Here is a 57,671-nt window from a genome sequence, read left to right as displayed (position 1 = left end):
CTAAAAACATATGGAATAGGAAAGGATATTTCATTCTTCGACTGGCGAGATTATGTGATTCAAATGGCAAACCAAGGATTGATTGAAATAATGTATAGCGAAAATTCTGCTTTAAAAATAACTCCAATCGGTTGGGAGGTTTTAAAAGGAGAAAAAACAATACGATTAACAACTCCTTTAACCGCTGACGATAAAAAGAAGGAACCAAAAACAGTAAAAACAGCAATTGGAAGCGAGACAAATAAAGATTTATTTACAGCGCTTAAAAAATTAAGATACTCCATTTCAAAGGAAGAGAAGATGCCAGCTTACATCATTTTTAATGACAAAACATTAAAATTAATGGCAAGTGAACTTCCTGTAACCGAAAATGAATTTCTAGCGATTTCCGGAGTTGGAATGAACAAAATGGAAAAATATGGCGAAGAATTCATGACTGTTATTCGCAAATTTAAAGGAGCAAGTAAACCTAAAAAAACAACTACAATACAAGAAACTTTTAACTTGTATAAAGAAGGATTTAATCCGACAGAAATTGCAGAAAAAAGAAGTTTATCAATTACCACTATTTTCTCACATTTATCTCAATTATACTCGGAAGGAAAAGAAGTAGTATTAGAAAAATATGTTACCAAAGAAGTTCTAGATAAAGTAAGAATTGCTTTTAATAAATTGGATCGAAAAATCGAACTGAAACCAATTTACGAGAAACTAAACGAAGAAGTTTCTTATGGAGAAATAAGACTGAGTATTACTCTTATTTTAAAAAATGAATAGCATCACTTCATACATGCCTTAATCAAAATTTTATTTAGAACTATACACATAAAAATTGAAACCTCACAGGTTATAAAAATCTGTGAGGTTTCCTTTTTAAGACAATCCAGAAATAACACCATTATTATCAATGCTCATATTTTCGGACGCAGGAATTGATGGCAACCCAGGCATTCGCATCATTTTTCCTAAGATAGGAATTACAAACTCTGCACCTGCAGCTATTTCAATTTCACGAACGGTTATTGTAAAACCAGTAGGTCTTCCTATTAAATTCGCATCATCTGAAAAAGATTTTTGTGTTTTTGCCATACAAACAGCAAAATTATTAAATCCTAATTTATCTATTCTTCTAAGGTTTAATTCAGCCTTCGTATCATAAACAACCTTATCTGCTCCATAAATTTCTTTTGCAATAGTTTCAATCTTCTCTTTAATAGGAGATTTCCAATTGTACAAAGGTTTGTATTGGGTTGCTTTGTTTTCTACAACATCTACGACAGCTTCGGCTAATTTTTTAGTTCCTTCACCTCCATTTGCCCAACCTTCAGACAAAACTGCTTTTACTCCTAAGCTGGCACAGGCATCAATTACAAACTTCACTTCTTCTTCAGAATCTGAAACAAAAGAATTAATTGCAACCACCGGTTCTATGTTAAATTTTCTAATATTTTCAATATGCTTTTCAAGATTTTTAAATCCGTCTTTCACTTTTTCTAGATCTGCTGTATTATACTCTTCTGATTTAGCACCTCCATGATGACGTAAAGCTCTAATAGTAGCAACCAAAACCACACATTTAGGGTTTAGATTCGCAAACTGAGACTTGATATTCAAAAACTTTTCAGCTCCTAAATCCGCACCAAAACCTGCTTCAGTAACAACATAGTTAGATAATGACAGTCCCATTTTAGTCGCAATAATAGTATTTGTTCCTTGCGCAATGTTTGCAAACGGTCCGCCATGAATAATCGCAGGATTTTCTTCTAATGTCTGCACTAAATTAGGTTTAATGGCATCTTTCAACAAAATAGCCATCGCATTTTCGGCTTTTAAATCTCTTGCAAAAATCGGTTTTCTATCAAAAGTGAAACCGATAAAAATGTTTCCTAAACGTTCTTTTAAATTTTCTAAATTTGAAGCCATACAAAGTATTGCCATCACTTCAGAAGCGGGAGTAATATTAAACCCGTCTTGCCTTGGCACACCGTTAGAAGTACCTCCTAAACCAATGGTAATATCACGCAGAGATCTATCGTTCATATCTATCACACGCTTCCATAGAATAGTTCTAGGATCTATGTTTAAGTTATTGGTTTTACTTTGAATGTTGTTATCTATTAATGCTGATAATAAATTATTTGCCTTTTCGACCGCATTAAAATCTCCCGTAAAATGTAAATTAATATCTTCCATTGGTACAACTTGCGAATATCCTCCACCAGCAGCGCCACCTTTCATTCCAAAAATAGGCCCCAAAGAAGGCTCTCTTAGAACAACGGTTGCTTGTTTTCCTATTTTATTTAAACCTTCCGTTAAACCAATAGAAACGGTAGTTTTCCCTTCACCTGCAGGTGTTGGTGTTAAGGCGGTAACCAAAACTAAATTGTTGCTTTTTATTTTTTCATCATCTATTAAAGATAATGGTAATTTTGCTTTGTACTTCCCGTACATTTCTAAGTCGTCCTCTTCTATATTTAATTTTTTAGCAATATTTTTTATATGTTGCAGTGTTTTTGCTTGCGCAATTGCAATATCAGATTGATGTTCCATAGCTACTATTTACGTATTATTGTTTTTTGATTTTTAAGAGAATAAATATAGTCAAAAATAAGAATATTTAAAACTCTTATACCATTACACTATAAAACTACGTATTACAGAATTAAATAAGATTCTTTAATTAAGAACTAAGAAGCAATATTTTTATATATTTGACTCATGCAAGCAAAATGGTACATTAGTACTTTCTTTTTATTATTTCTCTACTTTAGTGCATCTCAGGAGCAAATTTCAATACCAAATCAAGAAATTGTTCTAGAGTTTATTGACTCTAAAATCAACAAAAAAAATATTAAAAACACCGTTGCTAAAGTAAAAGAAGAACTAATAAAACTTGGCGTTGTAAATATTACAATCAAAACAAACAAAAAAGGCACTTTAAAAATTTCTTATTATAGTGCTGTTGGCATAAATAATATTAAAGAAGTTCTCAAAAGTCAGCATAAATTAATTCTAAATCAAAATTCTAAAGACAAAGAAGATAATAACAACTCTTCTAATTACAATATTGATATTCATGAACTAACAGTTAAAACTGATATCTCTAATTTAGATGATCAATTTGTATTTGAAATAAAATATAATTCGGATAGGTTTACAACTGTAAATTACTTGGCTCTCGCAAAAAACTTAGAGCAACACAAAACAGATCAACTTTATAAAATTGCATATAAAGTTAATAAAAACAATTCTTTTACAAAGAACAGAACTTCTTACAAAGAGCCAGAAGTTAGAGCTGGCCCCCAAAACTACATTAGCTAAAAATGTACTCATTTCCATTTTTTGCAACCCCTTTAAATTTAGGAGTATCACACTATAAATAACAAAAAACAATCACCAAAAATAATTGTCAGATTTTACGAGAAACAATATATTTGCTCGTTTTTAAAAAAAAGAAAGTCGACATAAAATAACGAACATGCAAAACAAAGGACTGATTAAAGTATTTGCTATTCTTTTCGGAATAGTGAGTTTATATCAACTATCATTCACATTCTTAGCAAACAAAGTAGAAACGGATGCTAAAGAATATGCTGAATTAAAGGTAACTGATAATAATGCAAGAAAGAAAGCTGCTTCTGAAAAGAAATATTTAGACAGTGTTGCAAACAAAGACATTATTAATTTAGGTATTGCTAAATATACCTACAATGATGTTAGAGACAAAGAAATGAATCTTGGTCTTGATTTAAAAGGTGGTATTAATGCTATCTTACAAGTTTCTGTTAAAGAGGTTTTAAAGAATTTGTCTAACGATTCTAAAAATGAAGCTTTTAATAAAGCTTTAGAAGCTGCAGATGAAAAGCAAAAAAGTAGTAATTCAAATTATTTAGACTTATTCTTCGAAGAATTTCAAAAAATTGCTGGAGACACTAAATTAAGTGATCCTTCAATTTTTGGAACAAAAGGATTAAGTGAGAAAATTTCTTTTAATGAAAACAATATTTCTGTTAGAGAAACTTTACAAAAAGAAATTAATAGTTCTATTGGTACTGCTTTTGAAGTTTTAAGAAGTAGAATTGATAAATTTGGTGTAGCCTCTCCTAACATTCAAAGAATTGGAAATTCTGGTAGAATTCAAATTGAATTACCAGGCGCTAAAGATATTGAACGTGTAACTTCTTTAATTACTAGTAAAGCTGAATTACAGTTTTGGGAAGTATATTCTAATGCAGAAGTTTTACAATATTTATCTATAGCAAATTCTAAATCTATAGAATTATTAAAAGATACTTCTGTAACTGAAAAAGTTAAAGACACTGTTAAAAAAGATGATATTGATGATTTATTAGGAGAATCTATCGATTCTACACAAGTAAACCAAAAAATGCTTTTCTCTTACTTAAGTCCAATGCAGGCGCAATTAAGCTCTACAATTGGGTATGCTAAAGTTATAGATACAGCAACTGTAAATGACTTATTAAAAAGAAAAGAAATTAGAGATTTACTACCTAATGAATTACGTTATGTAAAATTCTTATGGGATTATAAATCTTTTTCTACGCAACAACCAGGAACTGAAAACAGTGACTTTGAAGCGGATGAATTAGTTGCTTTATATGCAATAAAATCAAATAGAAATGATGTTGCCCCTTTAGAAGGCGATGTTATTTTAGATGCTTCTCAAGTTTTTAGTCAATTAAATAAACCTGAAGTTAGCATGACTATGAATAGTGGTGCTTCTAAAGATTGGGCAAAACTAACAACAGATTTAGCTGCACAAAAAGATAAATTTATTGCAGTAGTTTTAGATAACAATGTATACACTGCACCAACAGTAAACAATGCAATTACAGGAGGTAGTACTTCTATTTCTGGTGGTAGCATGACTATTGAAGAGGCAGAAGATATTGCTACTGTATTAAAAGCAGGTAAATTACCAGCTGCTGCAAGAATTATTCAAATAGAAGTTGTTGGTCCCTCTTTAGGACAAGAAGCAATAGACGCTAGTTTCCTTTCATTTGGTTTAGCAATTTTATTGGTTTTACTTTGGATGATCTTATACTATGGTAAAGCTGGTTTATATGCCAATATTGCACTTATTGTAAATATCTTATTCATCTTCGGAATTTTAGCGTCTTTCAACGCTGTGTTAACATTACCTGGTATTGCTGGTATTATTTTAACAATTGGTATGTCTGTTGATGCAAACGTAATTATCTTCGAAAGAATTAAAGAAAGTTTATTTAAGAAGAAAGGGTTAAAACAATCTGTAGAAGAAGGGTTCTCTGTAAAAGGAGCGTTATCTGCAATTATTGATGCAAACATTACCACTCTTTTAACAGGTATTATCTTATTTGTTTTTGGAACAGGACCAATTAAAGGTTTTGCTTTAACTTTAATGATTGGTATCGCAACCTCTTTATTTACTGCTGTATTTATTACTCGTTTATTAATTGATGGAGCTGTAAATAAAAACTCTAAGTTAACTTTTAACACTTCTATCTCTAAAGGATGGTTTCAGAATATTAGTGTAGAGTTCTTAAAGAAACGTAAAATTGCATATATCATTTCTGGAACAATTATTATTGGTGGTCTTATTTCAATCTTTTCAATCGGATTAAAACAGGGTGTAGACTTTAAAGGAGGTCGTTCTTTTGTTGTTCGTTTCGATCAAGACATGAATTCTACTAAAGTTGCAGAAACATTAAAAGATGCTTTTGGTTCTGCACCTGAAGTAAAAACATACGGAACGCCAAATCAATTAAAAATAACAACTGCTTATAGAATTGATGATGAAGGACAAGAAGTAGATGAAGAAGTTCAAAACACTTTATTTACTGGATTAAAATCTTACCTAGGAGACACAACTTATGATAACTTTAAACCAGGTTTTGAAAAAGAAGGTTCTGGTGTAATGAGTTACATTAAGGTAGAACCAACTATTGCAGATGATATTAAAACAGATGCTTTATATGCTGTTTTTGGATCTTTACTAGTTGTTTTCTTATACATTTTATTACGTTTTAGAAAAGTATCTTTCTCTATTGGAGCGGTAATTGCAGTTTTTCATGATGTATTAATCGTATTAGCTGTATTCTCTATCACATATAGTTTCATGCCTTTCGATATGGAAATCGGTCAATCTTTTATAGCCGCCATTTTAACGGTTGTTGGTTATTCCTTAAATGATACTGTGGTTATCTTTGATAGAATTAGAGAATTTACAGGAACACACCCAGAATGGAAATATAGCAGAGTTGTAGATAAAGCTTTAAGTTCTACTTTAGGAAGAACAATAAATACTTCTTTAACAACATTATTAGTAATGTTAGCAATCTTCTTATTTGGTGGAGATTCTATTAAAGGATTTATGTTTGCACTAATTGTAGGTGTTATAGTTGGTACATATTCATCATTATTTGTTGCAACACCAATAATGTATGATACTTCTAAAAAAGAAGAAAAGAACAACTAGTTCTAATTTAACATATTAAAAACCGTTTTCTTGTGCTGTACTTGTTTCAGCAATTCATAAGAAAACGGTTTTTTCATTTCAATAATAGCAGTTATATTTGCACTCTTATGAGTATTATAAAACTTCAAGATTTATATTTTAAGCCTTTTATTAGTAGGGAAAAAATTTCGGCAATTGTAAAATATTTAGCAAAAAGCGTAAAAGCAGATTTACCTAAAGATGAAGTACCTGTTTTTGTTGGTATTTTAAATGGTTGTTTTTTATTTGCAGCAGATTTTATGAGAGAGTTCGAAGGTGACTGTGAAATTTCTTTTGTTAAATTAGCTTCCTATGAAGGTACTTCTACAACAGACAATGTAAAACACCTAGTTGGTCTTAATGAAGATTTAACAGGCAGAACGGTTATCATATTAGAAGACATTATAGACACAGGTACCACACTTCAAGAAATTTATAATATCTTTAGAGACAAAAACGTAAAACAACTAAAAATAGCTACTTTATTTTTTAAACCAGAGGTTTTTAGAAAAGAGTTACCAATAGATTATATCGGTCTAAGTATTGATGATAAATTTATTGTTGGTTATGGTTTAGACTATAATGGCTTAGGAAGAAATTATCCAGAAATATATCAACTATCAACAAAACCAAAAATGAAAAACATCGTATTATTTGGCCCTCCAGGAGCCGGAAAAGGAACACAAGCAGAATTTTTAAAAAATATGTACAATCTACTACATATTTCTACTGGAGATGTCTTTCGTTTCAATATTAAAAACGAAACAAAATTAGGCTTGTTGGCTAAAAAATATATGGATGAAGGCGATTTGGTGCCAGATGAAGTTACCATAGAGATGCTAAAAGCAGAGGTAGAAAAAAATGCAGATGCAAATGGCTTTATTTTTGATGGTTTTCCTAGAACACAATCTCAAGCAGAAGCTTTAGATATCTTTTTAGCTGAAAAAGGAGAACAAGTAAATGGAATGATTGCACTTGAGGTGCCAGAAGATATTTTGGTAACTCGTTTATTAGAAAGAGGAAAAACAAGTGGAAGAACGGATGATACTGATGAAAGTAAAATCAGAAATCGTTTTAATGAATACAATACAAAAACAGCTATTTTAAAGGATTATTTTGATGATCAAAATAAATACTACGGAATTAATGGTGTAGGTTCTGTAGAAGAAATTACACAACGAATTTCTAAAGTGTTTGATACCCTTTAAAGGCGTAACTTTGCAAATGTTTAATAGGTATCTTTTTAATTACACTATTAAGCAATTACATAATTAAACAGAAAACATGACTGAAGGAAATTTTGTCGATTACATAAAAATTTACGCATCCTCTGGAAAAGGAGGACAAGGATCTGTGCATTTACACAGAGAAAAATACATAACTAAAGGTGGACCTGATGGTGGTGATGGTGGACGTGGTGGACACATTATTTTACGTGGTGATAAAAACATGTGGACATTGTTTCACTTAAAATTTAAACGTCATTTTAGAGCTGAAGGTGGTGGTGCAGGAAGTAAAAGTAGAAGTACAGGCCGTGATGCTGAAGATATTTTTATAGATGTACCCTTAGGTACTATTATTAGAGATGCCGATACTGACGAAATCTTACACGAAATTACAGAAAATGGTAAAGAGGTAGTTCTATTACCTGGTGGAAAAGGTGGACTTGGAAACTGGAATTTTAAATCTTCTACAAACCAAACACCAAGATATGCACAACCAGGTATAGATGGTTTAGATGGTTGGTTTAGAATCGAATTAAAATTACTAGCAGATGTTGGTTTGGTTGGCTTTCCTAACGCAGGAAAATCTACCTTACTGTCTGTTTTAACCTCTGCTAAACCAAAAATTGCAGATTATGCTTTTACAACCTTAAAACCTAACTTAGGAATTGTTGAACATAGAAATCATCAAACATTTGTAATTGCAGATATTCCTGGAATTATAGAAGGTGCTGCAGAAGGAAAAGGTTTAGGGCATCGTTTTTTGCGTCATATAGAACGTAACTCTGCGTTGTTGTTCTTAATTCCTGCAGATAGCGATGACATTAATAAAGAATATGAAATTCTTTTAAATGAATTGAAACAACACAATCCTGAGTTATTAGATAAAGACCGTTTATTGGCAATATCTAAAACAGATATGTTAGATGATGAGTTGCAAGCAGAAATTAAAGCAGACCTACCAAAAGGTGTTGAAGCTTTATTTATATCTTCTGTTGCCCAAAAAGGGTTGCAAGAATTGAAAGATAAACTTTGGGAAATGCTTAACTAATATTTGCGTTTACAGATAATTCTGAACATGTTTCAGAATCTTATTAATTTACATTTTATAAAGGTTATATTCTAGTTTCAATATTTTGCAGCAGTATGTAACCTTTATTATTTTAAGCTTCTTGCTTATTTCCTTAGAAACAAAAACTACTCTTTTAATTGAATGAGTATTGGTAACCGATACTTTGTTGTTACAGGAATACCTCTTTTAATTGCTGGGTGAATACTTGGTATTCTATCTACAGAAACCTTTAGAAGACTGTCTAGTTTTGGTAATTGTTTTTTTATACTTTCTGATGCTTGTATTGCTTCTAAAACAATATTTCCTTTCGCATCTATTAGCAGATCTACATAGATAATTTCAGAAATTGAATCTTTAATAATGAATTCATGTTTTTGTAGCTCCACTCCTATTTTTCTGTGAATTGTATTCCTAAAACAATTAGACTTTTCTTCTTTATTTATTAAGGAATCACAAATTTTAAAGGAAGGTGATGTATCTACAGAAGAAAAATTAACAATGGTATCTGTAAATTGATTTTTATTCGTTTTTGAAAATGAAAATTTATCACAAGAAGTGATAAAAATAATCGTTAATAAAAAAATAAACGCTCTAAAATACATTTGATTATATCAATAAAGTAAAAATACAACATAAAATAGATTTACAAACAATTATATGTTTTAGAAAAATACTTATAAATAAGAAAAACCCTTTATTGCTAAAGGGTTTTTCTTTAAAAAATTAAAATATTTTTATAATTGAACCGCACTATATCTAATAGTTGTATTACTAGCAGGTACAAAACTAAAAATTCTATTAGAAGAACCATTTAATGTGGTAGGTTGATCTACATATAAACCGTTAGAATCTACTATTACGTCCAATAGTGGCTTTATAGCATCAGTAAAAAATTGTGGTGTTGTTGTTGATACTATAGTTAAGTAAATCTTACCATTTTTAACTTCTTTGCTAATATTGTAGAAAGCATTACCAATACTAGTTCCTATAAAAATTCTACCTGAATCTTTATCTAAGTCGTATAAATCAATTCTAGTAACATCGAAGAAAATAGAAGCATTTAAATTTGTTATTAAATTACTAAAACCAACATTTGTTAAGTCTGGAGTCCAATCAGAAGCCAAAGAATTTAAAAACGGATTATGTAAAATTAAAAAGTTTGGTAGAATATCTTTACCCGTTAAAGGAATTGCAGGAGTACCCACATAACTAATTGTTACCTTTGCACCTTGCTCTTCTGCAACAAACTCATTGTTTATTTCATCATAAATAAAGTTTTCGACTTCAATATTCCCTACCGTTATTGCTGGACTCACCTTAAAACCAGTCGCAGTAGGTGCAATACCAAAATTCACGTCTAGTACTTCGCCATTTTCATCTAACTTTATTGATGTAGAGAAACGTCTTGCATTATTATAATTAAATGAATACGACGCTACATTTCCTTTATTTTCAATAGTTAAACTCCTAAAAACTGATTTTGAAGGATCATTCTTAATGTTCTTTAACATAGCTCTGTTCTGAGTAGAAAGATTGTTCCATTCATCTTTAGATGCTCTAACAAATTTTATGTAGTTTGAGGGGTTACGATTACTTCTAAAAATAATATCTTCACCCTCTATACTAGAGAACAAAAACTCAAAATCTCCTTTATAACCTTGCCCCACAAATGCTGCGTCTGGAAAATTAGCTCCATCAGATAATTCGTGAATAACATTTTTGGTTGTAAATGTTAATTTAAGTGTAGCCCCCAATGAAAGACCATATAAACTAGTTTTCGTAGGATCTGCATTACCAAAATCAGAATCCATTCTAACTTCTGATTCATTTATGAAATCAAAAAGAAAAGTAAACCCACCCAAAGCAGTCTCATCTGTAAAATAAGTCATTTTCCAGCCTGCCTCTGGAGCTATTAAAAAATCGCTTACTTTTTTTAATTTTTTTTCGAACCGAACTGCTGGTACATCTTCGAACAAAAGCTCTGGATCACTATTATCTTCACAACTATATAAGACTACTATAAAAAGTAATGCTAATATTTGCCAATTAATTTTTTTTAGATATTTCATATTTTTTATATTGTGGCTTTAATAATATTTTCCGCAGCTACTCTTTGTAGCTCATAAATATCAACATTAAATTGTTTTAAAAAATAACTAGCAACCAAAGCTTCTTTTTGTTTAATTAAATCAATTGCTTTTTCTGCTTGAGGAGTTGCTATTAAAGTAGCTGCATCTGTGGCTATTTTAACTTCTGTTGCAGTTGCTGTTGCATCTAATTGCCCTAGCGCATTTGATACAGCCTTATCTATAATTCTCTTACTAATATTATTTAAAATGGCCTGATAGTCTACTGCTGAGTTTGATAACAATGTTGCTGTCATTTCTGCAAAATCTTCGGTATGGCTTAACCTTGAATAATCTGTAATAAAACCTAATTCGTTTGCAATATCAAATCTTTCTGTTCTATCTGCTGGATTAAACCATTGTGACGTATAATCTCCTGGTGTTACTTGCTTAAAAGCCTCTTCATCAAATCTAAATTGTTGATTTAATATATGTGTATATTCATGTTGAATTGTACGCACAAATCGGGTTATACTTGCTTTGTCTTTTAAATTGATTAAATCTGCCTCAAATAAAACAATGTTTTTTCCACCTTCAGCAAAACCTAAAGTACGCGTTCCATTTTCATTTAAGTTAAAACCACCAATTAAGACTAACTCTCTAGGAGCTATTTTTTTCACAAACTCTTCTCCACCTACCGCAGAGTAAGTATCGATCCAAATTATCTTAACAGCTTCCATAATAGGAATAACATTTTCTAGCGTTGGTGGAAATAAAAATCTATTTAAATCTACACGACCTTCATCCCATTTATAAGTAACGTCTATATTATATGGTGTTGTATAATTATCTCTTAACCAACTATCTGTACTATTAAGGCCAGGTGTTGTAATGTCTATATTACTTTCAGTTAATTTTTCATCTACATTACTGCACGATTGAAACAACCCTACAATTACTAATGCTATTAATATATATATATTTTTCATAAGTGTTTAAAGTTAATTATTACCTAGGATTTTTAATTAAGCCAATATTGGTAGCAGACTCTGGTATTTGCATTTGTCTACGCAAATCATCTTTAGCTAAAGTAATTTCTGAAACGAAAGAATTTTGTTTCTTATAAGCTCTTTTAATTTCTATATTAAACCTTCTAACATCAAACCATCTTAAACCTTCGTGATAGAATTCTTTTTGTTTAAAACTAAGAACAGCTTTTACAAAAGAGGTTTGTTTGTCATCCTTAAAACCATAAGAAGGTGTCAGTTCATTTGCAATAACAGGGTAAGTATCTGTAACCATTTCTGCTGTTAAATTATCTGTTCCATTATTAAAACCTACTGTTTTCTTAGACAAGAAATCTGTTAAATCTTTTAATGAATTAGTATAATTCTCTTTCATTGCATACGCTTCTGCTCTATTTAAAAGAACTTCATCATAGCTAAACAAAACTTGTGGAGTAAGACCAAAACCGGTTCCTGCACTCTGGTTTGTAATTTTAAAATACTCATCAAATTTTGGTAAGTTAGAAAACTTATCACCCCCAAAAGTTTGATACGCCCATTGCTTGTTTAGAGGGTTTCCAGAAGTAAAAATATCTGATCCAGATAAAAGTCCATAATTTGTTGATGCAAAACTCCTTGCCCACCAAGAACTTACAGAGTTTACAAGAATATTTGCATCTTCTAAAGTATTATTATACCTAAAAGTACGCTCTCCATAAGAAAGTGTTCTATATGCTACCATATCCCTAACTTGTAATCTAGGGTTAATTAATAATTCATTAGCATTTAATATCACTTGATCCCAATCTCCTTTATATGTGTAAAAACGAACAGCAAAGGCTTGTCCTGATTCCTTAGAGAAATGAAACTTAGGATTTTCTTCTCTATTTTTAATTAGTTTTAACCCTTCATTTAAATCTCGTTCAATAAAATCATATACTTCTTTTACTGTATTTCTAGTGTATTTTTGAATTAATACAGTTTCTGGTTTAGTAACGTAAGGAATACCCAAATCTGAATTTGCTGTTGATGGATCGAAGTGTTTCCCCCAGAAATTAACCAACATAAAATGTGCATACGCTCTTGCAATTAAAGCTTCTCCTTTTTCTGCGTCTAAATTAAATTGATTTTTTAATTCTTCTATCGATTCAAGTGCTTGGTTTGCTTGTGCAATAGCTTCATAGCAAGCTACCCAATACGCGGTTGGAGAATCTTGATTTAAATCGATACTTTCTTCCCAATTAAACATTTGCTCATGCAGTAAATCATTAGCTACTCCATTATTAGTTGGTTTAGACAATGCATTGTCTGACATTAATTCTGCCATTAACATATAATTACCTTGTGGGTAAGCACCTGTAATTAATGCTTTTATTTTTTCTCCACTATTTATAGTTGTTCTATCATCTGGTAATTCAGATAGATAATCATTACAAGCTACCAAAGAAAAAAGAAATAGCAGCGCTGTAACTTTAGTTATTTTTTTATATAATATTTTCATTTTATTATTTTTTATATACCAATATTTAGTGACATTGTAAATTGTCTAGTGATAGGAAGTGCAACTCCACCAGTACCATAAAATTCAGGATCTTGACCATTTAGCTTAGCGTCTGAATAAATTAAGAATAAATTTGTTCCTTGAAATTGAACTCTTAATGAAGACAGCCCTATTTTATCTAAAACATTTCCGTCGAAATTATAACCAAGCGAAACATTTTTCATTCTAAGAAAATCTCCACTAGCTACTCTATCAGTAGAAAAATTATAAGCATTGTATGCTCTAGAAAGAGCACTGCTACCAAAAGAATTATTATTTCTAACGTCTACAATTTTCGGGATGTTCGTTCTGGTTTCATCTCCATCAAACATCCATCTATTAACAGTACTTTTAGTAAACACATTAGTTCCTGTATAAAAATTATCTAACGCAGGGTTTAACCTTACAACATTACCTCCAGCACCCGTTATTAAAACTCTTAAATCCCAATTTTTATACTTGAATGTGTTTGAAAAACCTCCATTCATGTTAGCCTGAACAGAACCATTAGATACTAAGTAGTCTAGTATATTTTCTGAGTCTTGAAAATTTACATCTGTTACAGAATCATCTCCTTCTGGCAGTTCAAATGTAGGAACTCCTTGATTGTTTAATCCATTGAATTTAAAAGAAAACAAAGAATTCAAGGGGAAACCGACTACATTACCTCCCTGTAAATCAACAAGATCAATAACACGAGGTTCATTTTGAAGTTTTGTTATTTTTTGATCAAAATAAGAAAAGTTAAGAGATGTAGACCAACTAAAATCTGTAGTTTTAATATTTTTTGTTGTAATTGCAAACTCTACACCTTTAGTATCAATGTCAGCATTATTACCAAATTTAAATAATTGTCCTCCAATACCATTTGTTCTTACCAAATCGATATTATCAAAAACATCTCTTTTCCAAACATCTGCTGTTACTTGAATTCTATTATTAAATAATCCTAAATCAAATCCTAAATTTAATTCATACTGCTTTTCCCAAGTTAACTCAGAGTTCTCTAAATCATCTATATTTAAAAACGTTTCTCTTTCTTTAACTGTTAGTCTATCTGTAATTTCGCTTCTAAAAATTGCCAATGCATTTGTTGCAGGCCCTGGTGAAGCAGAAAGTCCATAAGAACTTCTAAATTGCAAATTATTTATAACATTAGAGTCTTTTATAAAATTTTCATCAGATGCATTCCATTTTCCACTTACGGTTGCAGTTGGCAACCATCTAGAACTTGTAGATTCACCTTGTCTGTTAGATCCATCATACCTTCCCGTTGCAGAAAAAATATACTTATCATCATAAGAATAGGTTGCCCTACCAAAAAAAGCAACTGTTCTTTCTCTGTCTCTTGCTAAGTCAAAATAATTATCACCATCAGTTATTATTTTTTCTAATAACCTCGGATCTGTAAAAGGCGTAAACCCGTTTTCAAATTGTAAACCGTAACCAGTGAACTCGTTTCTTAACCTGTCTACATAACGAAGTTCTTGACCTAATAAAGCATTAATATTATGTTTATTATTAAATGTTTTGTCATACTTAAAACTATTTCTCACATAATAAGATGTTAATGTATTATCATTTTTAATATACAAGCCACCTTCAGGAAAGACAGTAACAGGAATAGCGTCTGGATTGTTTGGATCTGTGTATAAAAATATATTTGCATTAGCAATTACAGGAGTTCCATCTGAATTATAAGCTCTTACTACATTAGATTTCTCTCTTACTTGATGTTCTCTTGTGCTATTAACATACCTAGAAGACATATTCAAATCATAAGTAAGAGCATCTGTTATTTTATAAGAAGCATCAAACTGAAACCGAATATCTTTTACATCTAGATCTATCGTATTATTCTGTAACTCTTCTAAAATATTAAACGGAGCCCAATTATTAGTATAATATTCTAAATCTCCATTATTATCTCTTGGTCTTAATGCTCTCGATGTATTTAAAGCATAACTAAATGGATTAATATCAAAATCTCTAGAAAATTGGCCATCAACAACATCAGCAACTCTTCTAAATGTACCTGGTGCTTTTTGATCTCTAATAGACGCTACCGTTGCCAGCGTTATCTTAAATTTGTCTGAAAAGTAATACGTATTCTTTATATTAGAAGTTAACCTTGTAACTTTATCTGCAATAGACCAACCAGGATCACTTACAAAACCAATCGAAGCATAAAAAGAATTATTTTCTCCACCTCCACTAAAATTAATTGAATGATTTTGCATTAAAGACTGTCTAAAAAGTGTCTTAAACCAATTTGTATTTGCTAGTTCATACTGTTGTAAAAACTTATTTCGACCTTCCTGTGTATTTACCACACCAAAGCCTCCATTTTGGAAGGAATTAATTTGCTTTTCTAAAATACCATAAATTCCAGAAAATCTAGCATTTCCTACAGCTGGTAATTTTAAAAAACCTTGTTCTCTTAATCCTTGAAGTGCACCTACAGTTTCTTTTGAATCTAAAATATCATATTGAGAATAACTAGGTATATCTCTTACTGTTTGTTCTAAAGTATATGTAACCTTTAAAGGACTTGACTTTTTACCACTCTTGGTTGTGATTACAATAACTCCATTTCTTGCTCTTGCACCATATATTGATGTAGCAGAAGCATCCTTTAAAATATCTATCTTTTTAATATCTGTAGCATTAATTCCTGCAATCGAAGAACTAATTAAAGTTGAAGCATCTCCTGAAGTTAAGGCATCTAAGTCTTGTTCAACAATATCTTCTTGTACGACACCATCTATAACATACAATGGATTATTATTACCAAAAACAGAAGAAGATCCTCTAATTGTAATTTGTGGTGCTGCTCCAAATGTCCCTGTAATATTTTGTACGTTAACCCCTGCTACTTTACCCTCTAACATTCTACTCACGTCATTAATACCATCAATTTTTAAATCTACAGCATTAATTGTCGTTGCGGCTCCAGTAAAACTTTTCTTGTTAATTTTATCATAACCTGTTGTTATAACAATCTCAGCAAGATTTTCTGTAGATTCCTCTAAACTAACGTTTAAAACCAATGAACTACCTACTGCAACTTCTTTCGTTTGAAAGCCTAAAGATTGAAAAACCAATACATCTCCTTTAGATGCTGCTATTGAATATTTTCCGTCAAAATCTGTCGCAGTACCTTTACCTGTTCCTTTAACACTTACAGATGCCCCTATAATAGGCATGCTGTTTTTATCTATTAATGTTCCGGTAATTTTTTGTTGAACTATTTTCTTTTTTAATAAGATTGATCCATCTTTATTGAAAATATAAACGACATTACTTTTTTCTAAACTTTTATTTAAAAGTTCTTTTACAACGATAATACCTTTATTTAACACAACTTTTGGGAGCTTGTTAAAAAGACTGTTTTCGTAAACAAACGTGTAATCTGTTTGTTTTTTAATAAGTTCAAAAACTTCTTCAACAGATATGGTTATATCTGAATCGATTTTAATTTTTGCGTTTTGAGATACTCCTTCACTTGAAACAAAAGCAAATGATATTGTACAAAATAAGTAAATAAACGTTCTCATAATAGTAGTTAATAGCTTTTTTCGTGAGAGAAAAAAGGCTTCAGTAAATTTAATTTCCATAAATTTGTTAAGTGTTAATTAATTGATTAATAAGCATGATCTTAAGGAAGTGTGGTTTTTACATTGTGAGAGATTGACAAAACCACTTTCCTTTTTTCTTTATTTTCTTAATTTTATATTTTTATCTTTAATTTCATAAGTAATATTACTTGTATTTGTTATTGCTTCTAAAACAAATTCTATATCTTGTTTTTTGTTTAAAACTCCATTAAACCTTAAATTTTCAATTTCTTTATTTTGTATAGAAATATCTACATCATACCATCTAGAAAGTACTTTTGTAATTTCTGTTAATTGAAGGTTTTTAAAATTAAAATATCCTCTAACCCAAGAAATTTCTTCTTTTGCTTCTACTTCTTTCTGTTGTATTTTTAGAGTTGACATGTTTAATATGGTCTGCCCGTTTGGTTTCAAATAAACTTTTTCACCAATCTTGTTTTCAACGAAAACTTTTCCTTCTATTAAAGTGGTAATTATTTCATTATCCTCTGGATACGCTTTAATGTTAAAATAAGTACCTAAAACACTTACATTTTGTAGAGAGTTTAGAACCCTAAAACCATCTCCCGAATTATTTCTGCTTGAAGAAACTTCAAAGTAAGCCTCTCCATAAATCAATTCAACTTCTCTAGTAGTTCCTTTTGTAAAACTTACAGGATATTTAAGTTTAGATTCTGAATTCAACCAAATTTTTGTACCGTCTTCTAATGTCAAAGAAAACTCACCACCTGTATTTGTTGTAAGAATATTATACTCAATCTCCTTAACCTTCTGACCTAAATTAGGTTTCTCGGACTTAGTTGAAGATTTGTAAGCAATATTTTTACCCTCTCTTTTAAAAATTAAATTTTCAACTGTATCTTCTTTAGAAAGAATAACCTCTTTACCATCACTTAATGTTAGTATTGCTTTGTTACTATCTACAGGGTTAACAATTACTTCTGAAGTTTTTTCTATTTTATCTATTGGATTATAGAAATAGGAAATGGAAAACAATAATGCAATTGAAGCTGCATAATATTTCCAATTTGTTTTTTTAGTAGTTTTTATTTTATCTTCAATAGAACTCCAATTTTTCTCTTTATTAAAAATATATTCTTCTGAATCTTTATTATTTTTAACCTTTTCAAAATATGTTCTATGTTTTTCAGATTCTGAATACCATAAATCAAACTCTAATGCTTCTTTTTCAGAAAGCGTGTTGTTAATTTTTTTTATTATTAATGAAAACTCCATTTAAGAAAATATCTTTTTGTATAAAATTATAACCTTGCGGTAAACCACCTTATTGTTAAGACAATGTTAATTTAAAAAGGGGTGACAAAAATATTTTATATTTTTTAGAAAAAATAGAAGATTATGACAATATTTAAATAAAAACATTGACAATTAACAACAAAAAAAGCATAATTATTACAGAATCTTTAATCCTAACTTTTGCTCTTTTTAGTTGGGTTTTAACAGTATTTACAGAGACATTAAGTTCTTCTGAAATCTCATTATACTTATAATTTTCTAAAAATTTGAGTCTAAAAATCTCCTGCATTTTAAGTGGCATTTTATTCACTACTTCTAATACCTTTACATAGAGGATATCTTTATTTTCTTCAGAAGCTTCAAACATTTCAATATTATTGACTAATAAACTACTTAAATCAATATAATTATCATTATCTGTAATTTTTATAGTCTTTAGATGGTTAAGGCTTCTGTTTTTTACCATTGCATATAAATATGCCTTAAGTGAAGTTTTAATTTCTATTTTTCCTGAATATTCCCAGATGTACACAAAGACTTCTTGCACTATGTCTTCACTAATAGAGAAATCTGCCAAATATTTATTTGCATGCAGCACTAAATCCTTGAAAAAAAAATTATAGCAATTTTTAAAAGCAACTTTATCTTTTTTTTTAATTTGCGCTATTAAAAGATTGTTATTCATGATAAAAATTAATATAATTAACTGCGTTTTGTATACTTTTCTTACAAAGTAGAAACCTACAGTTATCTAAAAAAGAATTTATTTACGGTGAATATAATTAAATAAGTTTCATCAACTCAAATTTGGCTTTTATTTTTTTAAAAAAAAAGAATTTAAGTTATTACTCACAACCTATTATTTTTTCACCTACCCTAAGGTTCATGGGAATATTTTAAAAGAATCAAAAATTTATTGAAAAAGAAAAGTGCTAATAGTTGTTAAGTAACAATATAAAGTTATTAAAACTGAATAGATGCCCAATTCCGAATCCTCTAATTTTATAAAAACACCTTTTTAACCCACAGAACTACTTCAATAGTAATCAATACTTTACTACATTTTAACTAAATAAAATTGGTTATTGTAATTTTTAATTCTTAAAATTTAGTTTTATAATTACAAGAATAACTTCTTCTACTTTTGCCTCATTTTCTGTTACAAGAAAAGTATTAATAAAGCTATTATTTAGACCTTTTTTTTAGTAAAACTAGCTTCTCTTTCATTTTATTCAACGAAGATTGCATACTTAAATACTGACTAGAATTTTTATTTGAAATATAGGAAAGTGAATTTTCTAATGAACGAATCGATTTTTTTAATCTTACAACCTCTTCTTTTTCAGCTTCAATTCTCTCTGCATTCTCAAGAGCTTCTTTTTTCTCTTTTTCTTTTTTAAGGCCAATTAATTTATTTACAGAACTCGGACTCTCTATAGCATCTAAATTGTTTGTATAAGCCAATAACATCTCCTTGTAGATCTGTGATTTTTTATTTTTATTTAGCTTAAAGAAAGCCTTAAAATATTCTTCAGCTTTTTTATGAGCTCCTAATTCATAATAAAATTTAGACCCAAAAATTGCATTTTTTTCTATGTTAATTCCGCCGTTTAGTTCTCTACTTTTTTCTAAATACTTTGTTGTTTTCTCTATATCTAACTCTTTGTAAGTTTTTAATGCCCTTTGAAAATAGACTTTAGCTAAGTCCTTTTTATCCTGAGCATTACTATGCAAAGTGAAAGAAAAAAACATAATAATTAGTAAAAATTTCATAAATATTGATAAAAAAAAGAAACGCATTAGTCAATTTTATTAATACGTAAAACTACTAAAATTTAATGAATTCTCTATTCTAACTTTTCACCTCTCATAAAATAGTCTTTTTTAATCTCTGAAATTCTTTTTAAAACATAATCACTCTCTACTTTATTCCTATTTAAAAAACGTTTTATATAACTATTATAATGTTTGTATGCCATTTTCTTGTCTTTGTATAAGTCATCTGTAATTTTTGCTACTTGAAACTTCGCATTATAGTTTCTAGCATTTTCTTCAAACGCTTTTTCATAAAATTTTAATGCCATTTTTGGTGTTTTCATTTCAGAATAAGCCGTTCCTAAACCATAATACTCCTCATCTCTCTTTTCTTGTCCTATTATAGTAGCTCTATAATAATTAAACATAGCACTTTTATAATTCTTTTGCTTCATAGCAATATGACCTAAATAAGTAAATGTTTTAAAGTCTTCTGAATCTATTTCTACCACCTTTTTAAACCTTATTTCTGCATTCTGATAATCTTCGAGATTGTAATATACTTTTCCTAACATGGTGTTATTATATGCGTCCATTTTCTCAATGCTATCTAATTTTAGTAAAATAGGAATGGTTTCTTCATATTTGTTCTCTCTGTATAATTGATTTACTTTTATCCTATTTAAACTGATGTGACTTGGTACCAATGCTAAGCCTTTATCAATAAACAAATACGTCGAATCTTTCTCTCTCAGTTTAAAGAAGCTAAGCGCTAATTTAGAAATAGCTTTTATGTGTGTAGAATCTTTTTTAAATGCAGCTATAAAACTATTTATCATTCGATCTCTATCACTTAAATAAGAATACAGCAACCCTAAATTATAAGAATAACTTGCATTTAGAGTATCTTTTTTTATTAAATCTTTAAAAATTAAAGTAGCTTTATTTATTTTTTTAGTGTTAAAATACAACTTTCCTAGTTGGTACTCTAAAATCAAATTCAAGGAATCTTTAGCTAATAAGTTTTCATAAATAGCAATAGACAAGTTAGATTTTCTTAACTTTTGATACACTTTTGCTAATTTTAAACTCGCTTTTTTATCTTCTTTAAAGGTTAAAGCTTGTTCTAAAAAATAGGCAGTTTGTTTATAATTATCAATAGACTCATAAATAACAGCCATTTTATAATTTGATAAAAATGAAGGTGATTCTAAAGCTTTTAATCTTTCTAAAGCCAATTGATACCTCCCGTTTTCGAACAAACTATCTATTCTAGAAAAAGTCGGAGTTTGCGCCCCGACTTTTACAATAACAAATAATACTACAATTAAAATTCTCTTCTTCATTTTACTAATTTTATTCTATAACTACTGCAAGCGGAATGTTATAACTCACAGCTACCTTTTTACCTTCATGTTTACCTGGTTTCATTTTAGGTAGCGTATTCATTACTCTTATAATTTCTTCTTCTATTTTTTTATGTGGTCCTCTTGCTTGAATGCCCACAACATCTCCATTTTCATTCACTTTAAAACCTACAAATACTCTTTTCTTACCAGCACTTAAACCTAACTGATTTGGTAACGCAGTATTAAAGTCTCTTTTAAAATGCTTTTGAATCATTTTAGAGAAACAGTCTTTATCTCCAGAATCACAACCAGGAAATGTTGGTGCCTCTTCTATTGTAAGAAAGTTAACTGAACCGTCCTTATTATGAATACTTGCTGTTTCTGTTTTTGTTTCTATTTCATCATTATTAAAAACAAGTAATTTTCGGCTACTTGAACCTTTAAAAATTTTAGGTTGTGAAAATTCACCTTTTCCAAATTTATTATTAAATTTATCGTATTCTTCTTTTTCATCAGGTTTCAAATCAGAATAGGTTAATTCTTTTCCATCATTAAGGCTTCCTATATGAATATCAAAATAACTTTCATTTGTTAGTTCTAATGGATCAGTTTTACCCTTAAAAAACACTTTTTGTTTTTCTTTTATTATAGAATCCTCCTTTATTTCTGTTTCCGAACAAGAAGTATAAAAAAGCATACTAATTAATACAGGAATCAATACTAAATACTTTAATTGATTCATTTTTTTTGATTGTTTTTTCTTCATCATAATAATTCTTTTTTTAATTAATGTTTGTTTATAAAACTGGTTGATAAACGCAATATCTTCAACCTGAAAAAAGTTAGATAGCAATTGATTGATATAATTTTCTTTGGGTGCAGATTTTGTGGCTACTTCATCAGAAATGTATTCGTGCACTAAAGTGATTCTTTTCTGATAGATAAAAATCATCGGATTAAACCACATTACTATTTTTAAAACCTCGAAAAATAATAAATCTAAAGAATGTTTTTGCTTACTATGCACCAATTCATGTGCAATTACTTGTTCTTTTTGAGCATCAGGAATTTCGTCTCCTAAAAAAATATAGTTAAAAAATGAAAAAGCTTTTGTTTGCTTCGGAATTAAAACCAACGTGTAACCATCTTTCTTAGTTCGTTTATAAGAACGAATTAGATTTATAATTTGTAGCAGTTTCGCTAAGAACAATACACTAAAAATAATGACTCCAAAACCAAATAAAACATCGATGTAATTTACAGATGGATACCAAGATGTTTCTTGTATTACTTTTTCTGGTGATAAAATAATTTCTGGTAAATAGACAATATATTCTTGTGGTACTACTTTTTTAAATGTTGGTATTTTAACCAACGGTAACAAAAAAGACAAAATTGGTGTGCTTAATAAATACCATCTATTTTTTGTGAAGAAGGTTTCTTTACTTAAAAATAAATCATAAATTGCTAAGAACAACACCTGGAATAAGACAACTTGTATTATATAATTTATCATTTTTTTGTTTTTTATTTATCAAATAATGTCAGATCGAGCACAATCAAAACCGCAATTACCTCTCGATTACGCTCGAGAATACCTGTAAGCAATTCTAGCTGCAAACTGTTACTCTTTTCTATTCACTTCTTTTAAAATCGATTCTAATTCTTTCACATCCATTTTATTTTCTTTCACAAAAAAGGAAACCATACTTTTAAAGGAACCGTCGAAATAACCATTCATTAATTTATGCAAACTTTGGTTGCTATACGTTTCTTTTTCTATGATTGGATAATACAAAAACCCTCTTCCTAGAGCTTTATGACCTACAAATTCTTTGTTTTCTAAAATTCTAATAATTGTAGAAACCGTATTATATGCTGGTTTTGGTTCAGGTAATTCTGCGATTACTTCTTTTACAGATGCTTCTTGCAAATCCCATAAGACTTGCATTATTTGTTCCTCTGCTTTTGTTAATTGCTTGCTCATATATTTAAATATTTTGATTTCCCGCACTGAGAAAATTTATTTTCTCTTTTTAAATCAATTTTAATTTTAGAAATATTTTCTAATAGTAACTTTTCGTACTCAACTTTTTTAGACTTCGAAACACTTTCATTTTTCACTTTAAAAAGGTAGTATGCTACTTTTCCCTTTTTATTGAAGTAAACTTTATTCATAACTAATATTAAACTGTCTTTAACTCCCCAATCAAATTTATGTTCTTTTACAATTTCTCCTACTTGTTGATGAAAACTACCCCATGATTTAAGAACTTCTTTATATTCATTTTCTGTAGATAGTTTTGAATCTAACAAGTTATTATAGGCATCATCTAGCTTTAGTTTCATTAATTCCAAATACTTATCTTCATCATCAGAGTTTACAACAATTACAGTCTCATTGTTATCACATGAAAAAGTAAGGACATATAAAAAAATAAACATTAAAAGTTTCCTCATATTTTCAACTAACTTATTAGTTCAATAACACAAATATAACTAATTATTTAGTTTGAACTAATTTTTTAGTTATAAATTTATATTTAGCCTAAATTTTATTTTTATCGCTAATCAAAAAAATACGTGTTAGCAATAAAAAAAGGCAACCTACAGGTATGTTACTGATTATCTGATTTCTCCTTCACCACCTCTATAATTTACTATCAATTTTGTATTTTTTACTTTTATTCACAAAGTCATCTTATTATTAAATAAAACAGATTGTTGTTTTTATCTTTTTCTTTTCGATTGATGAATAGAAACAAAAATCTACACTAGATTTTATTTTCTTAAATTCGATATTGTATGTCTCTAGCAAATCGAAACCAACATATTATTTGGAGTATTACCGTTAGAGTAACTTAAATTTTTACGAAATTAAAAATAGGCAGTTGAACAAATGAATCCCTTTTATTAGCACTCGTTTTTTAACTTTGATTGGTTTTAAAACAATTAGGTGATTTATTCTTAATAAGTCAGAATAAAAGTCAAATAAAACCTTGAACTATTAATGAATTTTTAGTTTTAAAATAAGTAAGTAAACAGTTCTAGCCCTGATTGAAGCGGCATCCTTTTTTTTGTCTGTTTGAGTGAATTTTGAAGAATGAAAAATTTGTATCGAAAACAGACAAAAAAAAGATATAGCGGAAAGCAGGAAATAGCTTCAAAAAAGTAAAAAGATTCTTAAATAAAAAGATTTTATCTACCTCTAAAACAGAATAAAATTAGAGTTTAAGGCAAAAAAAAAGCGTCCCATTTAAGGGAAGCTTTCCATTGGTTAACAAAACCACGACACTTTTTATAAAGTGCCAAACAACACAACTAAATGCTACTTCAACAAAAAGTAGCGGGCAAATATACAACCATTTATGATTTCTACAACAAATAATATGTATTTTATCGAATTCTGTAATTGCTAAATTATTGAAACATTGTATCTTTGCTGTCTTTAAAAATTTATAACTAATATATAAGAAATGCAGTTATCAGAACAAGAAGTTGTACGTAGAGAAAAGCTAGCAAAGTTAAGAGATTTGGGTATAAACCCGTATCCTGCAGATTTATTTCCAGTAGATTCTAACTCGAAAGAAATAAAAGAGAACTACGCCGAAAGTAAACAGGTGGTTATTGCAGGCCGTTTAATGGTTATAAATATTCAAGGAAAAGCTTCTTTTGCGCAGTTGCAAGACGGTGAAGGTAGAATTCAGCTTTATTTTAATAGAGATGAAATTTGTGCAGGAGAAGACAAAACTTTGTACAACGATGTCTTTAAGAAATTACTAGATTTAGGTGATTTTATTGGTGTTGAAGGTGAATTATTTACAACTAAAGTAGGTGAAAAAACAGTTAAAGTAAAGTCTTTTAAAGTATTAAGTAAAGCGTTAAAACCTTTACCAATGCCAAAGGTAAAAGATGGTGTTACTTTTGATGCTTTTACAGACCCAGAGATGCGTTACAGACAACGTTATGCAGATTTAGTGGTAAATCCGCATGTAAAAGAGGTGTTTATTAAAAGAACAAAATTGTTTAACGCCATGCGTTCTTTCTTTAATGACGCTGGTTATTTTGAAGTTGAAACGCCGGTTTTACAACCAATTCCTGGTGGTGCCGCAGCAAGACCTTTTATTACACATCACAATTCGTTAGACATTCCGTTATACATGAGAATTGCGAACGAATTGTATTTGAAAAGATTAATTGTTGGTGGTTTTGATGGTGTGTATGAATTCTCAAAAAACTTTAGAAATGAAGGAATGGACAGAACTCATAACCCAGAATTTACTGCCATGGAAATCTATGTTTCGTACAAAGATTACAATTGGATGATGGATTTCTGTGAGCAACTTTTAGAGCATTGTGCAATTGCGGTAAACGGAACTTCGGAAGCTACTTTTGGTGAACATAAAATTGATTTTAAAGCGCCGTATGCAAGAGTAACCATGGCAGATTCTATAAAACATTTTACTGGCTTCGACATTAACGGAAAAACGGAGGATGAAATTAGAGAGGCTGCAAAATCGATGAATATCGAGGTGGATGCAACCATGGGGAAAGGAAAATTAATTGATGAGATTTTTGGTGAAAAATGTGAAGGAAATTACATTCAGCCAACTTTTATTACAGATTATCCGAAAGAAATGTCTCCGCTTTGTAAAGAACACAGAGACAACCCAGAATTAACAGAACGTTTTGAGTTGATGGTTTGTGGTAAAGAAATAGCAAATGCATATTCTGAATTGAATGACCCAATTGACCAACGTGAGCGTTTTGAGCATCAATTAAAATTAGCGCAAAAAGGAGATGATGAAGCGACAGAATTTATTGATGAAGATTTTTTAAGAGCTTTAGAATACGGAATGCCGCCAACGTCTGGAATGGGAATTGGAATGGACCGTTTAATTATGTTCTTAACCAACAATCAATCGATACAAGAAGTACTTTTCTTTCCTCAAATGAGACCAGAAAAGAAAGCGCCTTCTATTGAACTAAACGATGAAGAAAAAGCGGTTTTAGCAATTATTACGAAAGCTGAAAAAATCGATTTAAACGATTTGAAAATAAAATCTGGCTTGTCTAACAAAAAATGGGACAAAACAATTAAAGGTTTAACAAAAAAAGAGGTTGCCAAAGTTTCTAAAACAGACGAAGGTTTGTTTGTGGAAGCTTTGTAAAAGTTCAAATTTTAATAAAATTTCAAAAAGGAATTGCAGTAATGTAGTTCCTTTTTTTTTTGATTTGTTCTTTCCATTGTTTCGTAAAGAATTTTCTAATAAGTTTGTTCTACGAATACTATAAATTACTAATGGAGAATTATAAAAAAATAATTGAGGACATCTATTTAGATTTAAAAGATGTTGAAGATACAGGAAAAATAGCGAATTATATTCCTGAATTGGCATTTGTAGATCCTAATAATTTAGGTATAAATATTACAACAATTAATAAAGAAAGCTTTGGTGTTGGTGCTTCTGAAGAGAAATTTTCAATTCAAAGTATTGCTAAAATCTTGTCATTGACTTTAGCTTACAAATTAGAAGGTGAAAAATTATGGGAAAGAGTTGACGTAGAACCTTCTGGGAATCCGTTTAACTCCTTTTTGCAATTAGAAACAGATTTAGGAAGACCAAGAAATCCGTTTATAAATTCTGGTGCAATAGTAGTTTGTGATGTTTTATTGAGTCACTTAGAAAATCCGAAAGAAGATTTTTTAACCTTCTGTAAAGAGATTTCTAAAAACACTTATCTAAATTATAATGAAAAAGTAGCACAGTCAGAGAAAAATGCTGGTTTTAGAAATATTGCGCTTACTAACTTTATAAAGTCTTTTGGAAACATAAAAAACAATGTTAACGACGTTTTAGATTTCTACTTTCATATTTGTTCTTTAGAAATGAACTGTAGAGAACTTTCGCAAGTATTTTTATATTTAGCTGATGATTTTTACACCACAAAAAAAGGAAATAGAATACTTACTATGAGTGAAGCAAAAAGAATTAATGCAATTATGCTTACTTGTGGTTTTTATGATGAATCTGGTGAGTTTGCTTTTCGTGTTGGTTTGCCTGGAAAAAGTGGCGTTGGTGGTGGTATTATTGCAATTCATCCAGATAAATTCTGTATTACTGTTTGGAGCCCCAAGTTAAACAAGAAAGGAAATTCTTACAAAGGAATGTTGTTTTTAGAAAAATTTACAACCAAAACAGCTTCTTCTATTTTTTAGATTTCATTTAAAAAATAGACAGAACTATAATTATTATGACAAATTTATCTCTTACAAAACATCAAATTCAAAGTGTAAAAAATTTTAAAGACCTTATTACTACTCCATTTGTTGAAGAAGTGAATGCAATGTGTTGGGAGCGCAATCTAATAGGTAATTTTTCTGAAATTATTGAAAAAGTAACACTAAACGGAAATATAGCAGAACTTCATCCGGAAGAACTTCGTGCACTACAATTAAGCGAACAAGGTCAACTTGCTCGTGAAATCCTTTTAAATGACTTACAAATTTTAAAAGTTCATGGAGCTTCTCCAATTCTTAATATTATAAAGAATTACGAGAGAGATGATGCTTCCCCATTTTTCCCGACTGATGTTTATTCTTTTCATGTAGATCGTTCTCCCATACCAACCGATACGTTTTTATGCACCTATGTTGGTGAGTCGAGTGAAATATTACCTAATTCACAAGCCATACAAAAAGTACTTGTTCCCGAAATACGAGTTAAACTTAAAAAATTATATGGAGGAAAAGAAGGTGAAGGTTTTGAGTCTTTTTTAAGTGAATTTTTCTTTGACTTACACTATCAGGCTAAATTGAATGCAAAACCGATTCCGTTAGGAGTTGGTAATTTATGGAAATTAGCAATTGACCATCCTGAAAGTAAAGTACTTCCTTGTTTACATCGTGCACCAAAAGAAAAAACAGGACAAAGCAGATTATTGTTAATCTGCTAAATATAAATTTAGTAAGTACAAAACTGCTTCAAAAAATGTATTTCAAATATAAAAGATGCACTAGAAAGTGCATCTTTTATATAATTTCTCTTTTTTTCTTGAAGAATTTTATAGGTTAATTTTAAGGTCTCACCCTTTAAACTTCATTCCTAAATGAACCACTTTTTTAGTTTCGTAGAAATCTTCCTCAAAATAATCTGTTAAATCGTAAATGGTAGCAGACGTATATAATTTTAATTCTTCAGATAAATCACCACCTTTTAAGTATAAAATTCCGTTTTTTAAATCATGGTTTTGTTTTTTAGCAATTCTACCTTTGGTCCAACCAACAAAAGTTTCCATTTGTGCTACTGCTCTACTTACTATAAAATCGTACGTATCTTTAACTTCTTCTACTCTACCATTTGTAGTTTTTACGTTTTCTAAACCTAAACCTTCTACAACTTCATTGACAACTTTTATCTTTTTACCGATAGAATCTACCAAGTGAAACTGAGTTTCTGGAAACAAAATTGCCAACGGAATTCCAGGAAAACCTCCACCTGTACCAACATCTAATACTTTAGAGCCCGATTTAAACTGTACAACTTTGGCTATCCCTAAAGAATGTAAAACATGGCGAAGATATAATTCGTCTATATCTTTTCTAGAAACAACATTTATTTTCAAATTCCAATCTTGGTACAACTCTTGTAACTTACTAAATTGTTGAATTTGTTTTTCTGATAAATCTTTAAAGTATTTGTGAATGATATCCATCTATATAAGGTTTGAAATGCAAAAATAGTTATACTTAACAAACAATTAGCAACAAAACCTGACGTTTATCATAAAAAGCAAATTCAAAAACATTATTTTTGTGAATTAATATTAAAATACTGAATGAAAACAATAAATTTCTCAAGAGTAGATAAAGCTAAATTCTTTAGAACTCTAAATAAAAGAGTGAATACATATTTCAAAGAAAACGATATAAAGAGAACAGGAAACTGGAAGTTGTATTCAAAAGCAATTATTATGTTTTCTTTATTTTTAGTTCCGTTTATACTAGTTTTAACAGTTTCTATGCCACAATGGGCAATGGGTTTGTTAATGGTATTAACAGGAATAGGAATGGCTGGCGTTGGTATGAATGTAATGCACGATGCAAATCATGAATCTTTTTCTAAAAGAAAATGGGTAAACAAATTAATGGGAAGCAGCATTTATATTCTTGCTGGAAATGTGTATAATTGGAAAGTACAACACAATGTTTTACACCATACTTTTACAAATGTAAAAGACCATGATGAAGATATAGACGCTGGTAGAATCATTCGTTTTTCTTTACACTCTAAATGGTTAAAAATTCATAAACTTCAAAAATACTACTCTATCTTTTTATATGGTTTATTAACTATTAATTGGGCCATTACTACAGATATTAAACAAATGCACCGTTATTTAAAACGTAAATTATCTTATGGTAAATTTCCAAATCCAACAACAGAGTGGACTAAGTTAGTTATTTCTAAAGTTGCGTATTACGCACTTTGGATTGTACTACCTTTATTGGTTTTAGACGTTGCATGGTGGAAAATAATCATCGGCTTTTTTGTAATGCATTACACGGCAGGTATGATTTTAAGTTTAGTGTTTCAATTAGCGCATATTGTACCAAATACAGAAATGCCAATACCAGATAAAGATGGTAATTTAGAACACACTTGGGCAGTCCACCAATTATATACCACCTCTAACTTTGCTCCTAGCAATTGGTTGGTAAACTTTTATACTGGTGGTCTAAATCATCAAGTTGAACATCATATTTTTCCACATATTTCTCATGTACATTATGATAAATTAGCTAAAATTGTGAAGGAAACTGCCATCGAATTTAATTTGCCATACAATGAATACGAAACCATGCGTAAAGCAATTGTAGAACATTTTAGACATTTAGGAGTTTTAGGGCAAAAACCTGAGTTAGCATAAAAACAACACACAACCAAACAGTACAATGAAACACCCATTATCGGACAGAATTAACAGTTTACCTGTATCTCAAACTTTAGCAATGGCTGCCAAAGCAAGAGAATTAAAAGCAGCAGGAAAAGACATTATTAGTTTAAGTTTAGGTGAACCAGACTTTAATACACCAGACTTTATAAAAGATGCTGCAATCGAAGCGATCAATCAAAATTATAATTCATATACGCCAGTTGATGGTTATTTAGAATTAAAAGAAGCGATTTGCACAAAATTTGAGCGTGATAATAATTTAAAATACGCACCAAATCAAATTGTAGTTTCTACAGGAGCAAAACAATCTATTGCAAATATTGCACAAGTTTTATTAAACCCAGGAGACGAAGTTTTATTACCTGCACCTTATTGGGTTAGTTACTCTGCAATTGCAATTTTATGTGAAGCAAAGTTTGTAGAAATTCCATCTTCTATAGATGACGATTTTAAAATTACACCAGCGCAATTAGAACGCGCAATTACGCCAAAAACAAAAATGATTTTCTTTAACTCACCAAACAACCCTAGTGGTTCTATGTATAGTGAAGAAGAATATAGAGCTTTGGCTGCTGTTTTAGAAAAACATCCGCAGATTTACGTTTTATCAGATGAAATTTATGAACACATAAACTACGGCGCAAAACCATTTAGTTTTGCAGCCATTGAAAGTATGTACGATAGAACCATTACTGTAAACGGTCTAGCAAAAGCATTTGCAATGACAGGTTGGAGAATCGGTTATATCGGTGCACCAGAATGGATTGCTAAAGCATGTACAAAAATGCAAGGTCAAATTACATCTGGCGCAAATTGTATTGCTCAGAGAGCAGCAATTACAGCAGTTTTAGCACCTATATCTAAAATTCAGTTTATGGTAGATGAATTTAGAACACGCAGAGATATTGTTGTAGGTTTATTAAGAGAAATAGACGGTTTTAACGTAAATGTTCCTGAAGGCGCATTTTATGTATTCCCAGATATTTCTTCTTTCTTCGGAAAAACGATAGACGGTATAAAAATCGAAAACGCTAACGACTTTTCTTTATTTATTTTAGAAAAAGCAAATGTTGCAACCGTTACAGGAGACGCTTTTGGTGCACCAAATTGTATTAGAATGTCTTACGCAGCTTCAGAGTTACAATTACGTGAAGCTATTAAGAGAATAAAAGAAGCGTTGAGTTAGAAATAACTTTCATACTATAAATTAAAAATCCATCTTTTTTAGATGGATTTTTTTTGTTTTAGCGTGTTTTTGAAGAAATTAAAACTAGGCTTTCCTCTGTATCTTAATAAATTTGTTATCGATACAAATTTGCTCTTCATCGTAAATCTACTAGAACTGACATTTAAAAAAGGTTAAGGGTATCAACTAGTTATTCGAACGTTTTCAATCGCTCACGCAAACCTAATTGACAGTTAATTATTTCAGCTAAATCTAATTTATTAAAAAGACCAGACCTCACAGGTTTTAAAAACTGGGAGATTAAAATTAAATCATTGTAATTGCAAGCACAAAAAGAAAAACTTGTAAAATAACCCCTATCTGACTTTCTATTTTTCCTTGATGATTTAAAATCAAAGATTTTATTCTAGAAATAGACTTACGTTTCTCTTTTTGAGGATCTCTTTTCACTTCTTCTTTATAAGAAGAGGTTAAAATTCCTCTATCTAATTCTGTTTTGTTTTGTGAATCTTTCATGGTGTTTGGTGTTATTTGGTTACACAAAGAAGACGAGACCTAACAACCTTTGTTACAGGCTAAAACTTCTTTTAAATTAAAATAAATTCGTTTTTATAGCGTTCATAGTTTACGACAATTCAAAAAATATTTTCTACAAAATTAATAAATCATGCTTAAAAAATTCTTTATCACTTGTTCCGGAATCGATAAAAATATTGTAAATAATTGTTCCGATGGTGAACAAAACAAATATGTTGGTATTGGTGCAACCGTGTTTTTTACAGCAATTATGGCAACAATTGCTGGTAGTTATGCACTTTTTACTGTTTTCGAAAATGTATATGCTGCTATTTTATTTGGTAGTATTTGGGGTTTGTTGATCTTTAATTTAGATCGATTTATAGTTTCTACAATTAAAAAAAGAGATTCTAAATGGACAGAATTTCTGCAGGCTTCTCCAAGAATTCTATTGGCAGTAATTATTGCCATTGTAATATCTAAACCATTAGAATTAAAGTTATTTGAGAAAGAAATCAATCAGATTTTATTGACTGAAAAGAACCAAATGACTTTAGAAAACAAGTCTCAAATTGCTCATTTATTTAATCCTGAAGTTACAAAAATTAATTCAGAAATTGAAACTTTAAAAGAAGAGATTACAACAGAAGAAATAAAAACAAATGCTTTATACGAAACCTATATTTCTGAAGCTGAAGGTAGAAAAGGAACAAAATTATTAGGAAAAGGACCTGTTTATGAAGAAAAAAGACAAAAACATGATGCTTCTTTGGAAGCATTGAATCAACTTAAAAAAGAGACTTCAGAAAAAATTAAGACAAAAGAATTGGCAATTGCTACTTTAATTGAAAATCAGAAACTATTAGAAAAAAAAACACAACCCATTATTACAAATTTCGATGGGTTAATGGCTAGAATAGATGCTTTAAACAAATTACCTTGGTTGCCTTCTTTCTTTATTTTCTTATTGTTCTTGGCTATTGAAACTTCGCCAATATTTGCAAAATTAATTTCACCAAAAGGAGCATATGATTTTAAGTTAGAAGATGAAGAAACAGCTGTAAAAACCTGGGTTAAGCAACAAGTGCAGCAAAGAGAAAAAATGTTGCAAGCAGATATTTTAATTAGCAAAAAAGTGTATGAAAATATTTCTGAAGAAGAAGAAATCTATGAGTATAAACAAAAAATGGCTCGAAACTTAATGAAACTGCAAGCAGACTCTTTTTATAAAAAACAACAAAGTATGCTGTAGTACTATTAGATAGCAGATGCTTGCGTTAGCGATTGTAGCGTTTGTTTAAGCTCTTTTTGAGGCACGAAAAAAAGCGAGTGCGAAAAGCGCGACCTGCAAGGGAACGCCCAACAACTTAGTATTAAAACAGAAAAGCAATCTCTATATAACTTAGAGATTGCTTTTGTAATTTATTTATAAAAAAGGAAAAATAACTTATTCCTTTTCTGCCATTTTCTTAACGTAATCTGTAATAATTACAATTTGAGTTGGGCCTACTTTACCTTCAATAAAATTTGCATTTTCATGATCTAAAGAAATTCTTCGTACAGCAGTTCCTTGTTTTGCAACCATGCTAGAACCTTTTACTTTTAAGTCTTTTATTAAAACAACAGAGTCTCCTGCTTGTAAAATTACGCCGTTTGCATCTCTGTGAATTATTTTTTCACTTTCATCTAAATGATCTCCAGATTCTTTAGCAAAACGTAAATCGTCATCTTCTAAATACATCATGTCTAACAAATCTTTTGGCCAGCCTTCATTTCTTAAACGAGATAACATTCTCCAAGCAACAACTTTTACTGCTCTGTGTTCACTCCACATAGAATCGTTTAAACAACGCCAATGGTTTGCTTCTGTTGCTTCTGCATTGTCTATTTGCGTAACACATGTTTCACAAGCTAGCAAACTTCCATCAACTCCACTACCACCAACAGTTACGGTTGGTTTTACTTCATAAATGGACAAATTATCTGTTGAAGTACATAATTCGCATTTATTTCCACTTCTTTTTTCTAAATCTTGTTGTAAACTCATTGTTGTATATTTATGTTGAATGTTCGCAAAAGTACATTTTTAAATTAATGTGCTTCTTATTTTTCAGCTTTCAAAATCAAAACATTTTTGCTTTTTCTAATTTCTGATACGTTCAATTTCATTTTAAAAAATTCACCGTTTAAATATTCTTCTGCTTGATCATTATAGTGTTTGCTAAAAACACGACCAGATTGTCCGGTTGGTAAAATTGCCAAACTATTTTCTACATCAGAAAAATCGACAATTCTTCTAGTTGAAGGTCCCGCTTTTACTTTGTAAGTTCCTGTAGAGTCTATATTGTAAATCTGATTATTAATTACTTGATCTCCACCAGAAGTAACAAAAGGCCCAACATTAAAATATTTTCTTAGCACAGCAACTTCACCAACTGCATGCTTATGTTCTACAGAAATTACGCGTTCCCATTTCCAAGCAGCTATGTTTGCACCTAATTGATTTTCTAAAAAAGAAAATGCATTTTTAAAAGATGTGGTTACAATTTCTTGCTTTGTTTCAACTTTATCTTTTGTAGCAATATTATCCCACCAAATAGAATTTTCTCTTTTTGCTTGTACTGGCAACACCTTTTCGATAAAAGGAGTATTTGCAAACTGATCGAAACCTTTCCCCATTTCGTCTGCAAAGGTGTTCTTTTGAAATTCGTATATAAATCTATTATAAATTACAGGACCAACTTCATCTTTATCAAAATTCCCTTTCCACTTTTCTAAAATATGAATTGCTGTTTTTTCACTTGGTGAAAATGAACTATTATCTAAAGAGTGTATTAAATTCTTAGCAACTTCTGGTGCGGTTGTAGAGGTTACGTCCATTATCATTTTTGCAACGTCTTTTTTTGTCCAGTCGTTTTTTGGTGCTACCAAACTAACAATTCTTTTTGCTCTATCTTCTGATAGATAATAACCAGGATACAACATATTAGCAATTGAATCTGGTTGATTATTGGCAGAATACACATAATTTATAGCTGGGTTTGTTGCTTGCGGATTTTCTTCAAAATCTAAATACTCTAGAATCTCATCTTCACCAGAACTACCGTTTAAAAAGGTCTTTGTATATAAAGAGTCTCTGTATTTATATAGTTTCCCAGTAGCAAACCAAGCAATGTTGTTTTTTGCATCACCATACATCATATTTAAACCTGGTGCGTGTAATTTACTTGCTCCGTTTTTAAATTCTGTTAGGTTCTTAGCATGAGACATTTCGTAAGCCACGTCTAAAATTTGATTCTCTAATTTTGTATAAATCCACTGCATTGCAACAGGTTTCTCGGTTTCTAAATGAGTTATAATACCATTCATTAAAGGACCGTGTTTACTTACCTTAATAGTGTAAACCGAATCTTTTGCGTCTTTGATCTTCAAGCGTTTTTCAACAAATGTATAATCAAGATACGCTTCTTTAAATTTATATTGATTTGTATTCTGCGGATTATTTTCTTCCACATAAAAATCAATGTCATCATTTTCAAACATTGTTAAACCATACGCGAAATCTTTATTATGCCCTAACAAAGGAAAAGGAACCAATGCCAAATGAAAGCCATACATCTCATAATCTGGTGTTTTTATGTGTGCTTGATACCAAACTGAAGGCTGCGAATACCCTATATGAGGATCGTTTGCAAAAATCACCTTTCCGTTTTTGGTTTTATCTGCACCAATTACCCAAGAATTACTTCCTATAAAAGGAGAAATTGGCAAAACACCTATTAAACTATTCATTGCTTGTGAAAAGGCTCCGGTAATTTCTGGATTTTTCTCATTTTGAATCAATGTTAAATTTTCATTTTCTGCACCAATCAACTCATTAAAATAAGTTGCACCCAATTTCTCTTTTACCTCGTTTAACATGGGGTCTGTTTTATGTGCAATCGCAAAACTAAAAGCCATATAACCAAAAACATTATACATATCTTTTAAGGTATATTTTTCTTTATCTACACCTACCAAATTGAACTCTATGGGTGTTTTCCCTTCTGCGATATATTGATTTACGCCATCTAAATAAGCGGTTGCCATTTTATACGGAGCCGAATTTTGATCTAAATTTGCGATTGTTTTTGCAGAAGCTTCTTCAATTCCTAAGCCAGAAAAAAGTTTGTCTGTTTCTATTAGTTTTTCTCCAAAAATTTCTGACAATCTTCCTGCAGCAATCCTTCTAATTAATTCCATTTGCCACAACCTATCTTGCGCATGCACATACCCTAAAGCAACATAAGCATCTTGTTGGTTTTTTGCATTGATGTGAGGAACACCTATTTCATCAAAATGAATTGTAACATCTTCTGTTGTATTTTTTATTTCAATTTCGCCATTGTACGTTGGTTTTAATGTTTTAGTATATAACCAACCGGCTACAAATGTTAATATTATAATAACAATTAAAAATAGGAAGATTTTTTTAATAATTTTCATGGAAATCTGTTTGATAAATTCAAAGGTAATAGAATTATATTGTATTTTTGAAACGTTTATTAAAACACTACTTCATGAGAAAAATTCAAATGGTAGACCTTCAAGGTCAATATGCAAAAATTAAAGAATCGGTCAACAATTCTATAGAACAAGTTCTAGATACATCAGCATATATAAATGGACCTTTGGTTCATGAATTTCAAGCAGATTTAGAGAAATATTTAGAGGTAAAACATGTAATTCCTTGTGCAAATGGTACAGATGCCTTGCAAATCGCAATGATGGGCTTAGGCTTAGAACAAGGAGATGAAGTTATTACAGCAGATTTTACTTTTGCAGCAACGGTAGAAGTTATTGCATTATTAAAATTAACACCCGTTTTGGTAGATGTTGATGCCGAAACCTATAACATCGATATCGAAGCATTAAAAAAAGCAATTACTCCTAAAACAAAAGCAATTGTACCTGTTCATTTATTCGGACAAGTGGCAAATATGGATGCTATTATGGAAATAGCAAAAGAACATAACTTATTTGTAATTGAAGACAATGCACAAGCAATTGGTGCAGATTACACGTTTAAAGATGGTACAAAGAAGAAAGCTGGTACTATTGGAAACGTTGGTACAACTTCATTTTTCCCTTCTAAAAACCTAGGTTGTTATGGTGATGGTGGTGCAATATTTACAAATGATGATGCTTTAGCACATACTATTAGAGGAATTGTAAACCACGGAATGTATACACGTTATTACCATGATGTTGTAGGTGTAAATTCTCGTTTAGACTCTATACAAGCAGGTGTTTTACAAGCAAAACTACCACTTTTAGACAGCTATTGTGGTGCTCGTAGAAATGCTGCTCGTTTTTATAACAACGCATTTGCGAACAACCCAAATATTATAGCACCAACTACAAAATCGAACGCAACAGATAGTTGTGGTCAAATTTGTGATGTTTGTGATTGTCATGTTTTTCATCAATATACATTACAGATAACCAATGGTAAAAGAGATGCATTGCACAAACATTTATTAGCTGAAGGAATTCCGAATGCAATTTATTACCCAGTTGCTTTACACGCACAAAAAGCTTACAAAGACACTCGTTATAAAGAAAGTGATTTCCCGGTAACAAATGAGTTGATAAAAACGGTTATTTCTTTACCGATGCACACAGAATTAGAAACAGACCAATTAGAATTTATTACAAATACGATTAATAATTTTATCAATTAAAAAATTATGAAAAGAATATTAGTAACAGGAGGTTTAGGTTTTATTGGTTCTCATACCGTTGTAGAATTACAAAACGAAGGTTTTGAAGTTGTTATTATTGATGATTTATCGAATACAACTATTAGTGTATTAGATAGCATTATAGAAATTACAGGCAAAAAACCAGAATACCACAACATCGATTTAAGAATTAAAAAAGATGTTGTTCAGTTTTTTGACACGAATAAAGTAGACGGAATTATTCATTTTGCAGCTTTTAAAGCGGTTGGAGAAAGTGTACAAAATCCTTTAGATTATTATGAAAATAATATTGGAAGTTTAGTGTACATTTTACAAGAAATGAGAGATAGAAAACTAGACAACTTTATATTCTCTTCTTCTTGTACCGTATACGGACAAGCAGATGAATTGCCAATTACAGAAAACGCACCTGTTAAAAAAGCAGAATCTCCTTACGGAAATTCAAAACAAATTGGAGAAGAAATTATTCAAGAAAGCTGTAAAGCACACCAATTAAACGCCATTGCATTGCGTTACTTTAACCCAATTGGTGCACACGAGAGTATTAAGATAGGAGAATTGCCTTTGGGAGTTCCTCAAAACTTAATTCCGTTTGTAACACAAACAGCTGCTGGAATTAGAAAAGAACTGTCTGTTTTTGGTGATGATTACCCAACAGTAGACGGAACTGCAGTAAGAGATTACATTCATGTAGTAGATTTAGCAAAAGCACATATTGCTGCGTTACAAAGACTAATCAACAAAAACAACAAACAAAACTTCGAATTTTTTAATGTTGGTACTGGAACAGGAAGCTCTGTTTTAGAAGTTATTAAAGCATTTGAAAAAGCTTCTGGAAAAGCTTTAAATTATAAAATAGTTGGCAGAAGAGAAGGTGATATTACCGCAGCGTATGCAGATACAACTATTGCAAATAGAGAATTAAACTGGAAGACAGAAAAAAATCTAGACGAAGCACTTGCTGCTGCTTGGAAATGGCAACAACAACAATAAACGTATTTTTCTAAATTCAGAAAATTTCATTTTAAGAATAAATCACTCCTTTTTGACTCATTTTTAGTTAATTTCGAGTGATTTTTCACATTTTCACATCAATTTTAACCATTTTAAGTTTCTTTATCATAAACAAACACAACTATAGTTGTTATATTGTTAATTATACCACAAGATAATTTACAATTATGTATTTCTAAGCTCATTTCCAATATTTTAACTTTAATAATTTCATATCACATGCGATACCTCTTAACTTTGCATTATAATTATTAATGATAAATGAAAACCAATGAGCCTGATAAAAATTAGAAGAAAAACCCGTTTAGAACACCGTCACACACCAAAAATGGGAGCTTTCGATACCAAAGTAACGTACATTAAAAAAACATTGCTAAACCTTATTCCTTTAAAAACACTCCACAAATACAGAGAAACGTATTACGGCAAAGTTAAAGATTGTGAAGATTGCAGTCTAGCTAAATAATATTAAAAATCCCAAACTTAAGTTTGGGATTTTTTTTGGTTAATATTTAACAACTTATACCCTATTTGCTATTTATCCTTTTAGTAATTTTAAAAGTTCAAAAATCAACCAAAATGAAAAAAATTATCTTAGCTTTTATAGCTATTACAAGTTTTATAGCTTGCAATGAATCTTCCGAAGAAAAACCACCCGAACTAAGTATTAATTACAAAAAAATAGAACTAAGCAATGGCTTAGATGTTGTTTTTCATGTTGATAAATCAGATCCTGTTGTTGCTGTAGAATTAATGGTTCATGTTGGTTCTGCTAGAGAAATTGAAGGAAGAACTGGTTTTGCACATTTATTTGAGCATTTACTATTTTTAGAATCTGAAAACCTTGGAAAGGGTGGATTGGATAAAATGAGTGCAAGAATTGGTGGTTCTGGAGCCAATGGTTCTACTTCTAGAGACAGAACAAATTACTTGCAAACGGTACCAAAAGATGCTTTAGAAAAGATGATTTGGGCAGAAGCAGACAAATTAGGGTATTTTATAAATACTGTAACAGAACCTGTTTTAGCAAAGGAAAAACAAGTTGTTAAAAATGAAAAAAGACAGAGTGTAGACAATAGACCTTATGGTCACAATCAATATGTAATTGGTAAAAACTTATACCCAAAAGAACACCCTTATAATTGGCAAGTTATTGGTTCTTTAGAAGATTTACAGAATGCAACATTACAAGATGTAAAGAATTTCTATAAAAAATGGTATGTACCTAACAATTCGACATTGGTTTTATCTGGAGATATCGATATAGAGCAAGCAACAAAATGGGTACACAAGTATTTCGATGAAATTCCGAAAGGAACAGAAGAAATTCCTGCTTTAGATAAAAAACCTGGTTTTGTTAAAGAAACGAAGTTCTTATATTATGAAGATAACTTTGCAAGGGTACCACAATTAACAATGGTATGGCCAGCAGTTGAATCTTATCACCCAGATTCTTATGCTTTAGAAGTTTTAGCTCAGTATTTAACTAATGGAAAATCTGCTCCTTTAAATCAAGTTTTGGTAGACGATTTAAAATTAACTTCATACACAAGTATGTTTAATTATATTTCTGAAGTTGCCGGTGAAACACAACTTTCTGTAAGAGCTTTTAACGGTAAAAAACTAGATGAAGTAAAGACAGGAATTGAAAAAGGATTTGAAAAATTTGAAGCCGAAGGAATCTCAGAAAAAGATTTAAATAGAATAAAAGCAGGACAAGAAACTCAATTTTATGGCAGTTTATCTAGTGTTTTAGGAAAAGGATCTAATTTAGCATCTTATAATACTTATTTAGGAGACCCTGGTTTTGTAACTGAAGATATTAAAAGAACTTTAGCTGTTACAACCGAAGATGTAATGCGTGTTTATAATACATACATCAAAAATAAAAATTACATTGCTACAAGTTTTGTTCCTAAAAATAGTGCTGAGTTAGCGCTAAAAGGTTCAGTGTTAGCAAATGTTGTAGAAGAGAAAATTGTAAATGGAGCTGAAGATAATTTCGATCCGAAAATTGCAGCTACTTACACAAAAACAGCTTCTTCTTTTGACAGAACGATAGAACCACCTTATGGAAAAACGCCTTCTTTAGCGGTTCCTAAAGTATATGAAAGTAGTTTAGAAAATGGCTTAAAAATCTTCGGAATAGAAAATGATGAAGTGCCTTTAGTCCGTTTTAATTTAACAATTGATGGCGGACAATTATTAGAGTCTATGGACAATTTAGGCGTTGCCAATTTAACAGCAGATTTATTAAATAAAGGAACAAAAAATAAAACAGTTAAAGAGTTAGAAGAAGCTATTCAAGATTTAGGTGCCACTATCTACGTTTATTCAGGTAAAGAAAGCATTACAATTTCTGGAACAACTTTAGCTAAAAATTACAATGCAACGTTAGCATTAGCACAAGAAATGTTATTAGAACCTAGGTTTGATGAAAAGGAATTCGACTTGCTTAAGAATGCAACAATGGCAAGTTTACGTCAACAAGAAGCAAACCCTAACTCTGTAGCTAGCAATGCTTATAATGGTTTAATTTATGGAGAAGACAACATTCGTTCTAAAAATACTTTAGGAACAATATCATCTGTTAAAGCAACAACTTTAGAAGACATTAAAGTTTACTATAATAATTACATTTCGCCTTCTGTAGCAAAAATGTTAATTGTTGGTGCCATTTCTGAAGATAAATTAGCTGCTTCATTAACTAGTTTAAATACAAACTGGAAAGCCAAAGAAGTTACAATTCCTGCATATAAAACTCCAGAAGCACCTACTAAACCTGCTGTCTATTTTTATGATATTCCAAACGCAAAACAATCTGTTTTACAATTTGGCGCACCTGCATTAGCTGCAACAGATAAAGATTTTTATGCTGCTTCTGTAATGAATTATATTCTTGGTGGTGGTGGTTTTGCTTCTCGTTTGACACAAGAATTACGTGAAGGAAAAGGGTATACTTACGGAATCCGTTCTGGCTTTTCTGGTACAAAAGCAAAAGGAACTTTTACAATTTCTAGTAGCGTTCGTTCTAATGTTACTTTAGAATCTGCACAAGCAGTTCAAAAAATATTAGAAGAATATCCAACTACTTTTTCTGACAAAGATTTAGAAACCACAAAAAGTTTCTTAATTAAAAGTAATGCAAGAGCTTTTGAAACTGCAGGTGCAAAACTAAGAATGTTATCTAATATTAGTAATTATGGCTTAAAAGCAGATTACGTAAAAGACAGAGAAGAAACAGTAAATAACATGACTAAAGAGCGTATCGAAGAACTGGCTAACAAATACATAAACTCAAATAAAATGATTTGGTTGGTTGTTGGTGATGCAGAAACGCAATTAGAAAGAATGAAAGAATTAGGTTATGGAGCGCCAATTCTACTAAACGAAAGACAAAAGAAAATTAAGAATTAAAACCTTTAACTAGCTGCTGTCTTCAAACAGTAACAAATAAAAAGCCCCAATTTTTACTTAAAAATTGGGGCTTTTTTTGTTTTTTAAATTACTCTACCAAAGTATTAAACTAGCAGTAAAGCACCTAAATAGTCGCAATCATTGTTACAAATAATAGAAGTTAAAAAAAAATTGGCAAGAGAAGAACTAATTTAGTTTGTTTATAAGTTTTTAAAAAGCTAACTTCGTTAACTTCTGATATAAAATATTGAAACGATTTCATATCATTAGAGTTGTAGGTAATTAAAAAATAATGCTTTGAGAAAAACTATAATTATTCTGATACTAATGACTTCCCTTAGTTGTCTTGCTCAGAATTATAAATTTAACTTGTTGACTAACTATAAGTCAGAAAACGGTTTCTATAAGGAAAAAATTATTTATTCCAACAAAAACGATAATAGTTATTTCTTGAAAATATATAAATTTAAAGATAAAAATATTGGAGAAATTGTTGATTTAAAAAATTCAAAACATCATTTTTTTAAAGTAATTGAAAGTGAAGGAAATGAAAAGGTGGCTTATCATCAGTTTGTATATGAAAATAGCTCAAATGTATTTTATCGAGATTTACCTACAGTTTTTGATTTTAAAGTTATTGCTAAAGATAGCTTATCAAAAACAGTGAAATTAATTAAATACAAGAACAAAAGAAAGAAAATAATTATAGGTATTGCTGAATTGAAAATAAAAAACATTCCTTATAAACTATTTTCACTATTCAGGTTTAGCTGTTTACATCCTTATGAATATTTTACAAATTTAAGTTTTAATGAAAATGGAATTGTGGAAAGTTATAAATCACTTAACACGAAAAATCCAATTTTTATTTATCTAGATTATTATTCCGAAAATGTAGATTTTGAACTAAAAATAAAAAGATAAACTACCTACAACACCGTGTAATAAAAATTGCTTATTTTTAGCTTAATCAAAAATGCAACTTTCAATATACAAGCCGTTAACGAAACCTAAAAAATAAATCACAAAAAAACGAACTCTCACGAGTTCGTTTTTTTATTTATAAATATATAATAAAGTTATTCCGCCAAAACCGCTCCACTAGCAGCAACAGATCTATCTATTTTTCGCATTAAACCTTGTAATACTTTACCAGGTCCAACTTCGATAAATTCAGTTCCACCATCTGCAATCATTGCCTGTATCGACTGCGTCCACCTAACTGGCGCCGTTAATTGAAGTATTAAGTTTTTCTTAATCTCATTTGCATTTGTAACCGCACTAGCCGTAACATTTTGATATACCGGACAAGTAGGCTCGCTAAACACCGTTTCCTCAATGGCTGCAGCTAACTCTTCTCTTGCAGGCTCCATCATTGGCGAGTGAAAAGCACCACCAACAGGCAATAATATTGCTCTTTTAGCTCCTTTTTCCGTTAAAATCTCACAAGCTTTTTCAACCGCAGTAATTTCACCAGAAATTACTAATTGACCCGGACAGTTGTAGTTTGCAGCGACTACTACTCCATCTATTTCAGCACAAGTTTCTTCTACGATATTGTCTGCCAACCCTAAAACTGCCGCCATGGTAGAAGGTGCTATTTCACACGCTTTTTGCATTGCCAAAGCACGTTTAGAAACCAATTTTAATCCGTCTTCAAAAGACAAAACCCCATTTGCAACCAATGCAGATAATTCTCCTAAAGAATGTCCTGCAACCATTTCTGGTTTAAAATCTTCTCCTAAAACTTTCGCTAAAATAACTGAATGTAAAAAGATTGCAGGTTGTGTAACTTTCGTTTCTTTTAACTGTTCTGCCGTTCCTTCGAACATAATATCTGTAATAGAAAATCCTAAAATATCGTTTGCTTTCTCAAAATATTCTTGTGCCAACGCAGAACTTTCGTATAAATCCAATCCCATTCCTGTGAATTGAGCTCCTTGACCTGGAAAAATATATGCTTTCATAAAATATGTATTTGTCTAGTTGTTTATTTATTTAATAGTCGGCAAAAATAATCATTTTTATTTGAAGCTATTTCCTGCTTTCTACTATATCTTTTTTAAGAAAAATAAAAAAGGATGCCGTTTCAATCAGGGCTAAACTTATTAAGCTGTTAGTAGCAATTCTAAAAATTTAATCTTTGTTTAGTCATTATACTCAAACTCATCAAAAACTAAAGAAAATTTAGAATCCTTTTTGTAATCAATAGTAAAAGGTTACGTCTAAAAAATTAGAAATTACATACAATGAAAAAAGCACTTTTATTATTTATAATTACACTTACTTTCTCACAAGTAAATGCGCAAACATCTATCTTTAATAATTTATTACAAAAACATGTAACGAAAAGTGGTATTGTAGATTATAAAGGTATAAAAATAGATGAAGTTACATTAGACAGTTACATCTCCTATTTAGAAAAAACTACTCCAGAAGAATCTTGGTCAGGAAACAAGCAAAAATCTTTTTGGATTAATGCATATAACGCATATACCCTTAAAATAATTTTAGAAAATTATCCTCTAAAAAGTATTATGGATATCAAACAAAAAGGAAAAACTGCATGGAAAATTCCTTTTGCAAAAGTTGGTGGAAAAATCTATACTTTAGATTATATAGAACATGAAATTTTACGAAAAAAGCTGTTTGACCCAAGAATTCATGTAGGCGTAAATTGTGCTTCAGGTTCCTGTCCTAAATTAGCAAATAGGGCTTTTACAGAAGAAAACGTAGATGTTACTTTAGAGAAGCTAATGAAAGAGTTTGTAAACGATTCCACAAGAAATAAAGTTTCTAATAAGAAGGTTCAAATTTCTTCAATTTTCGATTGGTTTAAAAGTGATTTTACAAAGAATGGTTCTATTATCGATTATTTAAATACCTATTCAAAAACAGAAATAAACTCGAAAGCTAAAATCAGTTATTTAAAGTATGACTGGTCTTTAAACGATAAATAAATTATTATCTTTCACTTTTAATTTTATAAAAGATACAAATGTCTAAAAACTATTACGACGCAGCAGACTTAAGGAAATTTGGAAAAATTACAGAATGGAACGAAGAACTTGGAAACAAATTTTTCGATTATTACGGTAAAGTTTTTGAAGAAGGCGCATTAACAGCTCGCGAAAAATCTTTAATTGCTTTGGCAGTTGCACATACAGAGCAATGCCCTTATTGTATAGATGCATATACAAAAGACGGTTTGCAACGCGGAATTACAAAAGAACAAATGATGGAGGCAATTCATGTTGGTGCTGCGATTAAAAGTGGTGCAACCTTGGTTCACGGAGTGCAAATGATGAATAAAGTGAATAAGTTAGAAATGTAAGCAGTGAACCATTTTTTGCTTTTCAGAAAAAATGTGTGAATCGCTTATCCCGCTTTTCTGCGGAATCTCAAACTATAATTCTATTAGACTCATTAAAAAATACCTGATTTGCAAATGCACTAAATAATAACTCCATCAGAAGAAAAACCAAACCACATTTTTTTTACGTAAATAAATTAAATAGAAAAGAACAAAATATAAATTCAGAATATCTTCAAAAGATACTGAAACAAGTTCAGCATGAAAAAATCACTAAAAGCAAGAAATAACGACATCGCAAATACATCTCGCCAAATGGAAATTCTTTCAAGTGGCATTTTTGCTAACGGAGAGTTACCAACGTTTGCTGCAAAAATTAAAGAAACAGGACATTTTCCTTTACGTCCTAAAAAATTAGAAATTCTACAGATAAACCTAGGTTACATGTGCAACCAAGTTTGTTCACATTGCCATGTAGATGCTGGTCCAGATCGTAAAGAAATTATGACAAAAGAAACCATGCAACAATGTTTAGACGTTATTAAAAAAACAGAAGCACATACGTTAGACTTAACTGGTGGAGCACCAGAAATGAATCCTAATTTTAGATGGTTTGTAGAAGAAGCTTCTAAAGCAGGAATTAAAGATTTTATTGTGCGGTCTAATTTAACAATTATTAGAGCCAATAAGAAATATTACGATTTACCAGAGTTTTTCAAAAAACATGGAGTGCATGTAGTTTCTTCTATGCCACACTGGACGCGTGGAAAAACAGACAAACAACGTGGAGATGGTGTTTTTGATAAATCTATAAAGGCTTTGCAAGAATTAAATGCAATTGGTTATGGGCTAGAAGGTTCTGGTTTAAAATTAGATTTGGTTTACAATCCTTCAGGTGCTTTTTTACCTGGAGATCAAATGGCTTTGCAAAATGATTTTAAAAAAGCATTGAAAACTGAATTTGACATCGATTTCCATCAGCTTTTCGCAATTACAAACTTACCAATTAGTCGTTTTTTAGATTATTTAATTGCTTCAGACAATTATGAAGATTACATGCACTCTTTATTAGATGCATACAATCCTACTGCTGTAGAGAACGTAATGTGTACAAATACAATTTCAATTAGTTGGGATGGTTGGTTGTTCGATTGCGACTTTAATCAAATGTTAAATTTAAAAGTTGCTAGTAAAGTAAAGCACATTGCAGATTATAATGAAGAATTATTACAAGACAGAAACATTATTATAAATCAGCATTGTTACGGTTGTACTGCTGGCGCAGGAAGTAGCTGTCAAGGAGTTGTTGCTTAATATATGAACCAAAAAACTGCCATATTAATTTTTGCGAATTCTGCGGAAAAAGAAGTTGAAAGAAAATCGTTTCTTTCAACAGATGTTATTTCCGCATTAAATACGCAAACATTAAAAACTGTAGAAAAATCTGGAATTACCTATTTTCATATTTCTGAAAAACAACAAGTTGGAACTTCTTTTGGAGAACGTTTTTCTAATGCTATTGAAGGTATTTTTGATAAAGGTTTTAAAAATGTAATTACTATTGGTAATGATACTCCACATTTAAAAGCACAGCATTTAGTTGACACTTTACATCGTTTAGAAAAAAACGATTTAGTTTTAGGTCCTTCTAAAGACGGTGGTTTCTATTTAATGGGAATTAAAAAAACTCATTTTAATAAAGAAACCTTCATAGAATTACCTTGGCAAACCAATCGTTTACATAAAAAAATTGTTAACATAGCAACTTCTAAAAATTTAGAAATTCGGTTTTTAGAACTTCTAAATGATATCGATTCAAAAGAAGATATTCAATTTATCATAGACAGTTTCAAAGCGATTCCATTATCAATCTTACAACTCTTACAAAAATTATTCTTCACGATTAAGATTGCTTTTTTTCAGGAAGAATTTTCGATATTAAACACTTCATTTTTTAGGAACTTCAATAAAGGCTCTCCACTCATTTTTGCGTAATTCTTCATTCATATTGATTCTTTCAATATAGATCAACTTTTATTTTACACAAAAATCATTATTAAATGAAACACATTTCTATGTGGATCTTATTGCTTTTTACGAGCATCATTTTTTCACAAACAACAGTTACAGGTACAATTACAGATAAAAATACGGGAGAGAAAATTCCTGATGTGAGCATCTCTTCATCAATCAAAAATGGAACAACTTCTAATTTAAATGGAACCTATGCCATTGTAATTTCAGATACTGAACAATCGCTAACTTTTACATATTTGGGTTATAAAACTCAAAAAATAAATGTAGGAAATCGAAACGTAATCAATATTCAATTGACAGAACAAGAAACAAGTTTAAATGAAGTTGTAGTTACTGCTTTGGGTGTAAACAGAAAAACAAAAGAATTAGGTTATGTTGTTCAAGAATTAAAAGCAAAAGAATTAACCGAAGTGAAAACAGCTAATTTTTTAGATAATTTATCAGGAAAATTGGCTGGTGTAACTATTTCTCAAGGAGCAACTGGCGTTGGTTCATCTTCAAAAATCACCATTCGTGGTGAAGCTTCTTTCTCGAACAATAATCCGCTTTTTATAGTGGATGGAACGCCAATTAATAACAATACCGTTTTTAATTTTACGGACGAATCTGCTACAGGTTTTCAAGAAATTGATTTTGGAAACGGAGCAATGGAGGTAAATGCAGATGATATTGAATCTGTAACTGTTTTAAAAGGACCAAGTGCAGCTGCATTGTATGGTACAAGAGCTTCAAACGGAGTTATTGTTATTAAAACAAAAGACGGAAGTAAGAAGAAAGGTTTAGGAATTAGCATCAATTCTTCTATAACTTTAGACAATGCTTTTCGTTTACCCGATTTTCAAAACGAATATGGGCAAGGAAACGGTGGTAATTTTGAATATTCCAATGGACTTGGTGCTGGTATTAATGATGTAATTTCTTATTCTTGGGGACCTAGATTAGATGCTGGAAATTTAATTTCACAGTTTGATTCTCCTGTAACTTTACCAAACGGAGCAACGGTTCGTGGTGGAGACACTTCTTTATATTCTGGTAATTTGATTACACCAACTTTATTTAAGTCGAACCCAGATAATTTAAAAGATTTTTATCAAACAGGAGTTACAACTATAAATAATATATCTATTAATGATCGTTTCGAAAGAGGTTCTTATAGATTGTCTTTTACAGATTTAGATAGCCAATCTATAATTCCAGGAGTAAATTTAGAACGTAAAACGGTCGCTTTAAAAGTGATTTTTAATCCAACTGAAAAAACGCGAGTTACTTCTTCTATAAATTATGTAAATTCAAGTAGCAACAACAGACCGTCAAACGGTTATGGAAGTGAAAATGCAAATTACTCTTTAGTTGCCTGGGGACCAAGATCTTTAAATATTAATAGTTTACGAGAGTATTGGCAACCAGGTTTAGAAGGTTTGCAACAGTATAATTTCAACTACAGATATTTTGACAATCCTTTTTTTATATTGAATGAAAACACCAATTCTTTTAATAGAGATCGCGTTTTTGGAAATATTGCTGTAAACCATAAATTTACAGATAAATTAAGTGTTTCTTTTCGTTCTGGAATGGATTATTCATCAGAAAAGAGAAAGTTTAATCGTAATTTTAGTTCTAACCGTTTTGCAAATGGAGCCTATGCTGAACATGATGTTTTTTACAGGGAAGTAAACACAGATTTCTTGGTAAATTATACAGATAAATTTGAAGATTTTTCTTTTGACGCTTCTTTTGGAGGAAATAGACTAGACCAAACAGCTTCAACAAAACAAGCGCAAACTACCAATTTAGCACAACCAGGTATTTTTAGTTTAAACAATGCAGCATCTCCTGTAGAATTTTTTCAGTTTGAATCTAAAAAAAGAATTAACTCTTTATACGGAATTGTAAAATTTGGTTACAAAGATTATTTATATGCTGATATAACTGGAAGAAATGACTGGTCTAGTGCATTGGCAACGTCATTTTCTGTGGATGGTGTTTCATTCTTTTACCCATCCGTTTCTACAAGTTTTATTGTATCTAATGCCACAGAATTGCCAGAAAATATTTCTTTTGCGAAGTTAAGAGCAAGTGTTGCACAAGTTGGTAATGATACAAACCCTTATCAAACTTCTAGTGCTTTTGTATCACAAACATCATTTAATGGGCAACCAACTTTTAGCAATCAAGACTTTATTCCGAATGCAAATTTAAAACCAGAAATTACTACTTCTTATGAAGTTGGAGCAGATCTAAGGTTTTTAAAAGACAGGTTAAATATAGATTTCACCTATTATAACTCAACAACTAAAGATCAAATTATTTCTTTGCCAATTGCCATTTCTTCAGGATATAATCAACAAGTTATAAACGGTGGAAAAGTAAATACAACAGGAGTTGAAATTATTTTAGGAGGAAGACCAATTAAAAATGAAAAATTCACATGGAATACTACTTTCAATTTTGCGACCAATAGGTCTGTGATAAAAAATTTACCACAAGAAGAAGGTCGCTTAACTTTAGCATACAGTAGAATTTACGACAGTGCAAATCAAACAGTATATTTTCAAGTTGAAGAAGGTGGTAGAATCGGTGATTTTTATGGAACTGGATATTTAAAAAATGCAAACGGAGATTTTATTATTGTAGACGATGCGGCGAAACCAGAAGATAATGGAAAGTTTATAGCGGACAATAACTTACAAAAATTAGGGAATTATAATCCAGATTTCACATTGGGTTGGAACAATAATTTTAGCTATCAAAATTGGACTGCAAGTTTCTTATTCGATTGGAGACAAGGAGGTGAAATTGTATCGAGAACCAGTGCTTTAGGTAATGTTGGTGGACAATTAGCAGAAACAGTTTTTAGACCAGATGCTGGTATTATTGCACAAGGTGTTGGAAGATCTTCTGGTTTACCAAACACAATTGCGGTTTCTCCAGAAAGTTATTACAGACAGTTTTACGACAGAAATCATGAGGAAAATAATGTATATGATGCGTCTTATTTAAAATTACGTCAGTTTTCAATTGGTTATAAATTGAATTTAAAAGAAGGTTTTTTAGGATTGAAAGACACGTCTACTTTAGATCTTTCATTTATAGGAAATAATTTATTTGTAATTACAGAAAACCCTCATTTCGATCCTGAACAATTGGCAGTTCAAGGAAATGGTTTTGTAAGTGGTGTAGAAGACATGAGCTATGCAACTAGCAGAAGTTTAGGTTTTAAAGTAGGGTTTAATTTTTAAGAAAATTAGTATGAAAAAATATATAATTACAGTTGCAATTTTCGCAAGTATATTTGCAAGTTGCACCAAAGAATTTGAAGAAATTAATACGAACCAAAACTCACCCGTTAATGTGCAACCAAGCTTATTACTACGCCAAGTAATTTATGATTTTGGTGAGCAAATGAGTTATGAGGGTTTTGCAGCAGGAAATTTATTATCGCAACATTATGCGCTTTTAGATTTTAATTTATTTGATAGACACGATTTAAAAAGTCCACAATTAGGTGGAAATCCTTGGTCCATATTTTTTAAAAATTTACGTGATAATGAAATTATCATAAAAAAATCTCGAAAAACCCCAGCTTTTGCAGTTTACGAAGGACCAACTTTAATTTTAAAAGCATATATGGCTGCTGCATTAACTGATATTTTTGGTGATGTTCCTTATTTTGAAGCTTTTAATGGCGTTGAAGGAACTGTAACTCCGAAGTATGATTTACAGGAAGACATTTATCAAAAAGAAAACGGAATCTTGAATAATTTAGACAAAGGAATTGCTGCTATAAATGCATATTCTGGTTCAATTCCGTTAGAAGGAGATATTTTATTTAATGGAGATTTAAATAGTTGGATTCGATTTGCAAATTCTTTGAAAATTAAATATTTAGTCCGTATTTCTGATAAAGTTAACGTTGCTAGTCAATTACAAACTTTATTTTCTGATGATAATTACATTAAAAATAATAATGAAAATGCAACTTTCGACTTTACAAACACTGCACCAAATAGCTTCCGTTTTGCGCAGTTAAGAGTTGGTGATTTTACCAATTTTATAATGTCTGAAACAGCTGAAGATATTTTTAAAAACTTAAATGACAGTAGAGTAGGTAAATTTTATCAACCATTTGAAAATGCTACTTCAAATGAATTTAATGGCTTAATTAACGGAATTAACTCTTCAACAACCACTCCTTCGCCAGACAATTACTCATTGGTTGGTAAAATCTTTAGAGAAGATACTTCTTCTTTAGATGCTAACTTTATGACCGCTTGGGAAACTCAATTTTTATTGGCAGAAGCGGCTCAAAAAGGACTAATTAACACAAACCCAGAAACCTTATACAACAATGGAGTTATGCAAGCTTTCGAATATTGGAATACAAACTTACCAACAACTTATTTAACTGGTAATGCAAGTTTAAATGCTGTAGGAAAAACACCTTTAGAGCAAATTATTACTCAAAAATGGATTGCAAATACTATAAATGGTTACGAAAGTTGGATTGAGTATAGAAGAACAGGTTTTCCTGTGCTAAAAAATGTTGCAGCAAGTTTAAATAACGGTTTAATTCCTGTAAGAATGCCGTATCCTGCCGATGCTGGTGCGTTAAATACAGAAAACTACAAAGTTGCAGCTACAGCAACAAATGGTAATAGTCTAGACGTAAAAGTTTGGTGGAACGAATAGAAAGATATGGATGTAATAAATTGGCAATGGCTTTTAATAATTAGTTCTAGTTTAATCTTGTTCTTTTTATCTCCGCTAGCAAAAACCACAGATCAGTTTTTTAAAGCTGTACACCAAAAAAAAACACCCAATACTTTGGTGTTAACGGGGAGTTTAATTATTTCTTGGATTTTTGCAAAAAGCATTACCAACGCAGCGAATTTAGGTTTGTCTTTTGGGTTGGTTGGTGGTGTTGCATATGCTGGGTATTATTTGTCGTTTGCCGTTGCGGGAATTATTATTTATCAATTAAGAACGAAGGGAAACTTTAAAAGTATTCATGAGTTTTTAATTTCTAAATTTGGTAAAAATGCGATGGCAATCTTTTCAATTCTGATTGCTTTTCGTCTTTTTAATGAAGTTTGGAGCAACACCATGGTCATTGGAAGTTACTTTGGCCTACAAGGAAGTAGTGGCTATTATTGGGCTATTATTGTGTTTACCTTGTTAACGTTATCTTACGCATTAAAAGGCGGTTTGAGCAGTTCTATTTTTACAGACGTCATACAAATGGTGTTATTTTCTGTTTTATTAGCCATTATTTTAGGAACTATTTTTACTACGGATGATTTTTCGACAACACAAATAGTTTCATCAGGAACTTGGAGTTTTGAATTGGGTTTAAATTTATTTTTTGCAGCAATTATTCAGTCTTTTAGTTATCCTTTTCACGACCCTGTTTTAACAGACAGAGGTTTTATTTCTTCTCCAAAAGTGACTAGAAAAAGCTTTTTATGGGCAAGTGTTTTAGGTGCAATTTGTATTGTATTATTTAGTTTAATTGGGGTTTATGCACAAACAAAAGGAATGTCTGGGCAAGCAGCTGTAGAAGTTGGTAAAGCATTTGGTGTAGTTATTTTATTAGTAATCAATTTTATAATGATTACCTCTGCTGCTTCTACTTTAGATTCTACTTTTTCTTCTTTTTCGAAGTTATTAGCAATCGATTTAAATATCAAAAAAACGGTTTCCTTCGGAAGGATTACCATGCTAATAGTTGCTGTTTTAGGAACAATACCCGTTTTCTTAAATGCTGAAATATTATCTGCAACCACCATTTCTGGAACTATGGTTATTGGCCTCACTCCTATTTTTATATTTTGGAAAGTAAAAGTGCCAAAAATTAGTTTTTATTTAAGTGTTTTCTGCGGATTAGTTTTTGGTTTTTTTCTCATTTTCGATATTTTTCCAGAAGCATTGATTTTTACAAAAGGAAAATACGCCTCTTTATTATGGGTAAATGTTTGGGGGATTTTAAGTTGTATCATTTTATATTTTATTCCAAGATGGATCAAAAAACAGTAGATTTAGGCAAAATATCAGGTAAAACTTTACTTTTTGGTGGAGTTTACAGCAATTTACAAGCTCTAGAAGCTTTAAAACAAATTGCCGAAAAAGAAAACATTCCTCCAGAAAACTGTATTTGTACAGGCGATATCGTTGGGTATTGTGCACAACCAGAAGAAACCGTACAATTGTTTAAATTGTGGGGAGCAAAAAGTATTGTTGGTAATGTAGAAATTCAATTAAGAGAAAATGCAGCAGACTGCGGTTGTGAATTTAAAGAAGGTTCTCGTTGTGACGGATTTTCTCAACTGTGGTATCCGTATGCACAAAGTAAATTGTCTAAAAATTCTTTAGATTTTCTAAAAACATTACCTAATAACATCAATTTTGAATATGCTAAAAATAAAGTAACTGTTGTACATGGTTCTTATTTTAATGTATCTCAATTTATTTTTAAGTCTACAGATTGGGCTCTTAAAAAACCAAATTTTGAAGCGGCAAGTAGTGATGTAATTATTGCGGGACATTGTGGTTTGCCCTTTCATCATCAACAAAAAAATAAACTTTGGTTAAATCCTGGTGTTATTGGAATGCCTGCAAATGATGGAAATCCAGATGTTTGGTACGCAATTCTAAATGATTCAAAAGAAAGCTTTAACTTTACACATCACACATTAAATTACAACTATAAGTTAACAAGTAAGTTAATGCAAAACGGTTTGCTACCAGAAGAATATTCGAGAACAATTGTTACCGGAATTTGGGACAATACAGAGATTTTACCACCGATAGAAAGTGGTTTACAAGGATTCGGAATTCAACTGTAACATCAAAAAATTAAAATCTTAAATAATAAATTTATGAGTTATTTAGAAACAACACACAATGTATATAAAGAAGCTGCTTTAACTCCAGATATTGGTCTTTGTTGCACTACAAATCCTATTTGGGAATTGCCAGGATTAAAGATTCCTAGAATTATGCAAGAAATGAATTATGGTTGTGGCTCTACCGTACATGCAAGAGATTTAACAAACAATCCTAAAATGCTATATGTTGGTGTTGGTGGCGGAATGGAACTATTACAGTTTGCTTATTTCAACAGAAGTAAAGGCGGTGTAATTGGTTTAGATGTAGTTGATGAAATGTTAGAAGCTTCTCGCAAAAACTTTAAAATTGCTGAAGAACAAAATGACTGGTTTAAATCTGACTTTGTTGATTTACGAAAAGGAGATGCGATGAATTTACCTGTAGAAGATAATTCGATAGACGTTGCTGCTCAAAATTGTTTGTTCAATATTTTTAAATCTGATGATTTAAAGAAAGCGATTGCAGAAATGTACCGCGTTTTAAAACCTCATGGAAAATTGGTTATGAGCGACCCTACCTGCGAGCAACCAATGAATGATGAATTACGAAATGACGAACGTTTACGTGCGCTTTGTTTAAGTGGAAGTTTATCTATTGCAGATTACGTAAAAGCTTTAACGGATGCTGGTTTTGGTACTATTGAAATTAGAGCTAGAAAACCATATAGAATTTTAGACACGAAAAATTATCCAACAGACGAATTAATTTACATAGAATCTATAGAAGTTGCCGCAATAAAAGACCCAATGCCTGCAGATGGACCTTGTGTTTTTACAGGAAGAGCTGCTATTTACTATGGTGTTGAAGATTATTTTGATGACGGCTTAGGGCATACTTTATTAAAAAACCAACCTTTAGCTATTTGTGATAAAACAACTGCTGCTTTACAAGCTTTAGGTAGAGATGATATTTTCTTTTCAGAATCTACTTTTCATTATGATGGTGGAGGTTGTTGTTAAACTTTTCTCAACATATATTGCGAGTTTAGGAAGCAAGCGCTATTTTATAAAAAGATTGCTTCGAGCCTCGCAATGACAGAAGTCTACAAATAAAATAAACTATGAAGAAACTACTCCTCTTTTTTTTACTGATAACATCCATCATGTTTGGGCAAAATAAACTAGACAAATTATTAGATAAATGGAACAAAAGAAACGTTCCGTATATGTCTGTAGAAACATTAGCTTTACCAAAAACGAAAGCTATTTTATTAGATGCTAGAGAAGAAAAGGAGTTTGAAGTAAGTCATTTAGAAGATGCTATTTATGTTGGTTATGATAACTTTAAATTAAAAAAAACACTAAAAATATTACCAACAGATAAAAATGCCAAAATTGTAGTGTATTGTTCTTTGGGTATTCGTTCTGAAACGGTTGCTGATAAACTAATTAAAGAAGGTTATACAAACGTTTACAATTTATACGGGGGTATATTTGAGTGGAAAAATGCAAATTTTCAAGTAGTAGATACATTAGGTAACAATACAGAAAAAGTACATACATTTAGTAAGAACTGGAGTAAATGGCTAACAAAAGGCGAAAAAGTTTATGAGTAAAGAAAATGTATCTTCGAGTAAAATCGAGAAATTAAACAGCAAAAACCTATTATTAATCTTCACAAGAAATCCTGAATTAGGAAAAGTAAAAACACGCTTAGCAAAAACGGTTGGTGATGAAACTGCTTTAGAAGTTTATAAATTTTTACTAGAAAAAACAAGAGACATTGCTGTTAAAGTTACGTCTGACAAAGCTGTTTATTATTCCGTAAAAATTAGATATAATGATATTTGGGATGCCAACATTTTTAAAAAACACCAACAAGTCGGCGAAGATTTAGGTATTAGAATGTTAAATGCATTCGAAAATGGGTTTAAAGCAGGCTATGAAAAAGTACTGATTATTGGTAGTGACTTATATGATTTAACACCAAAAACTATAGAAAAAGCATTCTTAGAGTTAGATAAAAATGATGTCGTAATTGGACCAGCAGAAGATGGCGGTTACTACCTTTTAGGTATGAATTCTTTACATGCAAACATCTTCAAAAATAAAAAATGGGGAACAGAAACTGTTAGAAAAGATACTTTAGACGATTTAAAAGATAAAAAAGTATTTTTGTTGTCTGAATTAAATGATGTAGATATTTTTGAAGACATTGAACATCATTCTGCTTTTCAAAAATTTTTTAAATAATAAATATTCCCTCGAGCGCAGTCGAGAGATAATATTAATTAGGTCTCGACTGCGCTCGACCAGACAACAAAATGAAAAAACAACAATTACAAGAAACCATCGATTTTTTAAAATCGGAAGGAATTACAAATCCAGAAATAGGTATTGTTTTAGGTACAGGATTAGGAAAATTGGTGAATGAAATTTCAATTGAAAAAGAAATTCCGTATTCAGAGATCCCAAACTTTCCGGTTGCAACCGTAGAGTTTCATTCTGGTAAATTAATTTATGGTAAATTATCTGGAAAAAAAGTCTTAGTAATGGCTGGCAGATTTCATTTGTATGAAGGTTACAATGCTTGGGAAGTAACTTACGGAATTAGAACTATGCATGGTTTAGGTATTAAAAACTTATTAGTTTCTAACGCTGCGGGCGCAATTAATCTTTCTTACAAAAAAGGAGATTTAATGTTAATTGAAGATCATATTAATTTACAGGGCAGTTCTCCTTTAGCTTTTCAAGGGGCCAACAATTTCGGTAATATTTTTGCGGATATGTTAGCACCATATTCTAAAGAAATAAATGATAAAATTAGTAATATCGCTAATCAGCAAGATATTTTATTACACAAAGGAGTCTATGCAAGTGTTTTAGGACCTCAGTTAGAAACAAGAGCAGAATATAGAATGTTACAAATATTAGAAACAGATGCTGTTGGTATGAGTACGGTACCAGAGGTTATTGTTGCAAAACAATTAAACTTACCTTGTGCTGCTATTTCTGTTTTAACAGATGAATGTGATCCTAAAAATTTACAACCTGTAGATATTTCAGAAATTATTGCCATTGCTGGTAAAGCTGAACCTAAAATGATTACGTTGTTTAAGGAAGTTATTAAGGAATTGTAGGTAATGTTTCACTAATAGAAAACCCTCTTATGTTTACTACTGGTTAAACATAAAAGGGTTTCTGTTTTATTCTAAGAATCGTCTTCTCCGATTAAAGCACAGCCTTACAAACTAAATTCATATTTCAATGTACATCCAAAAAC

At 30.5% G+C, this 57,671-nt stretch carries 47 protein-coding genes (2 of these 47 only partly in view); 28 read left to right on the top strand and 19 right to left on the bottom strand.

Features of this window, described 5'->3' with window-relative positions; all coding sequences use genetic code 11:
• Positions 1-777 carry the 3' end of a DNA helicase RecQ gene (recQ, locus tag CW731_RS14425; protein ID WP_100947388.1) on the top strand. 1,335 nt of this gene lie to the left of the window's left edge, so only the last 777 of its 2,112 coding nucleotides appear in the window; its start codon lies beyond the left edge, outside the window; it ends in the stop codon at positions 775-777.
• 96 nt (positions 778-873) lie between these two features.
• On the opposite strand, the gene CW731_RS14420 is transcribed toward recQ, so the two are convergent.
• A complete protein-coding gene (locus tag CW731_RS14420; RefSeq protein WP_100947387.1) occupies positions 874-2,550 on the bottom strand; it encodes a formate--tetrahydrofolate ligase in 1,677 nt (558 codons plus the stop codon).
• Between the two features lie 168 nt (positions 2,551-2,718).
• Between CW731_RS14420 and CW731_RS14415 the strand changes: the two genes are divergently transcribed.
• The 4 genes from CW731_RS14415 to obgE all read left to right on the top strand — a co-directional run bounded on the left by CW731_RS14415 (position 2,719) and on the right by obgE (position 8,770).
• Entirely contained in the window at positions 2,719-3,321 is a 603-nt protein-coding gene (locus CW731_RS14415; RefSeq protein ID WP_100947386.1) for a hypothetical protein, read from the top strand.
• A gap of 157 nt (positions 3,322-3,478) precedes the next feature.
• The gene (gene secDF, locus CW731_RS14410; RefSeq protein WP_100947385.1) at positions 3,479-6,478 is read left to right on the top strand and encodes a protein translocase subunit SecDF; all 3,000 of its coding nucleotides are present in this window, start codon (positions 3,479-3,481) and stop codon (positions 6,476-6,478) included.
• 107 nt (positions 6,479-6,585) lie between these two features.
• Positions 6,586-7,704, top strand: a complete 1,119-nt coding sequence (locus tag CW731_RS14405; RefSeq protein ID WP_100947384.1) for an adenylate kinase — start codon at positions 6,586-6,588, stop codon at positions 7,702-7,704.
• Positions 7,705-7,780: 76 nt separating this feature from the next.
• Positions 7,781-8,770 (top strand): GTPase ObgE, encoded by a 990-nt coding sequence (obgE, locus tag CW731_RS14400; protein ID WP_100947383.1) that lies wholly within the window; start codon positions 7,781-7,783, stop codon positions 8,768-8,770.
• Between the two features lie 146 nt (positions 8,771-8,916).
• On the opposite strand, the gene CW731_RS14395 is transcribed toward obgE, so the two are convergent.
• From CW731_RS14395 to CW731_RS14340, 12 genes are all read right to left on the bottom strand, one after another.
• Complete coding sequence (locus tag CW731_RS14395) at positions 8,917-9,393, bottom strand: hypothetical protein (RefSeq protein ID WP_100947382.1); 477 nt, start codon at positions 9,391-9,393, stop codon at positions 8,917-8,919.
• Between the two features lie 132 nt (positions 9,394-9,525).
• A complete protein-coding gene (locus CW731_RS14390) occupies positions 9,526-10,860 on the bottom strand; it encodes a DUF4302 domain-containing protein (RefSeq protein ID WP_100947381.1) in 1,335 nt (444 codons plus the stop codon).
• 5 nt (positions 10,861-10,865) lie between these two features.
• Positions 10,866-11,846 carry a substrate import-associated zinc metallohydrolase lipoprotein gene (locus CW731_RS14385; RefSeq protein WP_100947380.1) on the bottom strand — a complete coding sequence of 327 codons (981 nt, stop codon included), beginning with the start codon at positions 11,844-11,846 and terminating at the stop codon, positions 10,866-10,868.
• 19 nt (positions 11,847-11,865) lie between these two features.
• Complete coding sequence (locus CW731_RS14380; RefSeq protein WP_100947379.1) at positions 11,866-13,362, bottom strand: RagB/SusD family nutrient uptake outer membrane protein; 1,497 nt, start codon at positions 13,360-13,362, stop codon at positions 11,866-11,868.
• 11 nt (positions 13,363-13,373) lie between these two features.
• Entirely contained in the window at positions 13,374-16,958 is a 3,585-nt protein-coding gene (locus CW731_RS14375; protein ID WP_100947378.1) for a SusC/RagA family TonB-linked outer membrane protein, read from the bottom strand.
• A 159-nt stretch (positions 16,959-17,117) separates the two neighbouring features.
• Positions 17,118-18,254, bottom strand: coding sequence for a FecR family protein (locus CW731_RS14370; protein ID WP_100947377.1), 1,137 nt, complete (start codon positions 18,252-18,254; stop codon positions 17,118-17,120).
• A 133-nt stretch (positions 18,255-18,387) separates the two neighbouring features.
• Entirely contained in the window at positions 18,388-18,960 is a 573-nt protein-coding gene (locus CW731_RS14365; RefSeq protein ID WP_100947376.1) for an RNA polymerase sigma factor, read from the bottom strand.
• A gap of 500 nt (positions 18,961-19,460) precedes the next feature.
• Complete coding sequence (locus CW731_RS14360; RefSeq protein ID WP_100947375.1) at positions 19,461-20,048, bottom strand: hypothetical protein; 588 nt, start codon at positions 20,046-20,048, stop codon at positions 19,461-19,463.
• A gap of 74 nt (positions 20,049-20,122) precedes the next feature.
• Positions 20,123-21,376 carry a hypothetical protein gene (locus CW731_RS14355; RefSeq protein ID WP_100947374.1) on the bottom strand — a complete coding sequence of 418 codons (1,254 nt, stop codon included), beginning with the start codon at positions 21,374-21,376 and terminating at the stop codon, positions 20,123-20,125.
• Between the two features lie 10 nt (positions 21,377-21,386).
• Complete coding sequence (locus CW731_RS14350; RefSeq protein ID WP_100947373.1) at positions 21,387-22,895, bottom strand: M56 family metallopeptidase; 1,509 nt, start codon at positions 22,893-22,895, stop codon at positions 21,387-21,389.
• Between the two features lie 108 nt (positions 22,896-23,003).
• Positions 23,004-23,366, bottom strand: coding sequence for a BlaI/MecI/CopY family transcriptional regulator (locus tag CW731_RS14345; RefSeq protein WP_100947372.1), 363 nt, complete (start codon positions 23,364-23,366; stop codon positions 23,004-23,006).
• Positions 23,363-23,839 (bottom strand): hypothetical protein, encoded by a 477-nt coding sequence (locus tag CW731_RS14340; protein ID WP_100947371.1) that lies wholly within the window; start codon positions 23,837-23,839, stop codon positions 23,363-23,365. Before CW731_RS14340 ends, CW731_RS14345 begins: the two co-directional genes overlap by 4 nt.
• Positions 23,840-24,855: 1,016 nt before the next feature.
• Between CW731_RS14340 and lysS the strand changes: the two genes are divergently transcribed.
• The 3 genes from lysS (at position 24,856) to CW731_RS14325 (ending at position 28,336) form a co-directional block, all read left to right on the top strand.
• Positions 24,856-26,550: a lysine--tRNA ligase gene (lysS, locus tag CW731_RS14335; protein WP_100947370.1), complete on the top strand. Its 1,695-nt coding sequence runs from the start codon at positions 24,856-24,858 to the stop codon at positions 26,548-26,550.
• Between the two features lie 131 nt (positions 26,551-26,681).
• Positions 26,682-27,599 carry a glutaminase gene (locus tag CW731_RS14330; RefSeq protein ID WP_100947369.1) on the top strand — a complete coding sequence of 306 codons (918 nt, stop codon included), beginning with the start codon at positions 26,682-26,684 and terminating at the stop codon, positions 27,597-27,599.
• A 35-nt stretch (positions 27,600-27,634) separates the two neighbouring features.
• Entirely contained in the window at positions 27,635-28,336 is a 702-nt protein-coding gene (locus CW731_RS14325) for a hypothetical protein (RefSeq protein WP_100947368.1), read from the top strand.
• 129 nt (positions 28,337-28,465) lie between these two features.
• Here CW731_RS14325 and rsmG read toward each other — a convergent pair whose 3' ends face one another.
• On the bottom strand, positions 28,466-29,095 hold the full coding sequence (gene rsmG, locus CW731_RS14320; RefSeq protein WP_100947367.1) for a 16S rRNA (guanine(527)-N(7))-methyltransferase RsmG: 630 nt from the start codon (positions 29,093-29,095) through the stop codon (positions 28,466-28,468).
• A gap of 123 nt (positions 29,096-29,218) precedes the next feature.
• Here rsmG and CW731_RS14315 point away from each other — a divergent pair, with 123 nt between their 5' ends.
• Positions 29,219-30,310: an acyl-CoA desaturase gene (locus CW731_RS14315; RefSeq protein ID WP_100947366.1), complete on the top strand. Its 1,092-nt coding sequence runs from the start codon at positions 29,219-29,221 to the stop codon at positions 30,308-30,310.
• A gap of 25 nt (positions 30,311-30,335) precedes the next feature.
• A complete protein-coding gene (locus CW731_RS14310) occupies positions 30,336-31,523 on the top strand; it encodes a pyridoxal phosphate-dependent aminotransferase (protein WP_198519825.1) in 1,188 nt (395 codons plus the stop codon).
• A gap of 306 nt (positions 31,524-31,829) precedes the next feature.
• On the opposite strand, the gene CW731_RS14305 is transcribed toward CW731_RS14310, so the two are convergent.
• Positions 31,830-32,039 (bottom strand): hypothetical protein, encoded by a 210-nt coding sequence (locus CW731_RS14305; protein ID WP_100947365.1) that lies wholly within the window; start codon positions 32,037-32,039, stop codon positions 31,830-31,832.
• Positions 32,040-32,190: 151 nt separating this feature from the next.
• Here CW731_RS14305 and CW731_RS14300 point away from each other — a divergent pair, with 151 nt between their 5' ends.
• Entirely contained in the window at positions 32,191-33,291 is a 1,101-nt protein-coding gene (locus CW731_RS14300) for a DUF4407 domain-containing protein (RefSeq protein ID WP_100947364.1), read from the top strand.
• 195 nt (positions 33,292-33,486) lie between these two features.
• On the opposite strand, the gene CW731_RS14295 is transcribed toward CW731_RS14300, so the two are convergent.
• On the bottom strand, positions 33,487-34,086 hold the full coding sequence (locus CW731_RS14295) for an alkylphosphonate utilization protein (protein ID WP_100947363.1): 600 nt from the start codon (positions 34,084-34,086) through the stop codon (positions 33,487-33,489).
• Between the two features lie 56 nt (positions 34,087-34,142).
• A complete protein-coding gene (locus CW731_RS14290) occupies positions 34,143-36,524 on the bottom strand; it encodes a penicillin acylase family protein (RefSeq protein ID WP_100947362.1) in 2,382 nt (793 codons plus the stop codon).
• A 74-nt stretch (positions 36,525-36,598) separates the two neighbouring features.
• On the opposite strand from CW731_RS14290, the gene CW731_RS14285 reads away from it, so the two are divergent.
• From CW731_RS14285 to CW731_RS14265, 5 genes are all read left to right on the top strand, one after another.
• Positions 36,599-37,762: a DegT/DnrJ/EryC1/StrS aminotransferase family protein gene (locus tag CW731_RS14285; protein WP_100947361.1), complete on the top strand. Its 1,164-nt coding sequence runs from the start codon at positions 36,599-36,601 to the stop codon at positions 37,760-37,762.
• Between the two features lie 6 nt (positions 37,763-37,768).
• Positions 37,769-38,776, top strand: coding sequence for a UDP-glucose 4-epimerase GalE (gene galE, locus CW731_RS14280; protein ID WP_100947360.1), 1,008 nt, complete (start codon positions 37,769-37,771; stop codon positions 38,774-38,776).
• A gap of 292 nt (positions 38,777-39,068) precedes the next feature.
• Complete coding sequence (locus CW731_RS14275) at positions 39,069-39,263, top strand: hypothetical protein (RefSeq protein ID WP_100947359.1); 195 nt, start codon at positions 39,069-39,071, stop codon at positions 39,261-39,263.
• 113 nt (positions 39,264-39,376) lie between these two features.
• Positions 39,377-42,214, top strand: coding sequence for a pitrilysin family protein (locus CW731_RS14270; RefSeq protein ID WP_100947358.1), 2,838 nt, complete (start codon positions 39,377-39,379; stop codon positions 42,212-42,214).
• A 297-nt stretch (positions 42,215-42,511) separates the two neighbouring features.
• The gene (locus tag CW731_RS14265; RefSeq protein ID WP_157812236.1) at positions 42,512-43,138 is read left to right on the top strand and encodes a hypothetical protein; all 627 of its coding nucleotides are present in this window, start codon (positions 42,512-42,514) and stop codon (positions 43,136-43,138) included.
• A gap of 155 nt (positions 43,139-43,293) precedes the next feature.
• Here CW731_RS14265 and fabD read toward each other — a convergent pair whose 3' ends face one another.
• Entirely contained in the window at positions 43,294-44,181 is an 888-nt protein-coding gene (gene fabD, locus CW731_RS14260) for an ACP S-malonyltransferase (RefSeq protein WP_100947356.1), read from the bottom strand.
• Between the two features lie 282 nt (positions 44,182-44,463).
• On the opposite strand from fabD, the gene CW731_RS14255 reads away from it, so the two are divergent.
• From CW731_RS14255 to CW731_RS14200, 12 genes are all read left to right on the top strand, one after another.
• Positions 44,464-45,174 (top strand): DUF547 domain-containing protein, encoded by a 711-nt coding sequence (locus CW731_RS14255; RefSeq protein WP_100947355.1) that lies wholly within the window; start codon positions 44,464-44,466, stop codon positions 45,172-45,174.
• A 38-nt stretch (positions 45,175-45,212) separates the two neighbouring features.
• Positions 45,213-45,548: an arsenosugar biosynthesis-associated peroxidase-like protein gene (locus CW731_RS14250; protein WP_018943417.1), complete on the top strand. Its 336-nt coding sequence runs from the start codon at positions 45,213-45,215 to the stop codon at positions 45,546-45,548.
• 240 nt (positions 45,549-45,788) lie between these two features.
• Positions 45,789-46,841: an arsenosugar biosynthesis radical SAM (seleno)protein ArsS gene (arsS, locus tag CW731_RS14245; RefSeq protein ID WP_100947354.1), complete on the top strand. Its 1,053-nt coding sequence runs from the start codon at positions 45,789-45,791 to the stop codon at positions 46,839-46,841.
• Positions 46,842-46,844: 3 nt separating this feature from the next.
• Positions 46,845-47,522, top strand: a complete 678-nt coding sequence (locus CW731_RS14240; protein WP_100947353.1) for a DUF2064 domain-containing protein — start codon at positions 46,845-46,847, stop codon at positions 47,520-47,522.
• Between the two features lie 65 nt (positions 47,523-47,587).
• Positions 47,588-50,803, top strand: coding sequence for a SusC/RagA family TonB-linked outer membrane protein (locus tag CW731_RS14235; RefSeq protein ID WP_100947352.1), 3,216 nt, complete (start codon positions 47,588-47,590; stop codon positions 50,801-50,803).
• 10 nt (positions 50,804-50,813) lie between these two features.
• Entirely contained in the window at positions 50,814-52,253 is a 1,440-nt protein-coding gene (locus CW731_RS14230) for a SusD/RagB family nutrient-binding outer membrane lipoprotein (RefSeq protein ID WP_100947351.1), read from the top strand.
• A 6-nt stretch (positions 52,254-52,259) separates the two neighbouring features.
• Positions 52,260-53,597: a sodium:solute symporter gene (locus tag CW731_RS14225; protein WP_100947350.1), complete on the top strand. Its 1,338-nt coding sequence runs from the start codon at positions 52,260-52,262 to the stop codon at positions 53,595-53,597.
• Positions 53,579-54,406 (top strand): metallophosphoesterase, encoded by an 828-nt coding sequence (locus CW731_RS14220; protein ID WP_100947349.1) that lies wholly within the window; start codon positions 53,579-53,581, stop codon positions 54,404-54,406. The genes CW731_RS14225 and CW731_RS14220 overlap by 19 nt, the downstream gene beginning before the upstream one ends.
• 33 nt (positions 54,407-54,439) lie before the next feature.
• A complete protein-coding gene (arsM, locus tag CW731_RS14215) occupies positions 54,440-55,408 on the top strand; it encodes an arsenosugar biosynthesis arsenite methyltransferase ArsM (protein ID WP_100947348.1) in 969 nt (322 codons plus the stop codon).
• Positions 55,409-55,509: 101 nt separating this feature from the next.
• On the top strand, positions 55,510-56,004 hold the full coding sequence (locus CW731_RS14210) for a rhodanese-like domain-containing protein (RefSeq protein ID WP_100947347.1): 495 nt from the start codon (positions 55,510-55,512) through the stop codon (positions 56,002-56,004).
• Positions 55,997-56,641: a TIGR04282 family arsenosugar biosynthesis glycosyltransferase gene (locus CW731_RS14205; protein WP_100947346.1), complete on the top strand. Its 645-nt coding sequence runs from the start codon at positions 55,997-55,999 to the stop codon at positions 56,639-56,641. Before CW731_RS14210 ends, CW731_RS14205 begins: the two co-directional genes overlap by 8 nt.
• A 71-nt stretch (positions 56,642-56,712) precedes the next feature.
• Positions 56,713-57,528 carry a purine-nucleoside phosphorylase gene (locus CW731_RS14200; protein WP_100947345.1) on the top strand — a complete coding sequence of 272 codons (816 nt, stop codon included), beginning with the start codon at positions 56,713-56,715 and terminating at the stop codon, positions 57,526-57,528.
• A 104-nt stretch (positions 57,529-57,632) separates the two neighbouring features.
• Here the strand turns inward: CW731_RS14200 and CW731_RS14195 are convergent, their stop codons facing one another.
• Positions 57,633-57,671: the 3' portion of an outer membrane beta-barrel protein gene (locus CW731_RS14195; RefSeq protein ID WP_100947344.1), read on the bottom strand. Its footprint extends 840 nt past the window's final position; only the last 39 of its 879 coding nucleotides appear in the window; its start codon lies beyond the right edge, outside the window; the stop codon is at positions 57,633-57,635.

The organism is Polaribacter sp. ALD11, from assembly GCF_002831685.1.
Taxonomy (GTDB): domain Bacteria; phylum Bacteroidota; class Bacteroidia; order Flavobacteriales; family Flavobacteriaceae; genus Polaribacter.
The sequence above is the reverse complement of the archived record's forward strand: the minus strand, read 5'-3'. Positions and strand labels throughout refer to the sequence as shown.

Coding starts and splice junctions, on each gene's coding strand:
- CW731_RS14420 (WP_100947387.1), bottom strand. CDS start 2,550: ATGGAACATCAATCTGATATTGCAATTGCGCAAGCAAAAACACTGCAA.
- CW731_RS14415 (WP_100947386.1), top strand. CDS start 2,719: ATGCAAGCAAAATGGTACATTAGTACTTTCTTTTTATTATTTCTCTAC.
- secDF (WP_100947385.1), top strand. CDS start 3,479: ATGCAAAACAAAGGACTGATTAAAGTATTTGCTATTCTTTTCGGAATA.
- CW731_RS14405 (WP_100947384.1), top strand. CDS start 6,586: ATGAGTATTATAAAACTTCAAGATTTATATTTTAAGCCTTTTATTAGT.
- obgE (WP_100947383.1), top strand. CDS start 7,781: ATGACTGAAGGAAATTTTGTCGATTACATAAAAATTTACGCATCCTCT.
- CW731_RS14395 (WP_100947382.1), bottom strand. CDS start 9,393: ATGTATTTTAGAGCGTTTATTTTTTTATTAACGATTATTTTTATCACT.
- CW731_RS14390 (WP_100947381.1), bottom strand. CDS start 10,860: ATGAAATATCTAAAAAAAATTAATTGGCAAATATTAGCATTACTTTTT.
- CW731_RS14385 (WP_100947380.1), bottom strand. CDS start 11,846: ATGAAAAATATATATATATTAATAGCATTAGTAATTGTAGGGTTGTTT.
- CW731_RS14380 (WP_100947379.1), bottom strand. CDS start 13,362: ATGAAAATATTATATAAAAAAATAACTAAAGTTACAGCGCTGCTATTT.
- CW731_RS14375 (WP_100947378.1), bottom strand. CDS start 16,958: ATGAGAACGTTTATTTACTTATTTTGTACAATATCATTTGCTTTTGTT.
- CW731_RS14370 (WP_100947377.1), bottom strand. CDS start 18,254: ATGGAGTTTTCATTAATAATAAAAAAAATTAACAACACGCTTTCTGAA.
- CW731_RS14365 (WP_100947376.1), bottom strand. CDS start 18,960: ATGAATAACAATCTTTTAATAGCGCAAATTAAAAAAAAAGATAAAGTT.
- CW731_RS14360 (WP_100947375.1), bottom strand. CDS start 20,048: ATGAAATTTTTACTAATTATTATGTTTTTTTCTTTCACTTTGCATAGT.
- CW731_RS14355 (WP_100947374.1), bottom strand. CDS start 21,376: ATGAAGAAGAGAATTTTAATTGTAGTATTATTTGTTATTGTAAAAGTC.
- CW731_RS14350 (WP_100947373.1), bottom strand. CDS start 22,895: ATGATAAATTATATAATACAAGTTGTCTTATTCCAGGTGTTGTTCTTA.
- CW731_RS14345 (WP_100947372.1), bottom strand. CDS start 23,366: ATGAGCAAGCAATTAACAAAAGCAGAGGAACAAATAATGCAAGTCTTA.
- CW731_RS14340 (WP_100947371.1), bottom strand. CDS start 23,839: ATGAGGAAACTTTTAATGTTTATTTTTTTATATGTCCTTACTTTTTCA.
- lysS (WP_100947370.1), top strand. CDS start 24,856: ATGCAGTTATCAGAACAAGAAGTTGTACGTAGAGAAAAGCTAGCAAAG.
- CW731_RS14330 (WP_100947369.1), top strand. CDS start 26,682: ATGGAGAATTATAAAAAAATAATTGAGGACATCTATTTAGATTTAAAA.
- CW731_RS14325 (WP_100947368.1), top strand. CDS start 27,635: ATGACAAATTTATCTCTTACAAAACATCAAATTCAAAGTGTAAAAAAT.
- rsmG (WP_100947367.1), bottom strand. CDS start 29,095: ATGGATATCATTCACAAATACTTTAAAGATTTATCAGAAAAACAAATT.
- CW731_RS14315 (WP_100947366.1), top strand. CDS start 29,219: ATGAAAACAATAAATTTCTCAAGAGTAGATAAAGCTAAATTCTTTAGA.
- CW731_RS14310 (WP_198519825.1), top strand. CDS start 30,336: ATGAAACACCCATTATCGGACAGAATTAACAGTTTACCTGTATCTCAA.
- CW731_RS14305 (WP_100947365.1), bottom strand. CDS start 32,039: ATGAAAGATTCACAAAACAAAACAGAATTAGATAGAGGAATTTTAACC.
- CW731_RS14300 (WP_100947364.1), top strand. CDS start 32,191: ATGCTTAAAAAATTCTTTATCACTTGTTCCGGAATCGATAAAAATATT.
- CW731_RS14295 (WP_100947363.1), bottom strand. CDS start 34,086: ATGAGTTTACAACAAGATTTAGAAAAAAGAAGTGGAAATAAATGCGAA.
- CW731_RS14290 (WP_100947362.1), bottom strand. CDS start 36,524: ATGAAAATTATTAAAAAAATCTTCCTATTTTTAATTGTTATTATAATA.
- CW731_RS14285 (WP_100947361.1), top strand. CDS start 36,599: ATGAGAAAAATTCAAATGGTAGACCTTCAAGGTCAATATGCAAAAATT.
- galE (WP_100947360.1), top strand. CDS start 37,769: ATGAAAAGAATATTAGTAACAGGAGGTTTAGGTTTTATTGGTTCTCAT.
- CW731_RS14275 (WP_100947359.1), top strand. CDS start 39,069: ATGAGCCTGATAAAAATTAGAAGAAAAACCCGTTTAGAACACCGTCAC.
- CW731_RS14270 (WP_100947358.1), top strand. CDS start 39,377: ATGAAAAAAATTATCTTAGCTTTTATAGCTATTACAAGTTTTATAGCT.
- fabD (WP_100947356.1), bottom strand. CDS start 44,181: ATGAAAGCATATATTTTTCCAGGTCAAGGAGCTCAATTCACAGGAATG.
- CW731_RS14255 (WP_100947355.1), top strand. CDS start 44,464: ATGAAAAAAGCACTTTTATTATTTATAATTACACTTACTTTCTCACAA.
- CW731_RS14250 (WP_018943417.1), top strand. CDS start 45,213: ATGTCTAAAAACTATTACGACGCAGCAGACTTAAGGAAATTTGGAAAA.
- arsS (WP_100947354.1), top strand. CDS start 45,789: ATGAAAAAATCACTAAAAGCAAGAAATAACGACATCGCAAATACATCT.
- CW731_RS14240 (WP_100947353.1), top strand. CDS start 46,845: ATGAACCAAAAAACTGCCATATTAATTTTTGCGAATTCTGCGGAAAAA.
- CW731_RS14235 (WP_100947352.1), top strand. CDS start 47,588: ATGAAACACATTTCTATGTGGATCTTATTGCTTTTTACGAGCATCATT.
- CW731_RS14230 (WP_100947351.1), top strand. CDS start 50,814: ATGAAAAAATATATAATTACAGTTGCAATTTTCGCAAGTATATTTGCA.
- CW731_RS14225 (WP_100947350.1), top strand. CDS start 52,260: ATGGATGTAATAAATTGGCAATGGCTTTTAATAATTAGTTCTAGTTTA.
- CW731_RS14220 (WP_100947349.1), top strand. CDS start 53,579: ATGGATCAAAAAACAGTAGATTTAGGCAAAATATCAGGTAAAACTTTA.
- arsM (WP_100947348.1), top strand. CDS start 54,440: ATGAGTTATTTAGAAACAACACACAATGTATATAAAGAAGCTGCTTTA.
- CW731_RS14210 (WP_100947347.1), top strand. CDS start 55,510: ATGAAGAAACTACTCCTCTTTTTTTTACTGATAACATCCATCATGTTT.
- CW731_RS14205 (WP_100947346.1), top strand. CDS start 55,997: ATGAGTAAAGAAAATGTATCTTCGAGTAAAATCGAGAAATTAAACAGC.
- CW731_RS14200 (WP_100947345.1), top strand. CDS start 56,713: ATGAAAAAACAACAATTACAAGAAACCATCGATTTTTTAAAATCGGAA.